Annotated in this window: 54 protein-coding genes, 3 tRNA genes and 1 pseudogene (1 of these 58 only partly in view); 25 read left to right on the top strand and 33 right to left on the bottom strand. The window is 65.2% G+C overall.

Annotated elements, in window-relative coordinates:
• Positions 1-26: 26 nt before the first annotated feature.
• Positions 27-785 carry a S9 family peptidase gene (locus tag NNX34_RS05915; protein ID WP_255765559.1) on the bottom strand — a complete coding sequence of 253 codons (759 nt, stop codon included), beginning with the start codon at positions 783-785 and terminating at the stop codon, positions 27-29.
• Positions 786-891: 106 nt separating this feature from the next.
• On the opposite strand from NNX34_RS05915, the gene NNX34_RS05910 reads away from it, so the two are divergent.
• Positions 892-2,007, top strand: a complete 1,116-nt coding sequence (locus NNX34_RS05910; RefSeq protein WP_255765558.1) for a GTP pyrophosphokinase family protein — start codon at positions 892-894, stop codon at positions 2,005-2,007.
• Between the two features lie 52 nt (positions 2,008-2,059).
• A complete protein-coding gene (locus NNX34_RS05905; RefSeq protein WP_255765557.1) occupies positions 2,060-3,118 on the top strand; it encodes a winged helix DNA-binding domain-containing protein in 1,059 nt (352 codons plus the stop codon).
• Between the two features lie 19 nt (positions 3,119-3,137).
• Here the strand turns inward: NNX34_RS05905 and NNX34_RS05900 are convergent, their stop codons facing one another.
• Positions 3,138-4,148, bottom strand: a complete 1,011-nt coding sequence (locus NNX34_RS05900; RefSeq protein WP_255765556.1) for a LacI family DNA-binding transcriptional regulator — start codon at positions 4,146-4,148, stop codon at positions 3,138-3,140.
• 186 nt (positions 4,149-4,334) lie between these two features.
• Between NNX34_RS05900 and NNX34_RS05895 the strand changes: the two genes are divergently transcribed.
• Complete coding sequence (locus NNX34_RS05895) at positions 4,335-5,333, top strand: SDR family oxidoreductase (protein WP_255765555.1); 999 nt, start codon at positions 4,335-4,337, stop codon at positions 5,331-5,333.
• A gap of 86 nt (positions 5,334-5,419) precedes the next feature.
• On the opposite strand, the gene NNX34_RS05890 is transcribed toward NNX34_RS05895, so the two are convergent.
• From NNX34_RS05890 to NNX34_RS05875, 4 genes are all read right to left on the bottom strand, one after another.
• Complete coding sequence (locus NNX34_RS05890; protein WP_255765554.1) at positions 5,420-5,863, bottom strand: GNAT family N-acetyltransferase; 444 nt, start codon at positions 5,861-5,863, stop codon at positions 5,420-5,422.
• Between the two features lie 77 nt (positions 5,864-5,940).
• Positions 5,941-6,408 (bottom strand): SRPBCC family protein, encoded by a 468-nt coding sequence (locus NNX34_RS05885; protein ID WP_255765553.1) that lies wholly within the window; start codon positions 6,406-6,408, stop codon positions 5,941-5,943.
• 98 nt (positions 6,409-6,506) lie between these two features.
• Entirely contained in the window at positions 6,507-8,987 is a 2,481-nt protein-coding gene (locus NNX34_RS05880; RefSeq protein WP_255765552.1) for a phosphoketolase, read from the bottom strand.
• Positions 8,988-9,026: 39 nt separating this feature from the next.
• Complete coding sequence (locus tag NNX34_RS05875) at positions 9,027-11,693, bottom strand: ATP-dependent DNA ligase (protein ID WP_255765551.1); 2,667 nt, start codon at positions 11,691-11,693, stop codon at positions 9,027-9,029.
• 165 nt (positions 11,694-11,858) lie between these two features.
• Here NNX34_RS05875 and NNX34_RS05870 point away from each other — a divergent pair, with 165 nt between their 5' ends.
• Together NNX34_RS05870 and NNX34_RS05865 are read left to right on the top strand one after the other, a co-directional pair.
• Entirely contained in the window at positions 11,859-13,361 is a 1,503-nt protein-coding gene (locus tag NNX34_RS05870; RefSeq protein WP_255765550.1) for an SDR family oxidoreductase, read from the top strand.
• A 146-nt stretch (positions 13,362-13,507) separates the two neighbouring features.
• The gene (locus NNX34_RS05865; protein WP_255765549.1) at positions 13,508-14,737 is read left to right on the top strand and encodes an Ig-like domain-containing protein; all 1,230 of its coding nucleotides are present in this window, start codon (positions 13,508-13,510) and stop codon (positions 14,735-14,737) included.
• Here NNX34_RS05865 and NNX34_RS05860 read toward each other — a convergent pair.
• The 4 genes from NNX34_RS05860 to soxR form a co-directional block, all read right to left on the bottom strand.
• Positions 14,734-15,399, bottom strand: coding sequence for a pentapeptide repeat-containing protein (locus NNX34_RS05860; RefSeq protein ID WP_370647228.1), 666 nt, complete (start codon positions 15,397-15,399; stop codon positions 14,734-14,736). The genes NNX34_RS05865 and NNX34_RS05860 overlap by 4 nt on opposite strands.
• Positions 15,400-15,401: 2 nt before the next feature.
• A complete protein-coding gene (locus tag NNX34_RS05855; protein ID WP_255765547.1) occupies positions 15,402-15,620 on the bottom strand; it encodes a hypothetical protein in 219 nt (72 codons plus the stop codon).
• Positions 15,621-15,685: 65 nt separating this feature from the next.
• On the bottom strand, positions 15,686-16,237 hold the full coding sequence (locus NNX34_RS05850; RefSeq protein ID WP_255765546.1) for a flavin reductase family protein: 552 nt from the start codon (positions 16,235-16,237) through the stop codon (positions 15,686-15,688).
• An 83-nt stretch (positions 16,238-16,320) separates the two neighbouring features.
• Positions 16,321-16,779, bottom strand: coding sequence for a redox-sensitive transcriptional activator SoxR (soxR, locus tag NNX34_RS05845; RefSeq protein WP_255765545.1), 459 nt, complete (start codon positions 16,777-16,779; stop codon positions 16,321-16,323).
• Positions 16,780-16,945: 166 nt separating this feature from the next.
• Here soxR and NNX34_RS05840 point away from each other — a divergent pair, with 166 nt between their 5' ends.
• The 4 genes from NNX34_RS05840 to NNX34_RS05825 all read left to right on the top strand — a co-directional run bounded on the left by NNX34_RS05840 (position 16,946) and on the right by NNX34_RS05825 (position 19,935).
• A complete protein-coding gene (locus NNX34_RS05840) occupies positions 16,946-17,596 on the top strand; it encodes a TIGR00266 family protein (protein ID WP_255765544.1) in 651 nt (216 codons plus the stop codon).
• 162 nt (positions 17,597-17,758) lie between these two features.
• Positions 17,759-18,694: a thioesterase domain-containing protein gene (locus NNX34_RS05835; RefSeq protein ID WP_255765543.1), complete on the top strand. Its 936-nt coding sequence runs from the start codon at positions 17,759-17,761 to the stop codon at positions 18,692-18,694.
• A 15-nt stretch (positions 18,695-18,709) separates the two neighbouring features.
• Positions 18,710-19,612 carry a Ku protein gene (locus NNX34_RS05830; RefSeq protein WP_255765542.1) on the top strand — a complete coding sequence of 301 codons (903 nt, stop codon included), beginning with the start codon at positions 18,710-18,712 and terminating at the stop codon, positions 19,610-19,612.
• Positions 19,613-19,617: 5 nt separating this feature from the next.
• Complete coding sequence (locus tag NNX34_RS05825; RefSeq protein WP_255765541.1) at positions 19,618-19,935, top strand: hypothetical protein; 318 nt, start codon at positions 19,618-19,620, stop codon at positions 19,933-19,935.
• Positions 19,936-19,966: 31 nt separating this feature from the next.
• Here the strand turns inward: NNX34_RS05825 and NNX34_RS05820 are convergent, their stop codons facing one another.
• Positions 19,967-20,206, bottom strand: coding sequence for a DUF2630 family protein (locus NNX34_RS05820; RefSeq protein ID WP_255765540.1), 240 nt, complete (start codon positions 20,204-20,206; stop codon positions 19,967-19,969).
• 57 nt (positions 20,207-20,263) lie between these two features.
• The gene (locus NNX34_RS05815; protein ID WP_255765539.1) at positions 20,264-20,767 is read right to left on the bottom strand and encodes a DUF4383 domain-containing protein; all 504 of its coding nucleotides are present in this window, start codon (positions 20,765-20,767) and stop codon (positions 20,264-20,266) included.
• A gap of 130 nt (positions 20,768-20,897) precedes the next feature.
• Here NNX34_RS05815 and NNX34_RS05810 point away from each other — a divergent pair, with 130 nt between their 5' ends.
• Positions 20,898-21,695, top strand: coding sequence for an SDR family oxidoreductase (locus NNX34_RS05810; RefSeq protein ID WP_255765538.1), 798 nt, complete (start codon positions 20,898-20,900; stop codon positions 21,693-21,695).
• Position 21,696: 1 nt separating this feature from the next.
• On the top strand, positions 21,697-23,181 hold the full coding sequence (locus NNX34_RS05805; RefSeq protein ID WP_255765537.1) for an FAD-dependent oxidoreductase: 1,485 nt from the start codon (positions 21,697-21,699) through the stop codon (positions 23,179-23,181).
• Positions 23,182-23,404: 223 nt separating this feature from the next.
• Here the strand turns inward: NNX34_RS05805 and NNX34_RS05800 are convergent.
• Positions 23,405-23,848: pseudogene (locus tag NNX34_RS05800) on the bottom strand (SRPBCC family protein); the annotation flags it as partial.
• Positions 23,849-24,120: 272 nt separating this feature from the next.
• Here NNX34_RS05800 and NNX34_RS05795 point away from each other — a divergent pair.
• Positions 24,121-24,618 (top strand): Dps family protein, encoded by a 498-nt coding sequence (locus NNX34_RS05795; protein ID WP_255765536.1) that lies wholly within the window; start codon positions 24,121-24,123, stop codon positions 24,616-24,618.
• Between the two features lie 97 nt (positions 24,619-24,715).
• Here the strand turns inward: NNX34_RS05795 and NNX34_RS05790 are convergent, their stop codons facing one another.
• Positions 24,716-25,420 (bottom strand): FadR/GntR family transcriptional regulator, encoded by a 705-nt coding sequence (locus tag NNX34_RS05790; RefSeq protein ID WP_255765535.1) that lies wholly within the window; start codon positions 25,418-25,420, stop codon positions 24,716-24,718.
• Positions 25,421-25,681: 261 nt separating this feature from the next.
• Between NNX34_RS05790 and NNX34_RS05785 the strand changes: the two genes are divergently transcribed.
• The 3 genes from NNX34_RS05785 to NNX34_RS05775 all read left to right on the top strand — a co-directional run bounded on the left by NNX34_RS05785 (position 25,682) and on the right by NNX34_RS05775 (position 28,868).
• Positions 25,682-26,200: a gluconokinase gene (locus NNX34_RS05785; RefSeq protein WP_255765534.1), complete on the top strand. Its 519-nt coding sequence runs from the start codon at positions 25,682-25,684 to the stop codon at positions 26,198-26,200.
• 114 nt (positions 26,201-26,314) lie between these two features.
• Entirely contained in the window at positions 26,315-27,091 is a 777-nt protein-coding gene (locus NNX34_RS05780) for a metal-dependent hydrolase (RefSeq protein WP_255765533.1), read from the top strand.
• A 46-nt stretch (positions 27,092-27,137) separates the two neighbouring features.
• Positions 27,138-28,868 (top strand): sodium:proton antiporter, encoded by a 1,731-nt coding sequence (locus NNX34_RS05775; RefSeq protein ID WP_255765532.1) that lies wholly within the window; start codon positions 27,138-27,140, stop codon positions 28,866-28,868.
• 51 nt (positions 28,869-28,919) lie between these two features.
• On the opposite strand, the gene NNX34_RS05770 is transcribed toward NNX34_RS05775, so the two are convergent.
• Both NNX34_RS05770 and NNX34_RS05765 read right to left on the bottom strand, forming a co-directional pair.
• Positions 28,920-29,297 (bottom strand): VOC family protein, encoded by a 378-nt coding sequence (locus tag NNX34_RS05770; protein WP_227920447.1) that lies wholly within the window; start codon positions 29,295-29,297, stop codon positions 28,920-28,922.
• Positions 29,298-29,366: 69 nt separating this feature from the next.
• The gene (locus NNX34_RS05765) at positions 29,367-30,122 is read right to left on the bottom strand and encodes a LysR family transcriptional regulator substrate-binding protein (RefSeq protein WP_255765531.1); all 756 of its coding nucleotides are present in this window, start codon (positions 30,120-30,122) and stop codon (positions 29,367-29,369) included.
• 80 nt (positions 30,123-30,202) lie between these two features.
• On the opposite strand from NNX34_RS05765, the gene NNX34_RS05760 reads away from it, so the two are divergent.
• On the top strand, positions 30,203-30,565 hold the full coding sequence (locus NNX34_RS05760) for a DUF5997 family protein (protein ID WP_255765744.1): 363 nt from the start codon (positions 30,203-30,205) through the stop codon (positions 30,563-30,565).
• A gap of 161 nt (positions 30,566-30,726) precedes the next feature.
• Here NNX34_RS05760 and NNX34_RS05755 read toward each other — a convergent pair.
• Positions 30,727-30,809, bottom strand: a tRNA-Leu gene (locus NNX34_RS05755).
• Positions 30,810-31,250: 441 nt separating this feature from the next.
• On the opposite strand from NNX34_RS05755, the gene NNX34_RS05750 reads away from it, so the two are divergent.
• Genes NNX34_RS05750 through pknB form a run of 7 tightly spaced genes read left to right on the top strand, consistent with a single transcriptional unit; the run spans position 31,251 to position 40,557 of the window.
• On the top strand, positions 31,251-31,982 hold the full coding sequence (locus tag NNX34_RS05750; protein WP_255765530.1) for a DUF3662 and FHA domain-containing protein: 732 nt from the start codon (positions 31,251-31,253) through the stop codon (positions 31,980-31,982).
• Positions 31,983-32,041: 59 nt separating this feature from the next.
• Positions 32,042-32,467 (top strand): FHA domain-containing protein, encoded by a 426-nt coding sequence (locus NNX34_RS05745; RefSeq protein WP_227932940.1) that lies wholly within the window; start codon positions 32,042-32,044, stop codon positions 32,465-32,467.
• Between the two features lie 44 nt (positions 32,468-32,511).
• Complete coding sequence (locus NNX34_RS05740) at positions 32,512-33,987, top strand: PP2C family serine/threonine-protein phosphatase (protein ID WP_255765529.1); 1,476 nt, start codon at positions 32,512-32,514, stop codon at positions 33,985-33,987.
• Entirely contained in the window at positions 33,987-35,405 is a 1,419-nt protein-coding gene (locus NNX34_RS05735) for an FtsW/RodA/SpoVE family cell cycle protein (protein WP_255765528.1), read from the top strand. Before NNX34_RS05740 ends, NNX34_RS05735 begins: the two co-directional genes overlap by 1 nt.
• Positions 35,402-36,841: a penicillin-binding protein 2 gene (locus NNX34_RS05730; RefSeq protein ID WP_255765527.1), complete on the top strand. Its 1,440-nt coding sequence runs from the start codon at positions 35,402-35,404 to the stop codon at positions 36,839-36,841. Before NNX34_RS05735 ends, NNX34_RS05730 begins: the two co-directional genes overlap by 4 nt.
• On the top strand, positions 36,838-38,661 hold the full coding sequence (locus NNX34_RS05725; RefSeq protein WP_255765526.1) for a protein kinase: 1,824 nt from the start codon (positions 36,838-36,840) through the stop codon (positions 38,659-38,661). The genes NNX34_RS05730 and NNX34_RS05725 overlap by 4 nt, the downstream gene beginning before the upstream one ends.
• Positions 38,662-38,667: 6 nt before the next feature.
• Positions 38,668-40,557 (top strand): Stk1 family PASTA domain-containing Ser/Thr kinase, encoded by a 1,890-nt coding sequence (gene pknB / locus NNX34_RS05720; protein WP_255765525.1) that lies wholly within the window; start codon positions 38,668-38,670, stop codon positions 40,555-40,557.
• Here the strand turns inward: pknB and NNX34_RS05715 are convergent.
• Genes NNX34_RS05715 through NNX34_RS05705 form a run of 3 tightly spaced genes read right to left on the bottom strand, consistent with a single transcriptional unit; the run spans position 40,554 to position 42,115 of the window.
• Positions 40,554-41,222, bottom strand: a complete 669-nt coding sequence (locus NNX34_RS05715; RefSeq protein ID WP_255765743.1) for an aminodeoxychorismate/anthranilate synthase component II — start codon at positions 41,220-41,222, stop codon at positions 40,554-40,556. The genes pknB and NNX34_RS05715 overlap by 4 nt on opposite strands.
• Positions 41,223-41,226: 4 nt before the next feature.
• Positions 41,227-41,397: a hypothetical protein gene (locus NNX34_RS05710; protein WP_255765524.1), complete on the bottom strand. Its 171-nt coding sequence runs from the start codon at positions 41,395-41,397 to the stop codon at positions 41,227-41,229.
• 1 nt (position 41,398) lies between these two features.
• Positions 41,399-42,115: a class E sortase gene (locus tag NNX34_RS05705; RefSeq protein WP_255765523.1), complete on the bottom strand. Its 717-nt coding sequence runs from the start codon at positions 42,113-42,115 to the stop codon at positions 41,399-41,401.
• Positions 42,116-42,401: 286 nt separating this feature from the next.
• Between NNX34_RS05705 and NNX34_RS05700 the strand changes: the two genes are divergently transcribed.
• On the top strand, positions 42,402-42,653 hold the full coding sequence (locus tag NNX34_RS05700; protein ID WP_227920413.1) for a cell division protein CrgA: 252 nt from the start codon (positions 42,402-42,404) through the stop codon (positions 42,651-42,653).
• A gap of 460 nt (positions 42,654-43,113) precedes the next feature.
• Here NNX34_RS05700 and NNX34_RS05695 read toward each other — a convergent pair whose 3' ends face one another.
• A complete protein-coding gene (locus NNX34_RS05695) occupies positions 43,114-43,824 on the bottom strand; it encodes a rhomboid family intramembrane serine protease (protein WP_370647227.1) in 711 nt (236 codons plus the stop codon).
• 214 nt (positions 43,825-44,038) lie between these two features.
• On the bottom strand, positions 44,039-44,581 hold the full coding sequence (locus NNX34_RS05690) for a peptidylprolyl isomerase (RefSeq protein ID WP_229951279.1): 543 nt from the start codon (positions 44,579-44,581) through the stop codon (positions 44,039-44,041).
• Positions 44,582-44,733: 152 nt separating this feature from the next.
• Between NNX34_RS05690 and NNX34_RS05685 the strand changes: the two genes are divergently transcribed.
• Positions 44,734-45,741: a hypothetical protein gene (locus NNX34_RS05685; protein ID WP_255765521.1), complete on the top strand. Its 1,008-nt coding sequence runs from the start codon at positions 44,734-44,736 to the stop codon at positions 45,739-45,741.
• 98 nt (positions 45,742-45,839) lie between these two features.
• Here NNX34_RS05685 and NNX34_RS05680 read toward each other — a convergent pair whose 3' ends face one another.
• The 11 genes from NNX34_RS05680 to dnaA form a co-directional block, all read right to left on the bottom strand.
• Positions 45,840-46,763, bottom strand: a complete 924-nt coding sequence (locus tag NNX34_RS05680; protein ID WP_255765520.1) for a DMT family transporter — start codon at positions 46,761-46,763, stop codon at positions 45,840-45,842.
• Positions 46,764-46,897: 134 nt separating this feature from the next.
• A tRNA-Ala gene (locus tag NNX34_RS05675) sits at positions 46,898-46,970 on the bottom strand.
• Between the two features lie 65 nt (positions 46,971-47,035).
• A complete protein-coding gene (locus NNX34_RS05670; protein ID WP_227920402.1) occupies positions 47,036-47,155 on the bottom strand; it encodes a DLW-39 family protein in 120 nt (39 codons plus the stop codon).
• Between the two features lie 45 nt (positions 47,156-47,200).
• A tRNA-Ile gene (locus tag NNX34_RS05665) sits at positions 47,201-47,274 on the bottom strand.
• A gap of 111 nt (positions 47,275-47,385) precedes the next feature.
• Positions 47,386-47,895, bottom strand: coding sequence for a DUF3566 domain-containing protein (locus NNX34_RS05660; RefSeq protein WP_229951273.1), 510 nt, complete (start codon positions 47,893-47,895; stop codon positions 47,386-47,388).
• Positions 47,892-50,546, bottom strand: coding sequence for a DNA gyrase subunit A (gyrA, locus tag NNX34_RS05655; protein ID WP_255765519.1), 2,655 nt, complete (start codon positions 50,544-50,546; stop codon positions 47,892-47,894). Before gyrA ends, NNX34_RS05660 begins: the two co-directional genes overlap by 4 nt.
• Before the next feature lie 69 nt (positions 50,547-50,615).
• Positions 50,616-52,673: a DNA topoisomerase (ATP-hydrolyzing) subunit B gene (gene gyrB, locus NNX34_RS05650; RefSeq protein ID WP_370647226.1), complete on the bottom strand. Its 2,058-nt coding sequence runs from the start codon at positions 52,671-52,673 to the stop codon at positions 50,616-50,618.
• A gap of 266 nt (positions 52,674-52,939) precedes the next feature.
• Complete coding sequence (locus tag NNX34_RS05645) at positions 52,940-53,398, bottom strand: DUF721 domain-containing protein (protein ID WP_370647236.1); 459 nt, start codon at positions 53,396-53,398, stop codon at positions 52,940-52,942.
• 64 nt (positions 53,399-53,462) lie between these two features.
• Positions 53,463-54,647, bottom strand: a complete 1,185-nt coding sequence (recF, locus tag NNX34_RS05640; RefSeq protein ID WP_255765517.1) for a DNA replication/repair protein RecF — start codon at positions 54,645-54,647, stop codon at positions 53,463-53,465.
• A gap of 182 nt (positions 54,648-54,829) precedes the next feature.
• Positions 54,830-55,954: a DNA polymerase III subunit beta gene (gene dnaN / locus NNX34_RS05635; RefSeq protein WP_227920390.1), complete on the bottom strand. Its 1,125-nt coding sequence runs from the start codon at positions 55,952-55,954 to the stop codon at positions 54,830-54,832.
• Positions 55,955-56,559: 605 nt separating this feature from the next.
• Positions 56,560-56,758: the 3' portion of a chromosomal replication initiator protein DnaA gene (dnaA, locus tag NNX34_RS05630; RefSeq protein WP_146359770.1), read on the bottom strand. 1,223 nt of this gene lie beyond the right edge of the window; 199 of the gene's 1,422 nt are visible here — the last part of the coding sequence; its start codon lies off the right edge, out of view — the gene reads right to left on this strand; it ends in the stop codon at positions 56,560-56,562.

The raw sequence follows: 56,758 nt of genomic DNA, 5'->3' as shown, positions 1-56,758 counted from the left end.
CCTAACAGAGCGGCCTTTGGGTTTCCTTAAACAACAGGTATTCCGGCGGCCTCGCGGACCGCCGTGACGACGGCGTCCCAGGCCGGCGTGCCGGGGGTGATCATCGCGAAGTGGTCACCGGGAATGAGGCGCAGCTGCGCCGCCGTGCCGCTTGCCCGGGCAGCGTCCACCCAGCTGCTGGAGGAACTGAGCGGCACGGTGCTGTCTTCCCCGCCGTGCAGCGCCCACACCGGAACCTGCAGCGGCAGCGCGCACATGGGGTCCGCCTCCCGGAAACGCCGTGGATTGGAAACAGGCGTGCAGCCAAGGAAGTTCCGCACCGCGCCGTTACTCAGGCCCAGTTCGTGGGCCTCGGCCAGGTTCAGGACTCCGGAGCAGCTGACGACGCCGGCAGGCAGGACGCGCGGATCAGTCCGCCCCGCGGCGAGCACGGCCAGGTGGCCGCCCGCGGAGTGGCCCAGGAAGACCACGCGGGACAGGTCGACGTCGTGCTCCCGTGCCGCCGGGACCAGCGCGTCGATCCCGGCGCAGATGTCCTCGAACGTTTCCAGCCAGCCGCCGCCCTTGCCGACCCGCCGGTATTCCAGGTTCCAGGCGGCAAACCCGCGGGCGGCCAGGTCCGCCGCCAGCGGCCGGCCAAGTTCCGCGTCATAGGCAGCGCGCCAGTAGCCGCCGTGGATGATGACCACCACGGCCTGCGCCGCCGCACCGCTTTCCGGAAGGCTCAGTTCGGCGTACTGGTCCGCGTCCGGACCGTAGGAGAGACGCAGTGCAGGCGCTGGCATGACGATCCTTCTGCTCGCGGGGCTTAATCTGATAGGGAGCCTATCGCCGGTGTCGGAGAAACACCGTGCCATAGGCTGGGGGCAGGCAGGGGAAAGGGAAACAGCTTTGAGCGCGTGGGACACACTGGATGAGCGGCTGCGGCCCATAGTCCAGGCCAGTACCGATGAGTACGCCCGGGTCCGGCCCGGATTGGAAGCGGTCACCGCGGAGATGGAAGCGAATCTTCGGGCTGTCTTTGCCGACAGCCCGGTAAAGCCGCTGTTCGTAGCCTCGCGCACCAAGACCGTTGAGTCCTTCCGGGACAAGGCTTCCCGGATGCTGCCCCCGGAGCACCCCGGCGAACTGCCTTCCCTGCTGTTCCCGGATCCGCTGCGCAACCTCACCGACCTCGTGGGCCTGCGCATCATCATGACGCTGCCGCACGAAGTGGATGAAGCGGCCAACCTGATCAAGCGGCAGCGGGCGGAGTTCGACTGCCGCGGCGACCGCGAGAAGGACATTGGCTCCATCGAATCCGGTACGTACGGCTACTCCAGCCGGCACCTGATCCTGCGGACCATCCAGAATGAGACGGTGCGGAAGTACCACAAGCTGCTGGAACCGGACCAGCGGCCCAACGGCAGCTACCTGTTCGAAGTGCAGATCCGTACCGTGCTGGCCCATGCCTGGTCCGAGATAGAGCACGACATCCGGTTCAAGGCCGGCGATCCGCGGGCCTGGAGCCCGTATTTCGACCGGCAGTTCACGGCAACCGCTGCCATGCTGGAGACGGTGGAAACCGCCTTCGCCGAGCTGCACGAACGCTACGAAACCGTCACCGGCTTCTGGGACGAGGAGGGCCAGGGCAGTGCGCCGCTGACTCCGAACCGGATCCGGGACATCTGGATGACCCTGCTCCCGCACGTCAACCGCAAGTCCGGTGACGACTGGGGCTGGGCCGCGGAAATGCTGGCTGCGCACGGCATGAAGACCACCATGGACCTGGCCGGACTGCTGCAGGCAGACGCCATCACCAAGGTCCGCGCGGCCCTGGACCACCGCTACTCCCCCGGACCGGACCGGCTGCTCGATGACCTGCTGCTCTGGCGTTTCGGCAAGGAACACATCGACCTCACGGCCGAACCGGAGGACGCACCGGTCAAACCCCGCCGGGAGTCCCTGGGCCGCCGTTACCGGTTGATGCAGCTTTACCGGGCGCGGGAGGCGGAACAGGGGCAGTAGCCTGCCCCCTGGAACCTTGCCCCGGCAGCGCTGCGCCACATAGCTTTGCCTCGTGGTCACTTCTCTTTCCGGGCAGGATGCACGGCGGATCCGGCGCTCCTCGCAGCTGCTGGGCGGTTCGGACCTGTCCCCGGCCGACGTCGTGCGGCGGGCCGTCGCGCTGCAGGGCCAGGACCTGCCCGCGGTGCTGCGGGCCATTGCCGTCCGCTCCCGCCCCGGAACCACTGTCCAGGACGTCCGGAACGCGTTCGACCGCGGCGAATTGGTGCGCGGCTGGCCGATGCGCGGCACCCTGTTCGCCACCACGCCGGAGCATCTGGCGACACTGCTGTCCTTCACCGCGGAACGGATCCGCAGCATGGCTGCCCGGCGCCGGGCCGAGCTGGGGCTTGAGGAGACGGTACTGGCCCGGGGCCGGGACACCCTGCGCGAAGCCCTGGACGATCGGCCGCTGCGACGCTCCGAAGCGCTGGAACTTTGGGAAGCAGCCGGGATCGACACCTCCGACGGCCGCGGCTACCACCTGCTGATGCACCTTTGCGTGGAAGGCCTGGCGCACTGGGGACGGTTTTTCGAGACCGGCACCGAGCAGCTCCTCACCCTCACGGCACCGCGCGCCGTCGACCCCGGCGCGCCGAACGACGGCGACCTGTCCGCGGTGGTCCGCGGCTTCGTGCTCGCCCGGGGTCCGGTCACGGAGAACGATGCGGCGTGGTGGACCAAGCTGCCCAAAACCATGGTGCGTAAGGCTGCAGCCGGAGTGGCGGACCTGGTCCAGGTGGAAGTGGACGGCCGGCCGGCGTGGATCATCGGTGAGCCGGAGATTCCGGAACCTTCCGGCGTGTCACTGGTGCCGGCGTTCGATGAGTGGATCCTCGGTTACGCGGACCGTTCCCTGGTTGCCAGCCCGGCGATGCTGGCGGCAATTGTCCCGGGCGGCAACGGGGTCTTCCGTCCTGCGGTGCTCGACGACGGCGTGGCGGTGGGCACTTGGCGGCTGCCCCGCATATCCCGGGCCACCCCGGAACCGGTCATCGACCTGGTGGAACGGGTCTCGGCAGCCAAGCGGCGGGCCATTGAGCAGGCGGTCGCTGACTGGCCGCACGGCTGACCTCCGAACCGCCTCAGGCTCAGGCCGACACGCGCCGCACCAGCCGCACCGGCGGCAGGTCAGCTTCCGCCGGCTGCCCGGAACCGTCTGCTCCGCTTCCCCGCAGCTCCTGTGCCGCATCCAGGGAGGCCACCGCCATCCGCGCAAACCGCTCCCCCAAGGACCGGGCATCGACCGACACGGTGGTCAACGGCGGCACTGCCAGCGACGCCAGCGGAATGTCCTCGGCGCCGATCACCGCCAAATCCTTCGGTGCGCTCAGGCCGTGCGCGGCCAGCCCGGCCAGCAGGGCGAAGGCGTGCTCGTCGTCGAACGCGCAGGCCGCGGTCACCGGCTCCGGTCCTGCCCGCCAACGGTCGACGACGCCCGCCGCCTCCCCGGCGTCCAGGGCCAGACGGGCGACGGCGGGCGGGGGAAGCCCAAGCCGGCGGCAGGCGTCCGCAATGGCCGCCAGCCGGACGTCCACCCGCCAGGCATAACCGGACTCCGGGGGCACCGCCACACCGATCCGCCTGTGTCCGGCCGCGGCCAGATGCTGCACCTGGCATGCCCCGATGCCGAGGTCCGGTCCCAGCGGGTCTTCCAGCGCCTGGTGCAGGGAGGCCACCCGGATGCCGATGGCCGCCAGGGCTGCCAGTTCCGGCTCCGGGAGCGGGGTGGTGAGGATCAGCGCTGCCGGAGCCAGCGACTGCACCAGGGACGGCGCTCCGCCCTGTGCCGGCAGCCGGTGGGCCACCAGGCGCAGCCCCTGCCGTTCCACTTCCTCGGAGGCGGCATCGATCAGGATGGCCAGGGCGCGGCCCAGCGGCTCGGGCGGCAGCAGCATCAGCACCAGGTCGCTGCGGCCGCGGCGCAGGGTGCGGGCGGCGGTCGACGGCGCGTAGCCCAGGTCCCGGGCTGCGGCCAGCACGCGTTCCCTTGTCCCGGAGGAGATGCTCTGCCCGGCACGGCCGTTGAGCACGTAACTGACGGTGGCACGGGAAACGCCGGCCGCCTGCGCAACGTCGTTGGACGTGACCCTGCGGTTCATCCCGTCCCTCTTTCGTCTCGGCTTCACCGACCCGCCGGCAACACCGCGGAAATCAGCCCCTTATCCTCCGGAGATTTCTCCGGTAGTCTGACGATACAGGCAACTTACACGTGTAACCATCGTGGCGAGCTGCCGATACCGGCGGCCGCAGATTACGGCCGCTCCTCCGATCGAAAGGACCGGTTCGTGGCCAATTCGCCCATCACCGCCCAGAACACCGTCCAGCAGTGGCTCGACCACCCCGCCGGCGGTCCCGCCATCCGCGGCATGCTCGCGCAGGCCGGAAGCGACGAGAAGACCCTCGGCCCCGCCCTGACCATGAAGCTGCAGCAGCTGGTTGACCTCAGCCAGGGCAAGTTCCCGCAGGCTGCCGTGGATGAACTCGTGAAGCAGGCCAACGGCGGCGTGATGCCCGAGATCGCCGAAACCGTCCTGCCGACCGTTGAAGGCCGATTCGAAGGCCGCACCATCATCGTCACCGGCGCCGGCTCCGGCATCGGCCGCGCCACCGCCGCCCGCATTGCCCGCGAAGGCGGCCGCGTGATTGCCGTCGACATCGCCGAGGCGAAGATCAAGGAACTCGCCGGAGAACTGGGCGAGGCCATTGTTCCGGTTGCAGGCGACCTGACCGATGCCGCCGCCATCGACCGCATCATGGCCGCTTCCGGCACCAGGATTGACGGCCTGGCCAACGTGGCCGGCATCAATGACGACTTCTCCCCGCTGCACGAGGTCTCCGATGCCATGTGGCAGAAGATCTTCGCCGTCAACGTGGAGGGCCTGATGCGCCTGACCCGCGCCGTGCTGCCGACCATGCTCGAAGCCCGCAAGGGCTCGATTGTGAACATCACCTCCGAAGCCGGCCTGCGCGGCTCCGCTTCGGGCGTGGCGTACACCGCCTCCAAGCACGCCGTCGTAGGCATCACCCGCAGCACCGCGTTTATGTATGCCCGTGAAGGCATACGCGTGAACGCCGTTGCTCCGGGCGGCGTAGCCACCGGCATTCCGATGGGCGGCAAGACCAGCGAGTACGGCGAGGCGCGCCTGTCCCCGGAACGCGTCAACATTCCGGGCCTGGCCTCGGCGGAGGACCTCGCTGCGTCCATCACGTTCCTGCTCAGCGATGACGGCGTGAACATCAACGGCGCCATCCTGCCCTCCGACGGCGGCTGGTCCGCGGTCTAACCTCCGCACGCAGTACGACGGCGGCCGGCACCTTCCCTACGGAAGGTGCCGGCCGCCGTCGTTGTTTGGCCTGTCCTTGCCGCGGGTCAGAACCGGTAAACGGCCAGTTCCTCGGCCGTCTCGAAACCGTGCCGGGCGTAGAAGTCCTTGGACTCCCCAGCCGGAGAGGTGACAATCCGTGCCGCCCCGAGACAACGCGCATAGTCGACCGCCGCGGACACCAGGGAGCTGCCCACCCCGGCGTTCCGGTGGGCGGGCAGCACATAGGCGTTGGCCAGATAAACCCAGACCGACGCCGGTTTGCCCGGCTTCGGCATCCGCTCGAAGATCGACAGGTTCAGCATGCCGATCAGGGCATCGCCGGCATCCGATGCAGCGACGAAAAAGGTACGCGGGTTGGCCGCGAGCCAGGAGCTGAACTCGTCAACAAAGCCCGCATCAGCCCGGCCGTCCCCGCCGGCCTCGGCCACCCAGGCCGCCCGGAGCCGGGCAAGTTCGAGGATGTCCAGCGGTGTGCCTTCTCGAATCATTGCGCCACCCTACAACGACGGCGGCCGGCGCCTTCCCGAAGGAAGACACCGGCCGCCGTCGTGCGTCCTGAAAAACCCTAGGCGCCGGAGACCGCTGCGGCGAGCTTGTTCAGGGATTCCTCGAGGTCGTCCTTGGACACCATCGGGAAGGAGACCTTCTTCAGGGTCTCCTTGTCCGTGACATGGGACCAGTCATAGGTCAGGGTGACCTCGGTGGAGTCGGCGCCGTCGGCCTGGAGTTCCCAGACCCACTGCCAGCCCTTGGGTTCGGTGCCGGCCGGAGCGGTCTGCCAGGCCAGCAGCTTGTTGTGGTCGTACCCGGTGACGTGGTTTTCCGTCTGGTAGTCGCCCATTTTTTCGTTGTGCATGTTCATGGTGAAGACCTGGCCGGAAGCCGTAATGCGGTCGGTCTTCTCGTCCGAAACCACCATGCCGGAGCCGTCCAGCTCGTGGTGGCGCTCGGGGTTGGACAACAGATTGAAGATGTCCGCGGCCGAGGCATCGATGACCCGGGAAACTACAACGCTCGTCTGATCAGTGGTCAATGAACTCTCCTTCGATGGATGGATCGTACTTTTCCACGGCGTGCTGCCCTTTAGGGGCGCCGCCGAAGCCTGTGCGTACCGCGCCTGGCCGGTGGTGCTCAGCCGGGCGTGTCCTGCTCTGCTTCCTGCAGGTTCCAGCCGGTGATGTACGGCGGATCCTGCCCTTCGTCGCGGGTGTACTGCCGGGCACGTGCCCGTTCGTCCTGCAAATACTGCCGGAAGGACGCCTGCGTCGATCCCAGCGACGCTACCCGGTCCAGCACGTCGATGGCCAATTGGAACCTGTCGATCTGGTTCAGCATGGCCATGTCGAACGGCGTGGTGGTGGTGCCTTCCTCCTTGTAGCCGCGCACGTGCAGGTTGTCGTGGTTGGTGCGCCGGTAGGTCAGCCGGTGGATGAGCCAGGGATAGCCGTGATAGGCGAAAATCACCGGTTTATCCTGCGTGAACAGGGTGTCGAAATCCCGGTCCGGAAGCCCGTTCGGATGTTCGCGCGGATCCTGCAGCACCATCAGGTCCACCACGTTGACTACCCGGATCCTCAGGTCCGGCAGCTGGTCCTTCAGCAGCGCCGCCGCAGCCACGGTTTCCAGCGTGGGTACGTCGCCCGCGCAGGCCATCACGACGTCGGGATCGGTCCGGGTGCCCGGGCCGGCGCCCTCGCTGCCGGCAAAGTCCCAGATCCCGACGCCGCGCTCCACATGCAGCAGCGCCTGTTCCGGATCCAGCCAGACCGGAGCCGGCTGCTTGCCGGAGACCACCACGTTGACCCGGTCCCTGCTGTCCAGGATGTTCCCGGCCACGGCCAGCAGGGTGTTGGCGTCCGGCGGCAGGTAGACCCGGATGACGTCTGCCTTCTTGTTCACCACATGGTCAATGAAGCCCGGATCCTGGTGCGAGAACCCGTTGTGGTCCTGCTGCCAGACGTGGCTGGAGAGCAGGTAGTTCAGCGAGGCGACCGGTTGGCGCCAGCTTAGCCCGCGGCTGACCTTCAGCCACTTGGCGTGCTGGTTGAACATGGAATCCACAATGTGCACGAAGGCCTCGTAGCAGTTGAACACGCCGTGCCGGCCGGTCAGCAGGTACCCCTCCAGCCACCCTTCGCACAGGTGTTCGCTGAGCACCTCGGCCACGCGTCCGCTGCGGGCCAGATGTTCGTCGAGCTCGTCAATGCGCTGCTGCCAGGCCTTGTCCGTGACGTCGTAGACGGCCTGCAGCCGGTTGGACGCGGTTTCATCCGGCCCGAAAATCCGGAAGTTGGACGGGTTCTTCCGGATCACTTCGCGCAGGTAGCCGCCCAGGTTGTACATCGGGCTTACCCGTTCGGAGCCCGGATGGTCGATCTTCACCGCATGGTCCGCAAACTCCGGCAGGTGCAGGTCCTGGAGCAGGCGCCCGCCGTTGGCGTACGGCGTCGCACTCATCCGCAGGTCCCCTTCCGGAGCCAGCGCGGCAATCCCTGCGGCAAGCCGGCCTTCGGCGTCAAACAGCTCCCCGGGCCGGTAGGACTGCAGCCATTCCTGCAGCTGGGCCAGATGCTCCGGGTTGTCGTGGATCTCGGACAGCGGCACCTGGTGGGCCCGCCAGGTGCCCTCGACCTGCAGGCCGTCGACGACGGCCGGACCGGTCCAGCCCTTGGGCGAACGGAACACGATCATCGGCCAGCGCGGAGCGTGCTGCTCCATCGCGTCGGCGCCGGGGATGTCAGGGGTCACCGCGGTCTTTTCGCCGGTGCGGTACGGCGCCTGGATCGCGGTGATTTCCGCCAGGCAGGTCTCCAGGACGGCAGCGAAGTCCTCGTGGGCCTGTCGGACGGCGGCGGGGTCCTCCACCGTCACCACGTAGGGGCGGTACCCATAGCCTTCAAGCAGTTTCAGCAGCTGTTCCTCGGGCATCCGGGACAGGATGGTGGGGTTGGCGATCTTGTAGCCGTTCAGGTGCAGGATGGGCAGCACCGCTCCGTCCACCGCCGGGTCGAGGAAGCTGTTGGAATGCCAGCTGGCGGCCAGCGGACCGGTTTCGGCCTCGCCGTCGCCGATCACCGTGGCGGCCACCAGGTCCGGGTTGTCGAACACCGCCCCGTAGGCATGGGCCAGGGAATAGCCCAGTTCACCGCCCTCGTGGATGGACCCGGGAGTCTCCGGCGCCGCATGGCTGGGGATTCCACCGGGGTAGGAGAACTGCCGGAACAGGGTGCGCAGCCCTTCCTCGTCCCGGCCCACATGGCTGTAGATCTCCGAGTAGGTGCCCTCCAGCCAGGCATTCGCAACATTGGCAGGGCCGCCGTGCCCGGGCCCGGTAATGAACAGGACGTTGCGTTTCTGCTCGCGGATCAGCCGGTTCAGGTGGGCATAGATGAAGTTCAGTCCGGGTGTGGTCCCCCAGTGCCCCAGCAGCCGCGCCTTGACGTCCGATGTTTCCAGCGGTCGGCGCAGCAGCGGGTTGTCGCGCAGGTAGATCTGGCCGGCAGAGAGATAGTTCGCGGCCCGCCACCACGCGTCCACACCGTCCAGGGCGCTGTCGGGATGCGGTTCGGTGCCGGGAATGCGGGCCGTGGAGGCAGCATTGGTCTCGGTCATCTTGGGGGTCCTTTCCGGTCAGGTATCGGCGTGGTGCGCCTAAAGGGTCTCCACCACGACGTCGGACGGTTTCTTATCCGGGCGCAGGCCGCGCCAGACGGGATGGCGCAGTTTTCCGGTGCCGGTGCGTTCGGAGAAGGTCACTTCGCCCACCAGCGCCGGCCGCACCCACTGCGCGTCGGAGGCATCCGCAGAAGGCACATCGTCCAGCGGCGCCGTTTTCCGGGACATTTTCTTCAGGCGCGGACCGATGGTCGCGAGGTCCTTCTCGCTCAGGCCGGACCCCACCCGTCCGATGTATTTCAGGTCCACCCCGTCCGGAACGGCAACCAGGAGGGAACCGACCTTGTTCTGCCGGTTTCCCTGCCCCGGCCGCCAGCCCACCACCACTACCTCCTGGGTCAGCTGGTTCTTCAGCTTCACCCAGTTCTTGGACCGACGGCCGGGGGAATAGGTGCTGCTGCGGCGTTTGGCCATCACGCCTTCCAGCCCCAGTTCCTTGCTGGCCGCCACCGCCTCGTCCATGGACATGTCCAGTGCGGGCGGAACCTGGAGGTGCCCGTCGGGGACGGGCTCCACGGCCTGCTCAAGGATTTCCCGGCGCTGTTCGTAGCTGAGGTCCGCCAGCGAGTTCCCGTCCAGCCAGAGCAGGTCAAAGACCATCAGGTGCACCGGCGTCCGTGCGGCGGCCGCGGCGATTTCCCGCGGCTTGGTCAGGTGCATGCGCGGCTGCAGCAGGCCGAAGTCCGGCCGGCCGGCCTTGTTCAGCGCGACGATTTCGGCGTCCAGTACGGCCCGCTCCCCGTTGAGGTGCGCACTGAGGTCCTGCAGTTCCGGATAAGCGGCGGTCATGTCATTGCCGTTGCGGGAGATCAGCCGGGTGCCTGCCGGCGTCACGGTGACGACGGCGCGCACGCCGTCCCATTTCATCTCGAAGGCCCACTCGTCGTCGTCGTTGATCTCCGCCCGGCTGCCGAGCGTTGCCAGCATCGGCTCGACGGCGGGCACCGAGGCGTCTTCCGCGTCGCGGTCCGCCTTCCCAACGTCGACGGACGAGGTTTTTGCCGGGGCGGCGGCCGTGGCCGGCCGTGTCCGGGCGGCAGCGGCCACGGACTCCGCGGGCGATTCCGGGGCGTCCGCGGGAGCGGCGGCGGACCCGGCCGGCGGAGCTTCCGGCTGTCCCTTTTCGCCCGGAGCTTCCGGCTGTCCCTTTTCGCCCGGCTTCGGCTGGTTCTTCATCAGGTGGATCAGCCAGTTGTTGTTGGCCTTGTCACCGCCCGAGCCGGTGTGGATCAGTGCGTAGCGCCGGTCGGCTGCCCCTTCCCGAGCCAGGCCGCCGTCGGGCTGTCCGTGCAGCACGGCGATGACTTCCTTGCCGTCCCGCCATTTTTCGCGTTCATATGTGCCGTGATCCCAGATGGTGACGTCCCCGCCGCCATATTCCCCTTTGGGAATATGTCCCTCGAATCTGCCGTATTCCAGCGGATGATCCTCCGTCTGTACGGCCAGGTTGTTCTTTCCGGTCGTGGACGGCGGTCCCTTCGGCAGTGCCCAGGACACCAGCACGCCGTCGTGCTCGAGGCGGAAGTCCCAGTGCAGCCGGCGGGCGTGGTGCTCCTGGATGACGAAGCTGTTGCCCTCCGAGGGAGTGGACGCTTCCTCCGGGACGGGTTCCGGCGTCTTCGCGGCGTCCCGCATGCTCCGGTACTTGGTCAGCCGGTCCGCGCCGCCGCCCGCGGACCGGACCCCATCCGATGCCCCGCCGGAGTCCTCCGTGGCCTGCTCCAGCGACTCCTCCTCGAAGGCACCGCTCTCCATTCCAGCCAGGGGATCGGATCCGCGGTGGACGCGGTCCATCACCTGCAGATAATCCAGCTGGGCCAGGTCCGGATCCTCGAGTTCTTTCCAGGTCCGCGGGGCGGCCACCGTGGGAGTGAACCGTCCGCGCAGCGAGTAGGGGCAGATCGTGGTCTTGTTGCCGTTGTTCTGGCTCCAGTCCACCAACACCTTGCCCACGCGCCGTGTCTTTTTCATGTCGCTGACCACCAGGTCCGGATGGTCAGCCTCCAGGGCGCGTGCCAGCTCGTGGGCCACCGCATTGATGTCGTCGGAACTCTGGCTGCCGTCCAGCGCCGCGTAGAGGTGGATGCCCTTGGAGCCGCTGGTCACGGGCCGGGCATCCAGGCCCATGTCCGAGAGGATGGCCCGGGCCAGGCGTGCCACTTCGGCGCATTCGGCCAGCCCCGCCCCTTCTCCGGGGTCCAGGTCCAGCACCATCCGGTCCGCATTGCCGATCTTGCCGCGCGGCCCGAACTGCCACTGGGGCACATGGATTTCGAGGGCAGCGGACTGGGCCAGCCAGGTCAGCGTGGCCAGGTCATTCACCAGCGGGTAGGTATTGGTGGAGGTTTTGTGCTCGATCGAGAACCGCTTCACCCATGAAGGAGCGGAGTCCTCGATGTTCTTCTGGAAGAACACCTGGCCGGGGTGCTCGGGCGTCCCCACACCGTGCACCCAGCGCTTGCGGGTGGCCGCGCGGTTGCGCGAGTGCGGCAGCATGTACTCGGCCACGGCAGCGTAGTAGGCAATCACATCCGCCTTGGTGGTCTCCGTTTCCGGGTAAAGCACCTTGTCCAAGTTGGTCAGGCGGAGCCGGTGCCCCTCCACACTGACGGTCTCCTGGTTTTTCCCTCCGCCTGTCGCCATGCCCCCTAGTCTTACCGGGATACCGGGCAAATACCAGTATTTCATCAGGGGGCTTATCAATCCCGAGGTATCCGCCGCAGCGAACCGGAAGAGTCTTCGGAGGGTTTCGCCCAGAGCGTCCGGCCGCCCTGACCATCGGCGGCGGCGCGTGTGTATGTTGGGAAAATGACAGAAAGCCAGCACATCCTGGTCACGGGGGCCACCGGCTACATCGGCGGACGGCTTGTCCCGCTGCTGCTTGAAGACGGCCACCGGGTGCGGGTCCTGGCACGCTCCCCCGAAAAGCTCTCCGATGTGCCCTGGGCGTCCGAGGTCGAAATTGTCCAGGGTGACCTATCGGACCGGGAATCCGCCGCGGTGGCCTTCGCCGGCATCGACACCCTGTACTTCCTCGTGCACTCGATGGCGTCCGGGAAGGGTTTTGGCAGCCAGGAGTCGGAGATTGCCCATTTGGTGGCCGACGCCGCCGCGGAGGCCGGCGTGCAGCGGATCGTGTATCTCGGCGGGCTTCACCCGGAGGAAGGCGAGTTGTCGCCGCACATGAAATCCAGGACCGAGGTGGGCCGGATCCTGCTCGAAGGCGAGGTGCCCGCCATTGTGTACCAGGCCGGCGTCGTCATCGGTTCCGGATCCGCCTCCTTCGAGATGATCCGGCACCTGACGGAAACCCTGCCCGTGATGCCGGCGCCGAGCTGGGTACGGCGAAGCATCGAACCAATTGCGGTGCGGGACGTCCTGCACTACCTGGTGCGGGCCGTAGACATCCCCGCCGGCATGAACCGCACGTTCGACATCGGATCACGGGAGGTCCTGACCTACGCGGAAATCATGAACGGATATGCGGAGGAAGCCGGATTGCCCCGGCGCCGCATCTACGCCCTGCCGCTGCCGGCGCCGCGGCTGGCCGGACACTGGGTGTCCCTGGTGACCCCGATCCCGCGTTCAATGGCGCTGCCGCTGGTGGAATCCCTGCAGCACGACGCCGTCGCCAAGGAACACGACATTGACCAATACCTGCCGCAGCCCGACGGCGGGCTCACGGACTACCACGACGCCGTGAAGCGGGCGCTGGGCAAGGAGAAACGCGGCGAGGTGGAAACCACCTGGGCCAACGCCTCGGCGTCGTCGGATCTGGCCTCCGATCCCCTGCCCAGCGACCCGGACTGGGCTGGCCAGACGGTGTACGTGGACTCGCGGCAGCGCCGCGCGGCCGTGGACCCGGCCGCGGTCTGGCAGGTCATCGAGGGAGTGGGCGGCCGGAACGGCTGGTATTCGCTTCCCATGGCCTGGGCCATCCGCGGGGTCCTCGACAAAACCGTCGGCGGGGCGGGCCTCACCCGCGGCCGGCGGAACCCCACCACACTGTTTACCGGCGACGTGGTGGACTGGTGGCGGGTGGAACTGCTGGAACGCGGCACCCTGCTGCGGCTGCGTGCGGAGATGCGGGTGCCCGGCAAGGCCTGGCTGGAGATGCGTGTGGACCCGGACGGCGAGGGCGGCAGCCTGTACCGGCAGCGGGCCATCTATTTCCCGAAGGGACTGGGCGGCAAGCTCTACTGGTGGCTCATTGCCCCTTTCCACGGCCTGATCTTTCCCTCCATGGCGAAGAACATCACGCGGCAGGCAGCGCGGCTGACAACACCGGCCGCACCCGGAACAGCCGTTTAGGCGGCAATTGGGTAACAGCGTTCGGGAAATCCAAAGAAGCTAATATCATCGGTAGGACAATACGCGCCGGTCGAGCCGGCCCAGCTGCAACTATGCCGGTTCCGTCGTCGTGACGGCTCCCGGCTTGTACTTGAGGGGACTTGGCTGTGCAGGACAAGAAAAGCCGTAAATGGCCAATAGCCGCGGCGGTTGCCGCGGTGCTCGTCATCGGCGGAAGTCTCGGCGCAGCCTTCGCCACCGGCCGGCTGGGCCCTTCGGAAACCGGCTCGTCCCCCTCAGCAGGCGCCTCCGCATCGGCGTCGCCCTCCGTGCAGGCCGCCCCGGTATCCATCACCACCACGCCGGCTGACGGCGCCGTAGGCGTCAACCCCGCCGAGGTGCCCTCCGTCACCGCCACCAATGCAGTGATCAACAAGGTCATCCTGAAGCCCGAAGCGGGCGGTGAGCCCGTGCCCGGCGTGATGTCCGGCGACGGTGCCGTCTGGACCGCTAATGCACCCCTGGCTTTCAACACCAGGTACGGCATGGAAGTGGTGCTCACGGATTCGGCCGGCAAGGAGACCACGCGCAAGCAGGGCTTCGAAACCGTGCTTCCGGCGAATGAAGCCAATGCATTCATGTATCCGCAGAACGCCGCCAGCGTGGGCGTGGGCCAGCCCATCGATATCACCTTCAGTGAACCGGTCACCAACAAAGACGCGGTGGAACAGGCCATCAAGGTCACCAGCACCTCGGGCCAGACCGGCGCCTTTTACTGGATCACGGACAACCGGGTCCGCTACCGGCCGGAAGCCTTCTGGGCCCCCAACAGCGCCATCACCGTGGACATGCAGTTGTTCGGCGTCGACTTCGGCAACGGAATGATCGGCAACTTCAACGAAACCCGGACTTTCAACACGCACAACACCCGCTTGGCCGTGGTGGACAACAACACCAAGACCATGCAGGTGTTCCTGGACGGGCAGCTGGTCCGGACCTTCCCCGTCACCCTCGGCGAACCCACCTGGCCTTCGCCCAGCGGCTACCAGGTTGTCGTCAGCCAGCACGAGAAACTGCCCTTCCGCGCAGAGAGCATCGGTCTCTCGCCCGGAGACCCGGACTACTACGAGCCGTTCGACGCCTCCTGGGCCAGCCGCCTGACCAACAGCGGTGTCTTTGTCCACCAGGCCCTCGACGGCGCCGTGGGTGCCCTGGGCCGCATCAATGTTTCGCACGGCTGCGTTGGGATGTCCGCCGAGGGCGCCAAGTACTTCTATGACACCTTCGACGCCGGGGACGTGGTGCAGGTGCTGAACACCGAAGCCGGGCCGGTTTCCATCGACGACGGCTACGGCGACTGGAACATCCCCTGGGACCAGTACGCCGGGCAGCCCTAGGCTTCCACGCGCAGGCCCAACTGGGCCGCGAGCAGCGGAGCCAGCAGCAGGAGCTGTTCTTCGTCCACGGTGAACCCCTTCAGCCCGGCTAATCCGGTGATGCTCCGGAACGCGGATCCGCGCAGGTCTGCATCCACGGCCGTACCGCCGCTTCCCAGCAGCAGGGAGTCGATCCGGCAGTCGTGGAACGCCACCCGGTTCAGCCGCGCGCCGTCCAGGTCCAGTTCCCCGATGATGCAGTTGGAGAACAGCACGTTGGTCAGCGTGCAGCCGCGCAGGTTGAGGAAATCGATCTTGCCGCCCTCCACCCGGACGGAATTCCAGCTTCCGCCGTAAAGCTCAGCGGAACCCAGGCGCGGGTTGGAGATCTCCACGTCCCGGAAGGTGGTCCTGGCCGCCCGGAACACCGGGGCATACAGGTTTTCCAGGGTGGATTCCAGAAACCGTGCAGCGGTGAGGTCGGCGTTGTCCAGGGACACTCCGGTGAGGCTGCATTCGGAGAACACTGCCCCGCGCAGTTCCAAACCGGCGAAGGATTCTCCGGCATAAGCCACCGCTTCCTGGGTGCTGCCTACCGGAACATCGGCACCGTCACTCAGGTCCTGCAGGCGAACCGGCTCGAGGACCGGCGGCTTGGTTCCGGTGCTGCGGGAACGCACCATGCCTAGGCGGAGCGCCGGCCGAAGAGGAAGTAGGCGATGGGGCCGGCGAAGTTGATGCCGCACGCGGCCATCCACCATCCGCGGCTGCCGCGGATCTGCTCCTTCGGGCGCTTCTTCAAATCCCGAAGCGCAGCTCCGGCGAGCAGGAACTGGAGTCCGGTCAGGGCTCCGAGGCCCTTTTTCTGTCCGCTGCTCAGGTCCTTGAGTTTTTTCTTTGCCATCGCCGTGCCTTCCGGTGGGTCGTTCCCGACGACGGTCGCCGTACGGGTCTGAACCCGATTATCCGCTATTGGCCGCTTCCGGGAGCAACCGAGCCGGCCTGGCCAAGCACGGAGTGCCCGCCCAGGCGGTGATAGGTCCGGTTGTGGTAGACCAGCGGTTCCTGCTCCGTGCTGCCGGGGAGGATTTCCAGGACGGTGGCCGCAATCAGGATGGAGCTGCCCACCGGGATCCTGCCGTCGATCCGGCAGCGAAGTGCCACGGGGGCTTCTTCCAGGAGGGGTTCGCCGCCGGGCAGCGTGCGGGTGCGCGTCGAGCCGAACCGGTCCGCGCCCTGCCGGGCGAAAAGTGCGGCGAGTCCGGCATTTTCGGAGCCAAGCAGGTGGACGATGACGGTCTCCGACGCGGCTATTACACCGGCTGTCCCGTGGGTTGAGGCCAGGGAGAAGGACAGGATCGGCGGCTCCGCCGAAACCGAGGAAACCGAGGAGGCGGTCAGGCCCACGGGCCCGCTGCCGCCGTCGGCCGTAATGATCGCCACGCCCGCCGGATGAGCCCGAAAGGCGTCCTTGAATGCATCCGTTACATTCCGCTCGCACAGAGCCGTATTCCGCGTCATCTCAAGTCCTTCCGCAGACCAACCCATCGAGGGCATCCCTCAACGCTAAAACCTCAACCATAGTTGAGGTCAAATCGGAGGACTCAGGCGTCGAATGCCCGGGCGCCGGTGCCGGTGCCCGAATCGTCGGGATTCACGAACCGGCACTGGGCCAGGGAGAGGCAGCCGCAGCCGATGCAGCCGCCGAGCCGGTCACGAAGTGCCTGGAGGTGGCGGATGCGGGTATTGAGTTCCTGCTGCCAGGCGGCAGAAAGCCGCTGCCAGTCGGCCTGGTCCGGGACCCCGTCCGGAGGCAGTTCGGCGAAAGCCCGGTTGATCACGGCCAACGGAATGCCTGCCTGCTGCGCCGCGCGGATCACGGCCACCCGCCGCAGCACCGACCGGTCATAGCGCCGCTGGTTACCCTGTGTCCGCCGGCTGGAGAGCAGGCCCTGGCGCTCGTAAAAGTGCAGCGCCGATACGCTGACGCCGCTGCGCTCGGCCACCTGCCCCACGGACAGTTCCACCCGCGCGGGCCCGGATCCGGATGTATTCGCTTCCACGGCCTCGCCTTCCCTCACAGCACCCATTATCCGCCCGCTGCCGCCGCCGACTTGCCGGAGGCAAATGTGCGGGCGCGCCGGTCCATGGAACCCCGCACTTAGGATCAAGGCAGTTATATTCGCAGCGCAGGCCACTGAATCCCATATTTTTTATAAAGAGGTAATTGTGAAAGTAGAAATCCGCCACAGCCCGGCATACGCAGTAGCCCGCTGCTTCCTTGAACCCCACGAGGCAATAAAAGTGCAGCCGGGAGCAATGATGGCGCATTCCTTCGGCGTAACGCTCGTGGCAAAGGCTGACGGCGGCTTTATGAAAGGCCTGGGGAAAATGATCGGCGGGGAAAGCTTCCACACCACCGTTTTCACCGCCCCCGCCGAGGGCGGCTGGGTCGATGTCATTTCCGAGTCCGTCGGAGACGTGGTTTCCGTCGGGGTGGATAATGCAACGGGCTTCCGCTTGACGAAGGGAGCGTGGCTGGCGAACGACGGGAACCTCGACGTCGGCCCGGACGCCTCCCTGAACGGCATGTTTGCCGGTTCGGGCCTGGTGGTGCTGAAGGTCAGCGGCCAGGGCAACCTCCTGGTTTCCTCCTACGGCGCATTGGACGTTGTATCCCTGAAAGCAGGGGAAGGCTTCACCCTGGACACGGGGCACCTCGTGGGCTGGGAGTCGAGTATCCAGATGAGGACGCGCAAGGCGGCCGGCATCTTCAACTCGCTGAAGAGCGGCGAAGGCCTGGTGGTTGATCTGCAGGGGCCCGGCGACGTGATTATGCAGACCCGCGTTTTCAGTCCCGTGGCTGCCGTTCCCCGCTGACGCTCCTGCACAGCCTCCCGGGCCGTGCCAAGCCACCCGGATTCCGTCCTTCCCTCCCCTTCGCTGGCGGCCGGGACTGCGGCATGTGAAAGTGTCCCTATCGGGCCGAAACCGCTGCCTTGCGCGGTCGGTGAAGGTGCCGCCGCAACGAAGGAGGCAGCCATGGATCCCGCACCCCTCGGACCACCGGAGAAACCCGGAACGCTGGTTTTCCTGCCGGGCACCGGCCAGCCCAATCCGCAGCTCGCGGACCGGATCCGGGAGCAGATGGCAGCGGTGCCGGGATTGTCCGATTACCGGGTGCTGGCGGTCGACTGGGCCGCCGCCGCACCCGACAATGTCAGCTTTGTCCCGGCATTGCCCCCGCGGTATGTCGCCGACGATCCGCCCGGAGTGACCGATACGTCCTTGGCCCTGGCCCTTTTCGGCATGGACCTGGGAGCGGCTGATCCGCTGAAACAGGCCTCCAGCACCGGTGCCCCGCCGGCGCGCCCTGACGCGGCATTCCTGGGCGAGACGCTGCAGGATCTGGTCCTGGGTGTGCTCACGGAGGCGGGGATCCGGCACCGGATCCGCCTCACCGACGCCGCGGGCAGCTTCTTCGGCAAGGTTGCCTTCTATCTGCGCCACGGTCCGGCTGCCTGTGCCCGCATTGCGGACACCCTGCGCAGCACGGACCAGGACGCACCTGTCGTATTGTTCGGCCACAGCCTCGGCTCCGTGGCAGCTGTCGACCTGCTCAGTTCCCCCGAAGCGGACGGCTTCCGCGTGGATTTGCTGGTGACCGTGGGCTCGCAGGCGCCGTGGTTCTACCTCCTCGATGCCCTCGCCTATCTCGGTCCAGTCCGCGGCGGTTCAGGGCCCGCAGTCCCCTGGTTGAATTTCTGGGACGAGCGCGACCTGATCTCCTTCTGCGCCGAACGCGTGTTTGCCGGCCGGGAGGTGAACGTGACCGACAGCGAAGTGGACTCCGGCAAACCCTTTCCCGAATCCCATACCGCCTATTTTTCCGATCCGCGTGTGTACCGGCAGCTGTGGGAGCATCTGCGGGAGGCACGCGCAGACAAACCCGGCTCTGGCAACGGAACCGGAATCTAGTGTTCACTGGACTACATGAGAGCGATCTGGAAAGGCGCCATTGCGTTTGGGCTGGTCAACGTGCCGGTCAAGGTTTATGCCGCCACCGAGGACCACGACGTCAGCCTTCACCAGGTGCATGGCAAAGACGGCGGGCGCATCCGCTACCAGCGCCGCTGCGAGATCTGCGGCGAGGTGGTGGAATACAAGGACATCGCAAAGGCGTACGACGACGGCGAGCAGACGGTGGTCCTTACCGACGAGGATCTGGCCTCCCTTCCCGTGGAGAAAAGCCGGGAAATCGACGTCGTGGAATTCGTGCCCAGCGAGCAGGTGGATCCCATCCTGTTTGACCGGACGTACTATCTGGAGCCGGACTCCAAATCGACGAAGTCCTACGTGCTGCTGCGCCGCACCCTTGAGGACACCGACCGCACGGCTATCGTCCAGTTCTCGCTCCGGCAGAAGAGCCGGCTGGGTGCCCTGCGCGTACGCGGTGACGTGCTGACCCTCCAGACCCTGCTGTGGGAGGACGAGGTCCGGGAGGCCACCTTCCCCTCCCTCGACGAAAAGGTGCGGATTTCCGCCAAGGAGCTGGAGATGTCCTCGGCCCTCGTGGATTCCTTCAGCGGGGACTTCGATCCTTCCGAATTCACCGACGATTACCAAGAGCAGCTCAAAACCCTGATCGATGCCAAGCTCGAACAGGGAGAATCGCTCGACACGGAGGAGACCTTCGGCGGAGAATCCGAGGAGGACGAGGGCGGCAAGGTCCTGGACCTCATGGAGGCGCTGCGGCGGAGCGTAGAGAAGAACCGCGATAAAAAGAGCGGCACCGACAGTAAAAGCACCAAAGAGGACGGCACCAAGAAGGCTCCCGCCAAAACCGCGAACTCCAAAGGCACCAAAAGCACAGCCAAAACCCGGAAAGGCGCCTGACCGCTATGGCATCTCGCAATTTCTTCACGGACCGGTTCGGCCGGCAGACTGTTTTCAAGGTGCCCAACGGGCCGCTCATCGGCTGGGGCCTGTTTGGCGTGGCGTCCATGATGGCACTGACGCCCAGGAACGCCGGGCTGCTTAAGACCCTCAGCAAAGGCTGCCTGATGGTCTGGGCCCTTGGGGAGACCTTCCGAGGTGACAGCGGCTTCCGGCGCAGCATCGGTGCCGCCACCCTGCTGCACCAGGTCGCCGGCCCGGCAGACCGGGAAGCTGAAGCCGGCACGCCGAAAATGTCCGTCAGCAGCCGGCAGCAGCACTAGTCCGCTCGGGGCCGGCCGTACGGGATGGTCCCTACTGGCGGTATCCCTCGACTTCACCCACGGGCCGTTCCTGCGCCTCATCCGGGTTCTGCCCGGCGTCGGCCTTGGCCCGCCGCTGGCGGAGAAGGTCCCAGTACTGGTCCAGCTGTTCCTCCACCCGCCTGAGTTCCGCGGCGTGCTTCTCGGGTTCCGCACCCGGATCCGTCTCCCGCAGGGACTGCTCCTGCGCTACGAGTTCCTGGATCCGGTGCTGGATTTCCTGTTCGTCCATGGCTCCAACGCTAACCGGGGCGGGCGGCGGATTCCAGCATCGGACGCGGCAGCCCGGCTAGTTGGGAACTGATCCTTCACCGGGGTTCGGGTTGCTGCGGTACGAGCTCGGTTCGCTCTCACGTCCCAGGAAGATACCCAGCAGGATCATCACCACTGCCAGCACTGCGTGCAGCCAATTGTCCGCCGTGTTGAAGGGAACGAAGTTGGCGTCCGACTCCAGCGGGATGAGCAGCCCGTAAATGAAGAGCAGGGCGTAGAGGATGCCTCCTCCCAGCAAATAGAGCTTGGCCGAGGAGTGCTTTCGCGCCAGGGCCAGCCCGGCGAAGCCCAGCAGCATGTGGACCACGTTGTGGAGCACCGAGACCTGGAATATGCCCAGAAGTGCGGCTTCGGATGCGTAACCCGAGAAGTAAAGCTGGCTGTAATTGATGGTGGCCCCGGGAATGAACCCCAGGACTCCGATAAGCAGGAAAACAATCCCGAATGCAATTGCGGCTTTCTGCGCATTGGTCCTGCGCGCCGAGAGACCGCCGCTGGAACTGTAGCTGGGGTATGCCATGATGACTCCTCTGCTCCGCAGCACCGGAGAACCGGACCGGGAGGATTCGGTGATCAGGGCTTTAAACTGTTGCACAATTGGGGCAAGGTGGGAAGCATGCTGACTTTCCAGGACCATGAGGGGGTACCAGATGGGGTTTGCGCCTAAAACGGCAATAGTCACGGGGTCTGATTCCGGCATAGGACGCGCCGCCGCCGTAGCACTGGCCAAGGCGGGAATGGATGTGGGCATCACCTGGCATTCGGATGAACAGGGTGCCATGGACACTGCTGAGGAGGTCCGTTCGCACGGCCGCACCGCCGTCGTCGCCCATCTGGACACCACCGATCTCCCAGGGTGCGCGGACGTTGTGGATTCCCTGGCGGAGAAACTGGGCGGCCTGGACGTGTTCGTCAACAACTCGGGGACCGGGGACGGGCAGAAGTTCCTGGAGCTGGGCTATGACGCCTGGCGCACCACCCTGGACACCAACCTCAGCGGGGCCTTTGTCTGCCTGCAGCGGGCAGCTCAGCGCATGGTCGCGGCCGGCAACGGCGGCCGGCTGATCGCCGTCACCAGCGTCCACGAACTCCAGCCACGAGTGGGCGCCGCGGCGTATACCGCGTCCAAGCACGGCCTCGGCGGGCTGATCAAGACCATCGCCCTGGAGCTGGGCAGCTACGGGATCACGGCCAATTCGGTGGCGCCCGGGGAAATCGCCACACCCATGACGGGGCAGACGGACTCCGACCCGCAGGCCGAGGACCGCCCCGGCATTCCGCTGGGCCGGCCCGGCTATGCCACCGAGATTGCCGACGTCGTGGCCTTCCTGGCTTCACCGGCGTCGTCCTACGTCACGGGGGCCTCCTGGGCCGTCGACGGCGGCATGCTCCAGATGGGACCGCAGGGCGGCTCCCACATCACTTCGTCAGCTTGGCGGGAAGGATAACTTGAAATCTCTATGGCTCGATACCGCGCCCGTTATACCCTCTGATCCCTTCGACCCCGGGGCGTCCTACGACACCGTGGTGGTCGGCGCCGGACTCACCGGCCTCACCACGGCAGCCCTGCTGGCACGCAGCGGACAGCGCGTGGCCATCCTGGAAGCACGCACGGTAGGTGCGGTCGCTACCGGCAACACCACGGCCAAGGTTTCCCTCCTGCAGGGAACACAGCTGTCCAGCATCACGTCGCATCATAACGCGGAGACTGCCCGCCAGTATGTGGAAGCCAACCGGCAGGGACAAAGCTGGCTGCTGCGATTCTGCGACGAAAACGGGATTGGCTACGAGGTCCGGGACGCGTACACCTACGCCACCACCGAGCAGGGACTCAAGAGCCTGCGGAAGGAACACGAGGCAGCCAAGGAGGCAGGGCTCGACGTCGAGTTCACCACGGAGACCGAGCTTCCCTTTGAAACCACGGGCGCCCTGCGGCTTCGCGACCAGGCGCAGATCCAGCCGATGACTGTGCTTGCCGGCCTGGCCAAGGATTACCGCGCCCACGGCGGCACCCTGATCGAGGGCGTCCGGGTGACCGGCGCGCGCCACGAGGAGGGTGCCGGAATCAAGGTCGGAACCAGCCAGGGCGAGGTCACGGCGCGGCACCTGGTGCTGGCCACCGGCATCCCGATCCTTGACCGCGGCGGCTACTTTGCCGTCCTGAAACCCGAGCGTTCCTACGCAGTGGCCCTGCCGGTGACGGGAACGGTTCCGCAGGGCATGTACCTCTCCGTCGATTCGCCCACCCGCTCCCTGCGGACCGCGGAGGCAGACGGTATTTCCTACCTGCTCGCCGGGGGCAACGGGCACACGGTCGGGCGGAAAAAGCACACCCAGGAACTGGTGGACGATCTGGTGGACTGGACCGAGGAGAACTTCGCGGTGGGAAGCGCGGCCAGCTATGCCTGGTCGGCGCAGGATTACTCGCCGGCACGCAGCCTGCCCTACGTCGGGCAGTTGCCGCTGATGGGATCCAACATCTATGTAGCCACCGGTTACAACAAGTGGGGCATGACCAATGCCGTCGCGGCGTCTCTGGCCCTGAGCGCGGAGATTCTCGGCGGAGAGAACCCGTGGGCGCGCGAGCTGTACAAGCCCCGGGTGGCCCCGCTGGATGCCGCGTCCACCCTGCGTGACAACGCCGAGGTGGGGCTCTCCATGCTCACCGGCTGGGCCGCCGGACTGGTCAACAGCACCGACACGGCCCCGCCGGAGGGGCAGGGTGTGGTGTCCCGGGAGAACGGCAAGCCGGTGGGTACCTGCACCGTCGCCGGCGAGACCAGCCGGGTGTCGGCCGTGTGCCCGCACCTCAAGGGGGTCTTGAACTGGAACGACGCCGAACAGTCCTGGGATTGTCCGCTGCACGGCTCCCGGTTCACGGCCAAGGGAACGCTGCTGGAAGGTCCCGCGGTTAAGAACCTCGATCCCGCCTGATCTCCGGACCCGGTTTTAACCAAAGACTGCGGATGCCTTGCAGGCATCCGCAGTCTTTGCTTAACCAGCCGGGCGGCTAGAGGCCGGCCCGGGGTCCGCCGGATTCCGGGTCATCCATCGCCGGATCCGCGTCCGGGGCTGCCGCCAGCCGCGATGTGTCGGTGGAGGTAGGTCCTACGGGAGCCGTGCCGGCCGCGCCGGTGGCGGCATTACCGGGAGCGTCAACATTTCCCCGCCACGAACCCGTTTCCGATCCGCGGCTTTCAATGAATTCCTTGAAACGAGCGAGGTCGGCCTTGACCTGCCGGTCATCGGCGCCGACCACGGACCCCAGCTTCTCAACGATGTTTTCGGGATCCCAGTCCAGTTGGACGGTCACCCGGGTCTCGGCGTCGCCCAGGCGGTGGAACGTTACGACGCCGGCATGGGACTTTCCGTCCGTACTCTTCCAGGCGACCCGCTCATCCGGGTGCTGCTCGGTGATTTCCGTGTCGAATTCCCGCTCGACGCCGGCCACCTTGGTCACCCAGTGTGTGGTGGTGTCCGAAAGCTGGGTAATGGAGAGAACGCCGCCCATGAAGTGGGGGAAGGACTCGAACTGGGTCCACTGGTTGTAAGCGGTGGTAACCGGTACTGATACGTCGATTGACTCTTCTACGGTGGTCATGCTGTCCCTCCGGTAGTACGAATCCTGCCTTGGCCGGGCCGTTTCTCACAGGCCCCGTTTTCCTCACCGTACACAGGACGACAAGTCACTTCAACTGGAAGTAAGGTTGCTTATATTAGCTGTCCCGGGAACCGGTCCATTCTGTTCCGAGCTGCGTCCCGGGGTTAGGCTGGGGAACAATCCACCTGCCGGCGGCGCTGTGCACTGCAGTGTCCGGACTTTTTCCGGCAGGTGAGTCCAGTACTCATTTTTCGTCAATATCTGGAGGAAACATGAAGGCATCTGAAGAGCTGACCACCAACCTGCAGGCCGTCCTGGTGGACATGATCGAACTGCACCTGCAGGGCAAGCAGGCCCACTGGAACGTAGTAGGTAAGAACTTCCGGGACCTGCACCTGCAGCTTGACGAGATCATTGACGACGCGCGCATCTTCGCGGATGAACTGGCCGAGCGCATGCGTGCCCTCCGCGCCGTTCCGGACGGCCGAAGCGTGGCAGTGGCCAACGGCACCAGCCTGCCGCCGTTCCCCGCCGGACTGGTTGACACCAGCGATACCGTGACGCACGTGGTCGCCATGCTCGAGGCCGTCGTCAAGACCATGCGCGACGTGCACGACCAGGTGGACGAAGAGGATCCGACCACTGCGGACATCCTGCACGGCTTTATTGCCAAGCTGGAGCAGTACGCCTGGATGGTGGATGCCGAGAACATTTCCGCCACGGCAGAGGTAGTCACACCCGAAGACAGCAACCTGAAACCGACCCGCTAGGACTCCGGCTTCCGGGCCGGCGTATCCCTTTTCCAGGGGTGCGCCGGCCTTTGCCGTCCCCCGCACTGCCGGCATTCAGCTGCGCCCAGTGGCTCGGCTAACCCGCGATCGCCTGCCGTACTTCTTCCAGTAGATCCATCATGTGCGCCAGCGCGGCAGCGCCGTCGCCGGCGGCGACGGCGTCCGCCACCAGCACATGCCCCCGGAGGGCAGCCTCGCTCGGGTTCGCCGGCATCATGCCCTGCCGGGTGCGGCCGGTAAGCACTTCGGCAACCACGTCCTGAAGCGAGGCGAACATGTCGTTGCCGCTGGAACGCAGCAGCAACGTATGGAATTCAATATCGGCCTGCAGGAACTCATCCAGCTCCCCCGCTTCGCCGAGCCTTCGAAGCTCCGCGGCCAGCTCCACCATCCGGTCCCGCTCAGCTGGTGCCGCGTGACTGGCTGCGGCCGCCGCGGCTACCGGCTCCACCCCCACCCGCAGTTCGGTCAGGGTGCGGAACTGCTCCGCCCGGCCCGGCCCGGCCAGGCGCCACTTGATGATCCGCGGATCGAACACATTCCACAGCTGGGGTTCCTGCACCACAATGCCGACCCGGCGCTTGGAATACACCAGGTTCATGGACTCGAGGATCCGCATGCAGTCGCGGACCACGGTTCGAGAAACTCCGAACTCCTGCTGCAGCCCGTCAAGCGTGAGCCGGTCCCCCGGGGCAAGCACACCGGAGGTTATGTCCTGGCCCAGGACCTCGATGATCCGGGCGTTCAGGACCGCGGCCGGCGGGCCGGCATGTTCGTTCATATCCGCATCTTTCCAGCTACGTTCCTTTGTATATTCCCTAGAATGCATATGAGTGGGGGCGCCTAATCGGCGGGGATACCGCTGAGACCGGCCACCCGCCCCCTGCTTCAGCCTAGCCTCCGAGGCCCGCCTTTGATCAGCCGCCAACGGTGCCCCGATTCATCCGGTCCCGCTCCATCAGTTGGTGATACCTTTGTGCTCAGAAGTTCGGGTCAGCAAACCGGTCCGAACCCGCGACAACGGCGTCCCAAGGAGATTTCAATGTCCCAAACTGCACAGCACCTCGTCATCATGGGTGTTGCCGGATCGGGCAAAACCACCATCGCCAACCTGCTTTCCAAACGGCTCGGATGGATCGCCGCAGAGGCTGATGAGTTCCATCCGGCCGTTAATATTGCCAAGATGTCCGCCGGCGTCCCCCTGGACGACGACGACCGTTGGCCGTGGCTCTACGCCATCCGCGACTGGATGGGTGTCCAGGCGGAAAACGGCCGGTGCACCATCGTCACTTGTTCCGCGTTGAAACGCACGTACCGGAACGTCCTTGCGCAGGCAACCGGGGACGTTACGTTCGTCCACCTGGACGGGAGCAGCGAGGTGCTTGCCGAACGCATGAAAACCCGAAGCGGACATTTCATGCCGCCGTCCCTGCTTCCCTCGCAGTTGAGCACGTTGGAGCCGCTTTCACTGGACGAGGCCGGTATCCGGATTGAAATAACGGATTCTCCTGCGGAAATCGTGGAGGCCATTCTTAGGCACCTGGGATTCACAGTTGCCTAAGCACCTGCGCCCTCGGCCCAAGGTGAACGAAGGCCCGAAGAAACCGTGGAAAAATAGGTAGCTTCAATAAACTCTTTTGGCGCCTGCACCGCCCTCTGGAAGGACTTTTCAACCATGATGGGTGGCCACCATGCCGCTAGCGGCGCTGCGGCCTGGGTTGCCGTCGCCTCCACCGCTCCCCACGCCTTCGGCTGGTATCCGGTGACGCCGCTCGGCGTCGTCACCGGTGCCCTGTTGACCGCCGGCGCTGCCCTGCTGCCCGATCTCGACCATCACAGCGGGACCATTGCCCATTCCCTTCCCCCGCTCACCAAAATCCTTGCCCGCTTTACGGAGGCCGTCAGCGGCGGCCACCGGCGCGGCACGCATTCCCTGCTCGGGCTGGCGGTCTTCGTGGCGCTGGCGACAGCACTGGGCAAAGTGACCACCGAGGTGCCGGTCTTCGGATCAGTGGCGGTGGGCGCGGGGATCCTGTCCGTCCTGCTGATGGGATTTGCCTTCAAGGCGCTGAAAATCGCCGGCGGACCGGTTCGCAGCTGGTTCCTCGCCCTGGTTTTCTCGGGGTTCATTGCCGTCTATGCCCCGGAAAACAATGACTGGCTGCCGGTGGCGGTGGGCCTGGGCGTGGCAGTGCATATTGTCGGCGACCTCCTCACCCACCAGGGCGTAATGATCCTGTGGCCGCTGCGGATCAAACGCCCGCGGTCCCTGGTCCGATTCCCTGTTGTCAGTAAGCTCTGGCGGAGCAGCGGCTGCTTCTCGCTGCCCCTGATCGGCGCGGCCGGCTCATGGCGGGAATGGGCCCTGATGGTGCCCGTGACCATTTACGCGATTTACGGCGTCACCGTGGACGGCATGACGGCGCTGACCGGCTGGTCCCCCTATACCTAGCCCTTCCGGGGACGGGAGCACACCCGGGCGGGACTAAAGTTGAAGTGTGGAACTGGCTCTTTTTGCTGTAGTGGGTGTTGCCGTCATTGTGACGGTTGCTGCCTTTTCCAAACGCCTCGGGATAGCTGCACCGCTGATCCTGGTGGTGGTGGGGCTGGCGCTTTCCTACACGCCGGGCGTGCCGGAGTTCTCCGTTCCGCACGAATGGATCCTGATGGGGGTGCTGCCCCCATTGCTCTATGCCGCCGCGGTGAACGTCCCCGTGGTGGACTTCCGGCGCAACATCGGTGCCATTTCCTCGTTGTCCGTCTTCCTCGTCCTGTTTTCGGCTTTTGCCACGGGGCTCCTCCTTTACCTGCTGCTGCCGGACCTGAACTTCGCCGCCGCGGTGGCACTGGGCGCCGTCGTCAGTCCGCCCGACGCCGTCGCTGCCACTTCGATCGGAAAGAAGCTGGGTCTGCCGCCGCGCCTGGTCACGGTGCTCGAAGGCGAGGGGCTGGTCAATGATGCCACCGCCCTGGTGCTGCTGCGCTCCGCCGTCGCCGCCTCCGCCGGGGGCCTGTCGAGCATCTGGGCCGGCATCGGTGACTTCGGTTTCGCGGTCGTCGTTGCCGTTCTTGTCGGCCTGCTGGTAGGCGCGGCCACGGTCTATGTCCGATCGAAACTCTCCGATCCGGTCCTGGATACGGCAATCTCCTTTGTGGTTCCCTTTATTGCCTTCATTCCGGCGGAGGAAGCCGGGGCCTCGGGGGTCCTCGCCGTGGTCGTGGCCGGGCTGTACACCGGGCACCGCAGTGCCTCAGCGCTGACGGCGCAGGCCCGGATCAATGACAGCATCAACTGGCGGACCATCCAGTTCCTATTGGAAAACGGCGTTTTCCTCCTAATGGGACTCGAACTGCGGCATCTGGTGGAGAACATCGACGCCAGCCTCCTTCCGGTCCTCGATGCCGTACTGATCGGCCTGGCAACCACCGTGCTGCTGATCCTGCTGCGCTTCGCCTGGGTTACTCCGCTGATCTACCTGCTGCGGCTGAAGGTCCGTCACCAGGAACGGCGGACCAAGCGGTTCCGGCTGGGCCTGGACCGGATCAAGGCTGGCGGGCTGAACGACGATCGGCAGCGCAGGCGGCATCGGCGGGCCGAGCTGCTCTACCTCCGCCGCCGGGCCGACGTCGAGCAACTCGGCCGCGAGGGTTTGGGCTGGCGCGGCGGCATGGTGATCTCCTGGTCCGGTATGCGGGGCGTGGTGACCCTGGCCGCGGCCCAGTCCCTGCCGGAGCAGACCCCGTACCACGAGCAGCTGGTGCTGATCGCTTTCACGGTGGCCGTGGCAACCCTGCTGCTGCAGGGCGTCACCCTGCCGTGGCTGATCCGCCTCCTGGGGGTTCAGGGCCGGGATGTGGCATCGGACCAGAGGGAGCTGGCCAAGCTGCTGGACGAGCTCAGCGGTGCCGGGCTCAGCGTTCTGGAGCAGCCTGCGCAATGCCCGGGCGTACGCCGGGAGGTGGACCCGGATGTCGTCGAAAGGGTCCGCCAGAGCACCTTCCTCCGCAGCGAACTGGCCTGGGAACGGGTACGTGCACTCGGGGAAAATGAGGATCCGACGCCGCAGCTCCAATACCGCGTACTGCGCCGCGCCGTCGTCGAGGCCGAACGGGACCAGTTGCTGCTGGCCCGCCGTGAGGGACGCTATGCGTCCCGAACCCTTTCGGAGGCGCAGCGGCTGCTGGACCTGGAGGAATCCCGCCTCCGCCCGCGGCTGGGGGAACGCTAGCGGCGGTGTTCCCAGGCGCTGGACGGCGGTCTGGGCACCGCCGCCTCCGCGTTAGTCCTGGTGAAGCTGGAGGTAGTTGCCGCAGCCGTCGTCGAAAACCGCCTGGGCGCCCGTCGAATCAAGGGTGGGTTCACCGAGGAACTGGACGCCGAGCCCCGATAACCGCTCATACTCCGCCTGCACATCCGGTACGCCAAGCACCAGCACGGGCAGCTGCTCCCGGTACAGCCCCGTCCGGTACGCTTCGGCAACCGGGTTGTCGCTGGGTTCGAGCAGCAGCCCCGGACCACCCGGATCTTCAGGCGAACAGACAATGAACAGGTTGTACTCCGGCATGGCCATCAAGGGTTCCAGGCCAAGGGTACCCGTGTAGAACTCGTAGGCACGTTCCGGGTCGACCACATGGATGCCGCTCATTTTGATCCGCATCTGCGAAAGGGTACCTCCGGCCCCGGCCGGTGTCAGCAGTGCCGGATCAGCTGTGGAATCAACGGTGCTTCAACGGCTGCGGCGCGGTTTGCCGTTCTTGCCTGCGCCTTTTCCCTTGCCTGCGGGACGCCCGCCGGATTTTGCCGCGGACTTTGCCGCGGGCTTGGCCGCGCTCCGGGCCTGGCGCTCCTTGGTCCGCTTCTTGGCCGAGGACTTCTGTTCAGCCTGGATGGAGGGCTGGCGGGAGCTGTTCGCGGTCCGTCCCCGCACCACCCCGATGAACTCTTCGATGTCCGGCTCGTCCCGGTCCTGCAACCAGGCAATTCCGATCCGTGTTGCCGGAACACCGTTCACGGGCCGCGCTGCAACGTCCTTCCGGGAGTGCAGGCGGGCTACGGACATGGGGAGGATCACAACACCGCTGCCGGCGGCAGCCACCTCGAGGGCGACGGCGGCCCCGCCCATCTCGTCAATGTCCAGGATCGTCTCGCCGTCGAGATCGGCGAGGTCGACGGCGTCGAAGGCCGCCAGCGGGTGCTCCTTTGAGGCAGCGGCCACCGGCTGCTCTTCATACAGCGGAATCACGTTCACGCCGTCCGGGCGCGCGAAACCTTCGGCAGGAATACGGATAAACGCCAGGTCCGCCCGGTTGGAGGCAAGTTCCTCCAGCGCTGCGGGCTCCTCACACTGGAACGTCCTCAGTTCCTGGTCCTGCCGTTCACGCCAGCGGGTGATCCATTTGCCCGGCGTCACGCCCGGTACATAGGCCACGGTCAGCGGCCGCGACGTCGCCCCCTGCAGGGATGCTGATGTGTCTGTGGGCATCAAAACACCTTAGCCCACCGGGAGGTGGCGCGGCGGGCGGATACCCTTGGAATATGACCACCGAGAAATCTCCCCAATCCATGAAGCCTGCCACGGCAGCCAAGAAGCTGGGCATCTATCTGCCCGCAGCGCCGCAGGATTTCCAGGACGGTCCTATTTCGCGGGCCCAATTCGACGAACTGCAGTCCAATCCGCCTGAGTGGCTCACCGAGCTGCGCCGCACCGGCCCGCATCCGCGCCCCGTCGTGGCGCAGAAGCTCAACGTCTCGATCGGCGGTTTGACCCGCGCCGGTGTGACCGAGGCCCTGACCACCGAGGAAATCAAGGCACTGCTTGCCGAGCCTCCGGCCTGGCTGGTTGAGGAACGTGCGAGCTTTGCTGCCGTCCGTGCGGAAGCCCAGCGGGTAAAGGAAGCCGAAGCCAAGAAGGCGGAACGCGCCTAGGAGCTTCGGCTCTCCGGATTCGCAATACGCACATAAGGGAGGGGCTGCGCAGCTGCTGCGCGGCCCCTCCCTTTGTCCGTCTCCCCTGCTCCGGGGGATGACCACCCGGGACGCAAAAAAGAATGACCCCGGCCGTTTGGCCGGGGTCATTCTTTTCTATGTGCGCGAGGGGGGATTTGAACCCCCACGCCCTTTCGGACACTGGCACCTGAAGCCAGCGCGTCTGCCGTTCCGCCACTCGCGCATAAATGGTTTCCCGCGGCAACGCTGTGCGGACAATCTCACACGATCCAAGCGGATCCTGTCTCTGATCATTCGTTGCGTTTCCTCGGGAACAGCAGAATCAAGCATACCGGCATTTTGGCCAAACACCTAAACGGCCGCCGAGGCAACCTGAAAACCGCGCTGTTGCAAGGAATCGACGGCTGTTTCCCCGGCCGCTCAGGGGACCGGTGTGAAGCGGCAACCGGCTTGGCACATCGGCCGCGCCGGAACGCGGGGCGCCGGGACGGCGGTAAGACAATTATCTGCCGTCACCAGTACTATCGAAGTGGACGTATGTACCTGTGCCCTGCCGGAACCGGTCCCGAACCAGTCCCGGCGGACGATTCCGCCCGCACCCCGGTGACCGGGCAGGTACTGCAGACGAGGCAATTCACTGGACAGGACACGGAAGGAGACGAACTTGGGCATACTCGACAATGTCGAACGCGGCATCGAAAAGATTGTTCGTGGTGCTTTCGCGTCCGGTTCGTCCGGCCGTGTTGAACCGCTGGAGCTTGCCATCGCACTCCGCAAGGAACTGGATCAGCATTCCATGGTCCTGGGCCAGGGCCGGACGCTGGCACCGAATGTCTTTACTGTGCGGCTATCCACCTCGGACTTCACCCAGGCACAGAAGTGGGGCGCACCCCTGGCTGAAGAGCTCTGCGACGTGGTTATTAAGCACGCACGCAGCCAGTCCTACACACTTCAGGGCCCGGTACGGGTTTCGTTTACCCGCGATTCCTCCCTTAAGGCAGGGGTACTTGAAGTGGATTCATCCACTGAAAAGTCCCCCTCGGCCCAAGCCCGGATGCCCTCTCCTCCTGCACCCCGGCAGGGACCATCGGCTCGTATGCAGCCCGTCCTGGACGTTGACGGCCAGCGCTACACCCTCAACGCCCCCTCAGTGGTCCTGGGACGCTCCTCCGAAGCCGACATCCTCGTGGACGACACCGGTGTTTCACGCCGCCATCTGGAGATCCGTACCGAGAACGGTGCCAGCCGTGCCATCGATCTGGGGTCCACCAACGGCAGCTTCGTCAACGGCCAGAAAGTTCAAGGTGAAGCAGTGCTTACCGACGGATCCACAATCACCATGGGACGCACCCGAATCGTCTTTCGGCTGCTGCCTGTCCGGACCGGGGGACGTTAGTGCTCAGCGAATTAACTGAAACACTCCTGCGCTACGGCTTCCTGATCCTGCTGTGGATCATGGTGGTCAGCGTAGTCGGCGCCATCCGGCGCGACCTCGCCGTGGGCAGCCGCAACCGGACCGGGACCCCGACGGCCCGCCAGATCCGTAAAGACCCGAACCTTGAACAGCGTGCGCCGGCCCCCGGCAAGGTCACGCCGAGGGAACTCGTAGTGACGGAAGGCCCGCTGCGCGGCACCACACTCGACCTTGCCGCCAGCCCCATCCTGCTTGGAAGGGCACAGGAAGCAACCCTCGTCCTGGAGGACGACTACGCCTCCGGCCGCCATGCCCGCCTCTTCCCCCAGGGCAGCCGCTGGTTCGTTGAGGACCTTGGTTCAACCAACGGAACCTATCTCGGCGGAAGCCAACTTACCCGGGCGTTGCCCGTCGAACCCGGTGTGCCGATTCGCATCGGTAAGACGGTCATCGAATTGAGGCCCTGACAGTGGCCCTGGTCCTCAGATATGCAGCACGGTCCGACGTTGGAATGGTTCGTTTCAAGAATGACGATTCCGCCTACGTCGGCCGCTACCTCGCCGTCGTCGCCGACGGCATGGGCGGCCATGCAGGCGGCAACGTCGCCTCGGCCTCCACCGTGCTCGATCTGGTCCACTTGGACAGCAGCGTCCACGAGGATGAACCCCTGACCGTCCTTGCCGATGAAATCCAAGCGGCGAATTCGCTTCTGTCCGAGTTGGTGACCACCAGCCCCCAGCTCTCCGGCATGGGAACCACCGTCACTGCGCTGCTGCTGCATGAGCAGCGCCTGGCACTTGCGCATATCGGCGACTCCCGCGCCTACCGGCTCAAAGACGGCCGGTTCGAACAGATCAGCATCGACCACACCTTCGTGCAGCGGCTTATCGATGAAGGGCGCCTGCAACCCGAAGAAGCCGAAGTACATCCGCATAAGAACGTCCTCATGCGCGTGCTCGGTGACGTTGATGCCAGCCCCGAACTGGACCTGGCCACTTTCGACGTCGAGCCCGGCGAACGCTGGCTGCTGTGTTCGGACGGCCTTACTGCCGTCCTGCGCGACTCCGATATCGAGGGCGTTCTCCGCAGCACCTCAGACCTGCAGGAGTGCGTGGACACCCTGGTTGAACTCACCCTGGCCGGCGGATCTCCGGACAACGTGACAGTGGCAGTCATCGAAATAGCCGAGGACCCCGACGCCGCCTCCGCACCGGCAACCGCTCCTCTCTCCGAATTGACCTCCCGGGACAATGCGTACCGCCCGACGGCTGCGGTAGCCGCGGCGCCGCCCGTGACCGAGGACGAGTCTGGACCCCGCACGGAGAATACCGCTGCCCGCGACGACGCCGACGACGCCGAAAGTGAACGCGAACGCGCCCAGCTGATCCGCCAGGATCTGGCCTCCCGGCCGCACGTATTGGTCGGCGCGGCTTCCCTTGCCACCGAGACCGGTGAAATTCCGATCGTCACGAAGCGGTCCGCCGAGCGGCGCGCTGCCCGCATGCTGACCCACAAGGCGGAATCCGAGCAGCAGGGAGAGCAGGAGACCGGGGATTCGCCCCGTACCGGTTGGAAGCGCTGGCTGCTGCCGGCATTCCTGACCGTGGTTGCGCTGCTGCTCGCCGTCGTCGTGTGGCTCGGCTACACGTGGACGCAGACCCGCTACTACGTGGGCTCCTATGAAAACCGGGTCGCCATCTACAACGGTGTCTCCCAGACCATCGGACCTATCCAGCTCTCGCATGTCACCGACGTCTCCGACATTCCGGTGGACAGCCTCTCCGAATATCACCGGAACCGGGTGGAGGACACCCTTCCTGCCCGGGATCTTGAGCATGCCGGCGAGATAGTCAGCGAGTTGCGGGACACCGCCAAGGCGGTCCTGTGTCCGCCGGTAAACACCGATTCCCCGACTGCTGCGCCTTCACCGGGTGCAACTGCTGCGCCCGAAACCGACCAGAACAGTGCCTGCGGAGGTGAGCAGTAATGTCGGATGTCCTCACCGTGCCTAAACCGCGCCGGAACATCGAAGCCCTCCTCCTCCTCGTTGCGCTCCTGGTCGGAGTGGGAGCCAACATGATTGTCGGCCTCGACGAAGACCGTGCCTTCGACTCCGATTTCTGGGTCCAGGGCGGGACGCTCATGGCCCTGGTAATCATCTTCCACCTCGTGCTGCGCTTCCGTGCCAAATATGCCGATCCGGTAATACTTCCCATTGTGACTGCCCTTAACGGCATCGGGCTGGCCATGATCCACCGCCTGGATATCACCAACGGCGATGATGCAGCTGACCGGCAGCTGTTGTGGAGCACAGTGGCCGTGGCGGCCGGAATCGCCGTGCTGTTCATCATCAAGGACCACCGGATCCTGCGCCGCTACACCTATATCTCGTTGATCGTCAGCGCGATTCTGTTGCTCCTTCCGCTGATGCCGGCACCCGTGGGCCGCGAGATCAACGGGGCCCGGATCTGGATCAACGTTGGCATCGGAACCTTCCAGCCCGGCGAGATCGCCAAGATCACCCTGGCCATATTCTTCGCCGGGTATCTATCCACCAACCGTGACCTCATCCTGCTCGCCGGACGGAAGGTCGGGCCGCTGCAATTCCCGCGCATGCGGGACCTGGGCCCCATGCTCGTGGCCTGGCTCGTCAGCATCGGCGTGCTGGTCTTCCAGCGGGACCTTGGCTCGTCCATCCTCTTCTTCGGCCTGTTCATGGCCATGATCTACGTCGCCACCAGCCGCGTGAGCTGGGTACTGATCGGCGTGGGCCTGCTCGCGGCGGGCGGATTCGTCGCCCTCCAATTGTTCAGCCACCTGCAGGCGCGCATCCACGGCTGGCTCAACGCCTTTGATCCCGAGGTCTACAACGGGGCCGGCGGCAGCTACCAGGTAGTGCAAGGGCTCTTCGGCCTGGCCAGCGGTGGGCTTGTCGGTACCGGTTTGGGACAGGGCCGCCCGGATCTGGTGACCTTTGCGAACAGCGATATGATTATTGCCGCCCTCGGCGAGGAACTGGGCCTGATCGGCATCTTCGCGATCGTGCTGATGTTTGTGCTGCTGGTATCCCGCGGATTCCGTGCCGCCCTGGGTACCAAGGACGGTTTCGGGAAGCTCCTGGCATGCGGGTTGTCCTTCATCATTGCCTTGCAGTGCTTCGTGGTGATCGGAGGCGTTACGCGCCTGATCCCGTTGACCGGATTGACCACCCCGTTCATGTCGGCAGGCGGATCATCGTTGCTGGCCAACTGGATCATCGTGGCGCTCCTGCTCATGATTTCCGACGCTGCCCGCCGGCCCACGCCTACCGGCCCGCTGGCCACCGATATGGTCCCCGCCATGTCCGATTCCCGGTCCGGCGCTCCTGCCCGTACCCGGCGTTCCCCTAAGGGAGGAGACGAATGAACCAGGCTATCCGTAACAGCTGGGTAGTGGCCCTGGCAATGTTCGTGCTCATTCTCGGTTCGCTGACCTACGTGCAGTTCTTCGCCGCTGAGAAGCTCAACACCAACCCGAATAACAACCGGGCCCTTTACCGTGATTTCGGCGAACCCCGCGGCTCCATCCTTGTGGACGGCAAGGCGATTGCCGAGTCCGTTCCCTCGGACGACCAATTCAATTACCAGCGGGTCTACAACAGCCCGGAGCTGTATTCGCATCTGACCGGGTATTTCAACCTGAACAACACCACGCAGCTGGAAATGACCATGAACGACGAGTTGTCCGGCAACAGCTCCCAACAGTTCAACGACAAGCTGGTCCAGCTCTTCTCCGGTGCCCAGAGCCAGGGTGCTTCGGTGGAACTGACCATCGATCCGGAACTCCAGCAGCTGGCCTACGACCTTATTCCCGACGGCCAGAAGGGATCCATCGTCATGATGGACCCGAAGACGGGCGATATCCTCGCCATGGTCTCCAAGCCCACATATGACACCAATCTCCTGGCCGGCCATGACACTGCGGTGCTGGGTGCCAACATGGAGGCCCTGACCTCCCAGCCGGGACTGTCGCCCTATACAAATCCGGCCACGCAGTCCCTGCTGGCCCCCGGGTCCGTCTTCAAACTCGTGGACACGGCAGCGGCCTTGGAGTCTGGAAAATACGACGCCGAATCCGTGATCCCGAATCCGCCGGAACTCCCGCTGCCCGGAACCAACATCTCCCTTCCGAACTTCACCACGGGCGCCTGCTCGGCCCGGTCCGAGGCAGACTTCGCCTTTGCCCTCGCCTGGTCCTGCAATACCGTCTTCGCCCAGGTGGCACTGGATCTGGGGCAGGACAACATCGCAGCGCAGGCCAAGAAGTTCGGTTTCGATACCTCCCTCCAGATCCCCAACGAGGTTGTGGCCAGTCATTTCCCCGAGAACGAGGACGAGGCGCAACTGGCCCTCGCCTCGATCGGACAGGGAAGCGTGACCGCCACCCCGCTGGAGGTCGCCATGATTTCCGCAGCCATCGCCAACGACGGTGTGCAGATGACCCCCAACCTGATCCGCAGCGTCCGCGCTCCCGATTTGTCCGTGATCGATGAACCGAAGCCCACTGAATTGAATACTTCCGTCAGCCCCGACACAGCCCGCCAGCTCACCGAGTGGATGGTCGGCGTCGTAGACAACGGCTCGGCCAAATCTGCCCAGGTCCCCGGATTCAAGGTGGCCGGCAAGACCGGCACGGCCCAGGTGGACGGCCGGGGAGACAATGCCTGGTTCACCGGCTTCGCGCCGGCCGACGATCCGCAGGTGGCCATTTCCGTTGTTATGGAAGACGTGGACCTGGCCACCGGTGCCCAATTGACCACTCCAAGCGCGCAGAAACTCCTAGAGGCGGTGTTGAATAAGTGAGGCCTACATCGGGTATCACCTTAGGCGGCAGGTTCCAGCTGACCGACCGTATTGCCATTGGCGGTATGGGCGAGGTCTGGAAGGCACGGGACCTTGTCCTGGGCCGCATTGTTGCCATCAAAATCCTCAAGGAGGAGTACACCGGGGATCCGGGCTTCCTTAACCGTTTCCGGGCGGAGGCCCGGCACACCGCACTGCTCAACCATCCCGGCATTGCCAATGTCTTCGACTACGGCGAAGAGGACGGTTCGGCGTACCTGGTCATGGAACTTGTTCCGGGCCAGCCGCTGTCCAGCATCATCGAGCGCGACAAGGTGCTCTCGCCCGACCGGACGCTGTCCATCATCGGCCAGGTCGCCACTGCGCTTGCCGTAGCCCACAACCAGGGTCTGGTGCACCGCGACGTGAAGCCGGGCAACCTGCTCATCATGCCCGACGGCAAGGTCAAGATCACCGACTTCGGGATCGCCCGCCTGGCCGACCAGGTGCCGTTGACCGCCACCGGTCAGGTCATGGGCACTGCCCAGTATCTGGCTCCGGAGCAGGCCACCGGACAGCAGGCGACGGGTTCCAGCGACATCTACGCGCTTGGTGTCATTGGCTACGAACTCCTTGCCGGCCGCCGTCCCTTCTCCGGTGAATCCCAAATCGCGATTGCCCTGGCACAGGTCAACGACACGCCTCCGCCGCTGCCGGAAACCATTCCGGAACCGGTGCGTGCCCTGATTATGTCCATGCTGGCGAAGGACCCGGCGGACCGTCCGGCCGACGCCGAGTCGCTGGCCCTTGCTGTCGCCGCCATCCGCCGCGGAGACATCCATGCAGCGCAGGAAGCCGTCCCCGGCATGCTGCTCTTCGGATCCTCCACCGGCGCGGTTACGGCCCCGGTGCCCACCACCGGTACGTCAGCCACCCGCGTGGTGGACACCGCACCTTCGACGTCGGCACTGCCCACGGTCGCCGGCGCGTCCGTGGCCGATGCCCGCACGGGTGAGCTTGCCGCGTCCCGTGAATGGACCGACGAAGACGATGTCGATTACGACGACGGCGCCCCGGGGGACGTCGAAGAGGAAAAGCGCCGCAGCCCCTGGACGATCCCGCTGATCGCCTTGCTCGTGCTCATTCTGGCCGGCGTCGTGGCGTTTTTCGTGCTCACCGGCTCCGAGGGAGACGAGGACCCGGCCCCCGCCGCGAGTTCGTCAGCCACCAGCTCGCGCAGCCCCTCGCCTTCCAAGACCACAGCGAGTGCAACCCCGTCCGAAACACCCGACGAAATCCGCATCGATTCGGCCACCTACGAGGGCCGGCCCGTAAACGATGTCTACTCCGAGCTGATTGCCCTGGGCCTTCAGGTGGAACGCCTGCCGGTCTCGGACGCGACCATCCCGGAAGGTTCCGTCATTGAGGTCAATCCCTCCGGAACGTTGAGCCGCGGGGATGCCGTGACCATTATCTACTCCTCGGGCCCGGAACTTGTTTCCGTCCCTGCCCTGACAGGACAGCCTGAGGCGGCGGCACGCCAGCGCATCGTCGATGCCGGCCTGATGCCGGTCAACGGCGGCACCCAGCAGTCCGATGCCACCCCGGGCACCGTCGTGGGGGTCAATCCCACCGAAGGCGCTACCGTGGCGCGTGGCTCTTCCGTCACCTACTACATCGCAGAAGCCGCCCCTTCAGCTCCGGCACCGGCTCCGCCCACCTCGACTCCTTCCGCCCCGGCGGCTGGGAACGGCGCCGGGACTGGATCCAATCCGGATACCGGTACCAGCCTGAATCAACCCGGCGGCGCCAGCATGACCGGCCCTACAGGCAGCAGCTAAGAGACCATGAGCGCAGAATTCCTTCGAGGGCAGCCCACCCTCAACACTGATAACGTCCTGAACGGGCGGTACGAGGTGGGTGAACTGATCGGACGCGGCGGAATGGCCGACGTCTACCTTGGGCGGGATATACGCCTGGGCCGGACCGTGGCTATCAAGGTGCTGCGGCCGGACCTGGCCCGTGATCCGCTGTTCCAGTCACGATTCCGGCGCGAAGCACGAGCCGTGGCGGGGCTGAACCACCCCTCCGTTGTGTCCGTATATGACACCGGCGACCAGGAGTCCGCCTCGCCGCGGGACGACGTGCGGCTGCCCTACATCGTGATGGAATACGTTCCGGGCCGGACCCTGCGCGACCTGCTCAAGGCAGACGAGCTCACCATCGAGAAGTCCATTGACTATTCCCTCGGAGTCCTCGCCGCCCTGGATTACAGCCACCGCTCCGGGATCGTCCACCGCGACATCAAGCCGGCCAACGTTATGGTGACCGCCGACGGCGGGGTAAAGGTCATGGACTTCGGCATCGCACGTGCCATGGCGGATTCAGCCGCAACCATGACGCAGACCCAGGCCGTAGTCGGTACCGCACAGTATCTCTCTCCCGAGCAGGCCCGCGGCGAAACCGTGGATGCCCGCAGCGACCTCTACTCCACGGCATGCCTGCTGTTCGAGCTGCTTACCGGCCGGCCTCCGTTCATCGGTGAAAGCCCCGTCTCCGTGGCCTACCAGCACGTCCGCGAACAGCCCGTCACGGCCAGCAGCCTGAACCCCGAAGTTCCAGCCGCCCTCGATGACGTCTTGAAGCGCGGGCTGGCCAAGGACCGCGACCACCGTTATCAGACCGCCCGGGATTTCCGGGAAGCTCTGCTTTCGGCGCGCGACGGCGGACCCGTCACCGCTGCAACGCAGGCAATCTCCGTGGCACGGCCGGCGGACCCCGCCACGGTTGCCATGACCCCTGCTCCCGAGGAGGAACCCCGGACACGGGCCATGGCCAAAGTGCTCGCCGGCGGATCGCTCCTTTCGGACGATGACCATCCCCGGACGGAAGACCACCCGGTCCTTCCCATCGGATCCACCGGCGACCGCGACCCCCAGCAAAAGGCCCGCCGGCGGGCCTGGATCACCGTCTTCAGCATTCTTGTGGTCCTGGTCCTCGCCGTCGGCGGATTTGTCGGATGGAACATGATCAATGCCAAACCCGCCGCACCCGTAACGGCAGCCGTACCCCAGGTCGAGGGCAAATCCCAGACCGATGCCATGAACGCCATTATCAGCGCGGGCTTCCAACCACCCCGGATCAGCGAGGAATACAGCGACAGCGTGGCCGAGGACCTGGCCATCCGCACCACTCCGGCGGGTGGCGCTGAGGTCGTCAAGGATGAGAGCATCACGCTCTACATCTCCAAGGGGCCTTCCAGCATGGTCATCCCGCAGGACCTGGTGGGAATGACGGAATCGGGCGCCCGCGACGAGCTTCGCGGGCTCGGCCTCAAGGGCGGGGCCACGATCGGGGGCAACAGCTCCACCATGGAGTCGGGACGAGTCCTCGGCACCGACCCTGCTATCGGCGAGACCGTCCCGGCAGACAGCGAAGTCGACATCGTGGTGTCCACCGGACGGGTAACCGTTCCGAATCTCGAGGGGATGCCTTGGGAGCAGGCCCAGGAGAAACTACTCGATCCGGCGCTCCTCCTGACTCCCAAACGAACGGAAGTCGAATCCGCCGATGCGGCACCCGGCACGGTCATCGCGCAGAGTGTTCCCGGCGGCACGGACGTGGCCCCCGGAACTTCCGTGGTCCTGTCGGTTGCCAAGGCGCCGGCTCCGGAACCGACGCCTGCTCCGACAGCCTCGCCGTCCAGCACGCCCGCCACCCCGCCGGGACGGCGCTAGGCGCGGGCGGGAGTCCCGGCCTGCGCTGAGCTCGAAATGAGCGGGCTCAGCGTGGCCGCGTGGGCCGCCGCTCCTGTCAGTCCGGCTGACTCCAGCCAGTTGCCCAGCATCCGGTAGCCGCCCTCGGTGAGGACGGACTCGGGGTGGAACTGGACGCCGGACAGCGGTGCTGCCGCATGCTGCAGACCCATGATGATTCCGCTGGCCGTTCGCGCCGTCACCCGCAGCTCGGCGGGAATGCTGTCGTTGACAGCCGCCAGCGAGTGGTATCGAGTGGCGGTCAGCGGACTGGGCAGTCCCGCAAAAACATCCTCGCCGCCGTGTTCCACGAGCGAGGTCTTCCCGTGCATCAATTCAGGCGCGTGCGTTACCGTGCCGCCGTATGCCTCCGCCAGCGCCTGGTGGCCCAGGCAGATGCCGAGCATCGGCGTTGCAGTCGCTCCACACCAGCGGATCAGGTCTACCGACACACCCGCCTCGCCCGGAGTGCCCGGGCCCGGGGAAACCAGCACTCCGTTGTGGCGGGCAGCCAGCTCAATCGCTGACTCCACACTCAGGTCATCATTGCGGATCACCGTGGTCTCCGCCCCGAGTTCCTGCAGATAGCCCACCAGGGTATAGACAAAGCTGTCATAGTTGTCGACCACCAGGATCCGGGTGCTCATGGTGCTAGGAACCGCCAATCGTTGAATCCGTCAGTGAGGGAAGAAGGCTGGTCTCGGCAAGCCAGGGGAAGACATACTCCATCAGGGCCAGCACGGCCGCGGCAATCAGCACCGCGGAGAGCAGAATCCGGAACCACAACGGTCCGGGAAGGTGCCGAAACAACCATCCATACATTTTAGCGACCTCCGGAGGCATTGGCGGCAACGACGTCTGCGATAGCCGGCGGGGGACCGGCGGACAGAGGCTGCCAGGAGTCCAGCCGGGCGTAGGCGATGATGCGCTCCTGGGAGCCGAAACGCGGGTTGCAGCTGGTCAGGGTAAGGAACCGTTCGCTGGGGATCGCTGCGGGCTCTGTCGGGACGGCTGCGATCACATCGACCCGGTCGGGCAGCACTATCTGGGTATTGCGGTAGACGTAGTCGTAGTAACCGTCCGCCGTCTGAACGTAGATGTGGTCTCCGGGTACGAGGGTGTGGATGGGATCCAGGGCCTTGCCGTGGGTCTGCCGATGGCCTGCAACGGCGAAGTTCCCAACCGCCCCGGGCATCGCGGTATCCGGATAGTGGCCCAGCCCCAGGCGGTCCAGCACGGCCGTCCCGACACCGCTGGTCACCGGAGCGGCATAATCCGCCCCGAAGCGGGGAACATAGACGACGGCGAATGTCTCGCCTTCCTCGGTTGGCGGGTCCAGGACCACCGGATCTCCGTAATCCTGGGGCGAGGAAGCCGGCGGCGGAACTGCGGGGAGGTCGAAGTCCTCGAACAACCCGTCGATGGCCTCCTGCTGGGCCCGGTTTGAGTCAATGTTGGTCCACCAGAGCTGCCAGGCGACAAACAGCGCCAGGACGATTCCCAGCGTGATCAGGAGCTCTCCGGCTACCTGGACCACCATCCGGCCCTTTCCTCCCGTACGGCGCGGGGAAACACTACGCCGACGTCGGTGCTGCGTGGTGGTAACGGATGGCTCGGCCAACGCTCTCCTTTTGGCTGGTACCGGTATTTCACGGCCTCAGGGAACCCGGGACAGCTTGGCCGCGGAATTCGCTAGGATAATCAGAATAGGGATGACCCTAACAGGTCCGCGCATTGAAGGAGACTTCTCCTGCTCGGGATCTGGTCGTCCCGGCCCATGACTACAACCACCGGCGTCTGCAGAGCCGGTTCCGCTAGGAGGATCCGTGCCTGAGTCCAAATCCCGCAAGAAGCCTTCCCGCCCCGCAACCCCCGCACAGACTGCGTCAGTGCCCAAGGAAAACCCTGTTTGGTACAAGCCGGTCATGTTCGGCCTGATGATCCTCGGCCTGCTGTGGATCATCACGTACTACATCACCCAGGGCGAGTACCCGGTACCGGCTTTCGGTGCCAGCAACATCCTGGTGGGCTTTGGCATCGCGATTGTGGGCTTCCTGATGACGACGCGCTGGCGCTGACGTTCCGGCGTTCGTACCTCGGGCTTCCCGGTGCCGTTTTGGCGCCGGGAAGCCTTTTTCTTTGCCCTGACGACCGCTATCCCCGGTTTTCCACGTTGTTCACAGGTTGTGCACGGAGTTATCCACAGGTGTGGGAAACTCTGTGGGTTACTTCGACAACTTCCTTGCAAATAAAGGGAAGGAGGTTATCCACACCTGTGGAATTACATGTGTGTAACTCCGTTCAGCCTATGGATAACCCTGTGGATCAGCGGCCGGGCACGAAAATTACAACGATGTAGGTTATTAACACTGTGGGTATCCCTGTGGATAACTTTCGGGTGCCCGGAGCTCCCCGGGGGCTTCGTCCCGGCACCCCGGGCTAAACGGGTAGACACGCCGCAGAGATCGGCGGGCGTTAAACATCTGTGCCCGCCGTCAGTGACGGCGGGCACGCAAGTCGATGTCTTATCCCGTGGGACTACCCGGGGATAATCTGCGCCGGAGGTTGCCAAAGCACACCCGCGACCACGAGTACCAGCACCACTCCCGCAAGCCCGGCAAACTGAATGGCTGTGCGGTGCTTTCCCCTGGGTGTATAGGCCAGGATGGCCGCGCAGGCTGCACCCGTGATCAGACCGCCCACATGGGCCTGCCAGGCGATCCCCGGGACCACGAATCCAAGGACCAGGTTCACCGCCAGCAGGATCAGCAGCGAACGCAGCTCGCCCTGCCGCTGCCGGATCACCACGAACAGGGCGCCGAAGAGGCCGAACACGGCACCGGAGGCGCCCACCACGGCCACACCGGGATCCGCCAGGTACATCACGCCCACAGAGCCGCCCAAGGCGGAGATCAGGTACAGCAGGGCAAACCTGACGCGGCCGAACAAGGGCTCCAGGCTGCGGCCCAGGAACCAGAGGGCGTAGAGATTGAAGGCAATGTGGATGGGGCTGCCCTGGGAATGCAGGAACGCTGACGTCAGCAGGCGCCACGGCTGATAATCGGTCAGCACGGGTGCGTAGAAGAAAGTGCGCGTAAATTCCGGCAGCAGCAGCTGCAGCACGTAGGCCACGGCACACACCGCCATGATGGTGATGGTCACTACCGGTTTTCCGCCCGGGGCGACGCGCCCGCCGAAGGGAGTCCGGTAGGCAGGCTGGGTCTTGCGCTGCTGGTTGAAGCAGTCCACGCACTGGACGCCTACTGCAGCGTTCTGCTGGCACTCGGGGCAGGCAGGGCGCCCGCAGCGCTGGCAGCGGATGTAGCTGACCCGGTCCGGATGGCGGGGACACACGGGCACCTGAGAAGCCGGCACCTCGGCCGGCACACCATATGACATTGCTGGGACTCCCGGATTGACGAAAAGCCCCGGCCGAGAATTCGGCCGGGGCACTTCGAACAGGCTAGAGCTGTTCGACGGTAATGCTGTTGATAACCACGTCTTCGGCCGGCTTGTCGCGTCCGTCGGTGGAAACCGCGTTGAGCTGGTCAACGAGTGCACGTGACTCGTCGTCGGCAACCTCACCGAAGATGGTGTGCTTGCCCTGCAGCCAGGTGGTGGGCACAGAGGTGATGAAGAACTGCGAGCCGTTGGTGCCCCGGCCCATCTGGACACCTGCGTTGGCCATCGCCAGCTTGTACGGCGCGGAGAAGTCGAGATCGGGGTTGATCTCGTCGTCGAACTGGTAGCCCGGTCCGCCGGTGCCGCGGCCCAGGGGGTCCCCGCCCTGGATCATGAAGTCCTTGATGATGCGGTGGAAGATGGTTCCGTCGTAGAGCGGACGGGTGGTCTTCTCACCGGTCGCCGGATCGGTCCACTCGATTTCGCCGGTGGCCAGGCCAACGAAGTTCTTGACCGTCTTGGGGGCGTGGTTTCCGAACAGGTTGACACGGATGTCGCCCATGGAAGTGTGGATGGTTGCTTTTGCTGTAGGAATAGCAGTCATAAGGACATTGTTCCACGGCACTTCCGTGTGTGGGCGGAAACGCCCTGGTTCAGCGCACAGTGAAAACCGCGCCCTGTCAGGGCCCTTGATAGCAGAGACCCGCAGGAACACGTAGGCTAAGGCTGAAACGACAACTATCCCGGGAGGTAGTTTTGAAGAAGGACCGCATCACCCATGATCTCGAAGCCAATGTTGCAGCAGGCATCGTGACTGCCCGCGACTGGGCAACACCCAAGGTCGACGCAGCCAAGGGCTGGGCCGTTCCGCGGATTGAAAAGGGGATCGAGACCGCATCCCCGAAGATCCAGGACGGCATCAAGCGCGCTGCTGATGAAATCGCCCAGGGCGTAGCCACCGTCACGCCCCGCATCCAGGGCGGGCTCGAGAAGGTTGGGCCGCGCATCAGCCACGCCGTGGATGAAGCCGCTCCGCGGATCCAGAACACCCTGGACCGTGCCACCCCGGCACTGAACACGGCCAAGGACCGGGTTGTGGATGATTACATTCCCGCCCTGTCCACGCGCATCGGGGTTGCCGCAGACAGCGTTTCGCGCAGCCTGACGGCCGCCAACGTACCCGTGCAGACGGCCGTTGCGAAGGTCACGGGCAACAAGAAGGCACTGAAGCGGGCACAGAAGGCGGCCGCGCAGGCTGCCAAGGAAGCCCGCAAGAGCCAGAAGGGCGGCGGCAAGGGCTGGCTGGTCTTCGGCATCATTGCAGCGGCAGTAACGGCCGGCGTGGCCGCCTGGCGCGCTTCCCGCCCGGTCGAGGATCCGTGGAAGACACCGGCCCCCAAGCCTGCCGCCGGTACCGGCGCAGCGCCCAAGCCGGCTACTACCACCCCGGCAACGGCTCCTGCCAGCACCGGTGCTTCGTCCACCGCTGCGGCTAAGCCGGCCGAGGCCGCCACGCCCGTCGTTGAGGTGCCCAAGCCGACGCCGGCAGCCAAGCCCGCCGCGAAGACCACGGACGCTGCTGCGCCCGCCCCGTCCGAAACCGCGGAGACTGTAGCCAGCATCAAGGAAGCAGCCGAGCGCGCTGCGGCCCGTTCCGGCGAGAAGGCCTCCGATGCCGGCAAGCACAGCAAGGAAACCGCAGGAGACGCCAAGGGAGCTGCAAAGCCCTCCGGCGCCCATTCGGAGAACAACACCGGCAAGTAGCAGAACCGGCTCGGGCATCGGCTAGGACCGGTCCCGGGACGAGTACAGAGAAGGAGGGCTCCGCCATAGGCGGAGCCCTCCTTCTTTGCTTTCCCCGCCTAGAGCTGGTCCCCGCCCAGGGCCGGCGGGGCGGGAGGTGCCGGACGGGCATTTGCCCCGGTTCGTCGGCGGAGCCTGCCCTGGCCGGCCACAACCACCGTCAGTCCGACCAAAATCAGTGCCAGCCCCGCGTAAGTACCGGCGGGAAGCTGTTCGTGGAGGAAGACGGCCGCCAGGATGGCCGCTCCCGGGATCTCCAGCAGGATGATCATTGACACGACCAACGGACTGATCACGGCCAGCAGGTGATTAAACACGGTATGGCCCAGGATCTGAGCCACCACGGTTACTCCGAGGATCCCTATCCAGGCCGCCGGCGGGAAGCCGACGATAGGCTGCCGGAAGGCTGCGCACAGGGCCAGCAGGAGCACCGCGCAGGCGCCGTAGCAGAGGGTTGTATAGGTGCCCGTAGACATGGATTCCCGGGCCTTCCCGCCGGCAATCGTGTACACGCCCGCCAGGGCGCCTCCGGCCACGGCGAGTACGTCGCCGATGAGGGCCTCCCGGGACAAACCCAGATCGAACCCGGAAATCACCAGCACGCCTGCAAATGCGGCTGCGAGTCCCGCGAGGACCACGGGCGGAACCCGGATGCCCCTCAGCACATTGAACAACGCGATCCAGCCTGCCTGCAGGCATACCAGCGCCGTGGCAGCCGCAACAGACGTCAATTGCAGCGACGTGATGAAGCAGGCGAAGTGCAGCGCCAGCGCCACAGCGGCAATAGCGGTCCACTTGTAGTCCCGGGCAGTGAGCTGTCCGAATTCCCGACGCCGGCCCAACACCGCCGGTGTACCCATCAGCACCGCGCCGATGGCATTGCGCCAGAAAGCGATGGCCAGGGCTGGAGCCGCGGTAGCGGCCATAATGGGCCCGGAGGCGGAGACGCCCAGCACTCCTACCACCGCGAGGAAAATATTCACAGGCCAACACTAGTGCAGGAACCGCGCTGCCCCGGCGCCGCGGCGGGGAAGGATCCCGGCGCTGAGGCGGGCATTCCTGACGGGTTAAACGCAGAAGGTCCCCGCTCCTAAAAGCGGGGACCTTCTGTATTCGGTGGAGGCACGGGGACTCGAACCCCGAACCCCCTGCTTGCAAAGCAGGTGCGCTACCAATTGCGCCATGCCCCCGAAATGAGAACTTATCCAGTATAACCTACTGTTGCCTCAGGTTATGACCAGAAAGCTATTTGGTTTTAGTCGACCTTATCGGTCGATTCCTTCCAAACGGCTTTCTCAGCGGCAGTTTCCTGCCACTTCTTGAAAGCAAAGACTCCCGCAGCCGCAGCTGCCGTTACTGCCAGCAACTTCTTCACGGAATCCTCCTTGCCGTTGTGGTCCACCTTTTGCAAGGTGTTCCGTGGGCGTACCAGGACTTGAACCTGGGACCTCTTCGTTATCAGCGAAGCGCTCTAACCGCCTGAGCTATACGCCCCGAACCTCTTCGGGCCGAGATATGACTTTACCGTACCTTCGGCCCGGCGCCAAATCGAGTGGTTTTCCGGTTCCGGAGGCGCTGTTTGAGCTCCTCCGGAACCGGAAAACGCTAGTCGTCCGTCAGTGTCACGCCAATGCCGCCCACCAGGGTGGAGGCGATGTTGTACAACACGGCCGCGAGCATCGACAGTGCCGTCAGCAACAGGACGTTCACCACTGCGATGATGGTCGCAAAGGAAACCACCTGTCCCAGCGAGGCAAAGTCACGGAGGTCGAAACCGCCGGACTCGCTGCCGGCAATCTCGCCCAGCAGGGTGTTGACGCGGTCAAAGATCCCGGTCAGGTCCAGTACGGTCCACAGCACGATGGCAGCCACCACGGTGACGACGCCGAGTGCCACCGAAAGCAGGAATGCCATCTTCAGGACGGACCAGGGGTCAATCTTGCTGACCAGCAGCCGGGCCTTGCGGGCCTTGGCCTTGGGCGCCGGCTTCACCAGCGGCTGGCGGTTACCCGAGGTGCTCTGACCCCCTCCAGGACGCTGGGCGGGGCGGGCGGGGGTTTTCACCCGCGGCCCGCCGCCCGAGGACGACCTGGGGCTTGGGTTGGTCGAGCTCACTCGCTACCTCCATCTTGTGCTGACTGTGCATCGGGCGCAGCCGTTTCGTCTGTAGACAACGGTACTTCATCGCCTGCGGGCTCCACAGGTTCCGAACCGGCCGCTGCCGGAGCCGCCGCAGTTCCGTCCGCCGCTTCGGCGTCCTCTTCGATGGCGAGGTCGCGCTCGGAGTTCCGGGCAACAGCGATGATCCGGTCATTTTTGTCCGGCTTGGCGAAGATAACGCCCATCGTGTCTCGTCCCTTGGACGGCACGCCGGTGACAGAGGAACGGACTACCTTGCCGCCCTGCATGACCACCAGTACTTCGTCCTCTTCCTGGACCACCATGGCGCCGACCAGGTGGCCGCGTTCCTCAGCGAGCTTGCCGACCTTGATGCCGAGGCCGCCGCGGCCCTGGACACGGTATTCGTCCGAGCTCGTGCGCTTGGCGTAGCCGCCTTCGGTCACTGTGAAGACAAAGGAATCCTCGGTGACGACGTCGGCCGCCAGGAGTTCGTCGTCTTCCCGGAACTTCATGCCCGTAACGCCGGACGTGGCCCGTCCCATCGGGCGCAGGGCGTCGTCGGTGGCGGTGAAGCGCAGCGACTGGCCCATGCGGGAGACGAGCATCAGGTCATCCGTTTCGGAAACCAGCTGGGCCGAGACCAGCTCGTCGCCGTCGCGCAGGTTGATGGCGATGACGCCGGCGGACCGGTTGGTGTCGTAATCCGCCAGCCGGGTCTTCTTGACCAGTCCGCGCTTGGTGGCAAGCACCAGGTACGGAGCGGCGTCGTAGTCCGGCAGCGCCAGGACCTGGGCGATGTGCTCTTCGGGCTGGAAGGCCAGGAGGTTGGCCACGTGCTGGCCCTTGGCATCCCGGCCTGCTTCGGTCAGTTCATAGGCCTTGGCCCGGTAGACCCGGCCCAGGTTGGTGAAGAACAGCAGCCAGTGGTGCGTGGTGGTGACGAAGAAGTGCTCGACGACGTCGTCCCCGCGCAGCTGGGCGCCCTTGATGCCCTTGCCGCCGCGGGCCTGCTGACGGTAGTTGTCGCTGCGGGTGCGCTTGACGTAGCCGCCGCGGGTGATGGTGACCACCATTTCCTCTTCGGGAATGAGGTCTTCCATGCTCATGTCGCCGTCATAGCCCATGAGGATGTGCGTGCGCCGGTCATCGCCGTACTTGTCGGCGATTTCCTGCAGTTCCTCGCTGACAATCTGCCGCTGGCGCTCGTCGGAGGCCAGGATGACGTTGTACTCGGCGATTTCCGCTTCGAGCTTGGCATGCTGGTCCTGGATCTTCTGGCGTTCCAGGGCAGCGAGGCGGCGCAGCTGCATGTCCAGGATGGCCTGGGACTGGATCTCGTCGATTTCCAGCAGGCCCATCAGGCCGTTCCGGGCGTCCTCAACGGTGGAGGAGCGGCGGATCAGCGCAATGACCTCGTCCAGGGCGTCCAGGGCCTTGAGCAGGCCGCGCAGGATGTGTGCGGCTTCCTCGGCCTTGCGCAGCCGGTACCGGGTGCGGCGGACAATGACTTCGAGCTGGTGGGTGACCCAGTGCCGGATGAACGCGTCCAGGCTCAGGGTGCGGGGTACGCCGTCCACGATGGCCAGCATGTTGGCACCGAAGTTGTCCTGCAGCTGGGTGTGCTTGTACAGGTTGTTCAGGACCACCTTGGCAACGGCGTCGCGCTTGAGCACAATCACCAGGCGCTGGCCGGTGCGGCCGGAGGTTTCGTCGCGCATGTCGGCGATGCCGGTGATCTTGCCGTCCTTGACCAGTTCGGCGATCTTGACTGCCAGGTTGTCCGGGTTGGCCTGGTAAGGCAGCTCGGTGACCACCAGGCAGGTGCGGCCCTGGAGTTCCTCGACATTGACCACGGCACGCATGGTGATGGAGCCGCGGCCGGTGCGGTAGGCATCCTCGATGCCCTTGTGTCCAAGAATCTGGGCGCCGGTCGGGAAGTCGGGGCCCTTGACCCGGCGGATCAGCTCTTCGAGCAGCTCATCATTCGGGGCATCGGGGTTCTGCAGGTACCACTGGACGCCGTCGACAACTTCCCGCAGGTTGTGCGGCGGGATATTGGTGGCCATGCCCACGGCAATGCCGGAGGAACCGTTGACCAGCAGGTTCGGGAACCGGGAGGGCAGGATGGTCGGTTCCTGGTTGCGGCCGTCATAGTTGTCCTGGAAATCGACGGTTTCCTCGTCGATGTCGCGGACCATCTCCATGGCCAGCGGAGCCATCTTGGTTTCCGTGTAACGGGGGGCTGCGGCGCCGTCGTTACCCGGGGAACCGAAGTTGCCCTGGCCCAGGGCCAGCGGGTAGCGCATGGTCCAGTCCTGGATCAGGCGGACCAGGGCGTCGTAGATCGCCGAGTCGCCGTGCGGGTGGTACTGGCCCATGACCTCGCCGACCACGCGGGCGCACTTGTTGAAGGAGCGGTCCGGGCGGTAGCCGCCGTCGAACATTGCGTACAGCACGCGGCGGTGCACGGGCTTCAAGCCGTCCCGCACATCGGGAAGGGCGCGTCCCACAATGACCGCCATGGCGTAGTCAAGGTAGGAGCGCTGCATCTCGGTCTGCAGGTCGATCTGCTCAACCCGGTCTGTCAGTGCGGTCCCGGCGAGGGGAGTCTCTTCCCCGGTTACCTCGGGAGTCTCATCACTCATAGTTCTGCTTCCGTTTCTAAGTCGCTAAAGTCCATGCTCTCCGGCAGCCAGTCGCCGGCACTGAATCCGCTAGATGTCCAGGAAGCGCACGTCCTTGGCGTTCTGCTGGATGAAGCTGCGGCGGGACTCGACGTCTTCGCCCATCAGCACGGAGAAGACCTGGTCCACGGCCGCCGCGTCATCCATGGTGACCTGCAGCAGCGTGCGGTGGTCGGGGTCCATGGTGGTGTCCCAGAGTTCGGTGTAGTCCATCTCGCCCAGGCCCTTGTAGCGCTGGATGCCGTTGTCCTTCGGCAGGCGCTGGTTGTTGGCCAGGCCGCGGGCGATGACTTCGTCCCGCTCCCGGTCGCTGTAGACATAGTCGTGGGCGTGGTTGGACCATTTGATCCGGTACAGCGGCGGCTGGGCCAGGTACACGTAGCCGTTTTCAATCAACGGACGCATGTAGCGGAAGAGCAGCGTCAGCAGCAGGGTGGTGATGTGCTGGCCGTCGACGTCGGCATCGGCCATCAGCACGATCTTGTGGTACCGGGCCTTCTCGACGTCGAAGTCCTCGCCGATGCCCGCACCGAATGCGGTGATCATGGCCTGGACTTCGGCGTTGCTGAGGGCGCGGTCCAATCGGGCACGTTCCACGTTCAGGATCTTGCCGCGCAGCGGCAGGATGGCCTGTGTTTCGGGGTTGCGGCCGCGGACTGCCGAACCGCCTGCGGAGTCGCCCTCCACAATGTAGATTTCCGACTTCGACGGATCCTTGGAGGAGCAGTCCTTCAGCTTGCCGGGCATGCCGCCGGATTCCAGCAGGCCCTTGCGGCGCGTGGATTCACGGGCCTTGCGGGCCGCGAGGCGGGCCTGGGAGGCCTGGATGGACTTGCGGATGACGTCGCGGGCCGGGCCCGGGTTGCGCTCGAGCCAGTCACCGAGCTGGTCGGTGACCACCCGCTGGACAAAGCCCTTGACCTCGGAGTTGCCCAGCTTGGTCTTCGTCTGGCCTTCGAACTGCGGTTCGGCGAGCTTAACCGAGATAACGGCGGTCAGCCCTTCGCGGATGTCATCGCCGGTGAGGTTGTCATCCTTTTCCTTGATGATGTTCTTCTCGCGGGCGTACCGGTTGATCAGGGACGTCATGGCGGCACGGAAGCCTTCTTCGTGCGTTCCGCCCTCATGCGTGTTGATCGTGTTGGCGTAGGTGTGGACGCTCTCGGAGTAGGCGGTGGTCCACTGCATGGCCATTTCCACGGCCATCTTCTTGTCCGAGTCCTCGGTTTCGAAGGCGATCACATCATCGTGGACAACTTCGACCTTCTTCGCGGAGTTCAGGTACTTGACGTAGTCCAGCAGCCCGTCAGCGTAGAGGTAGTCCACCGTGCGGTGCTTCGGAGCCGCATCCTTGTCAGTGGCCTCGGCGATTTCCTCGGTTTCCTCTTCCAGCGTCCGCTCATCCGTGAGCCGGATGCGCAGGCCCTTGTTCAGGAAGGCCATCTGCTGGAAGCGGGCACGCAGGGTTTCAAAGTCGAACTCGGTGGTCTCGAAGATGTCCGGATCCGGGTAGAACGTCTGGGTAGTGCCGGTTTCGCTGGTTTCTTCGCCCTGGCGCAGTTCGCCGACGGGGTGGCCGCCGTTCGCGAAGCTCTGCTTCCAGACAAACCCCTGCCGGCGTACTTCAGTTTCCACCCGTTCGGAGAGCGCATTGACCACGGAGATACCAACGCCGTGAAGGCCGCCGGACACTGCGTAACCGCCGCCGCCGAACTTGCCGCCGGCGTGCAGGATGGTCATAACAACCTGGACGGTGGGGATGCCTTCGGTGGGGTGCATGTCCACGGGAATGCCGCGGCCGTTGTCCGTGACGCGCACGCCGCCGTCGGCCTGCAGGACCACCTCGATGTGGTCGCAGTAGCCGGCCAGAGCCTCATCGACGGAGTTATCGACCACTTCGTACACCAGGTGGTGCAGGCCGCGGGGGCCCGTGGAACCGATGTACATGCCCGGGCGCTTTCGGACTGCCTCAAGGCCTTCCAGAACCGTGATTTCATTCGCGCCGTATTCCACGGGGGTGGCCTTTTCCGGCACTGCGTGGTCCTCTGGTGTTACCTCTGAGTTGTCCATCTCATTGTCGTTAGCCACAGGTGCTGTCGACTCCTCTTGTGTTCGTCAGAATTGAAGCCTCCCCAGCGGACAGGCATCTCCACTCTCAATTCTACCGCGCCGCAAGGGACAAACCTGTCCAAAACACCCTCTGGCAGGCCACTAATGATGCTTTGAAGCGAATTGGAGCCGCCCGGATAGGGGCGGATACCAGCAAGGGGGTTCTCCGGCCCCTAACCGGCTCCTGTACGGGCGGGATTTTCGGTCCCTGCCGCACCGAGGCTCCGGATGCCAGGCCGTCCGGCTTACCCGTAGGTATCCCGGGGGCCCCGCCCCTTGACGCTGCGCAGACCCTTGCGCCAGTTGGGCGCCGCCGGACCGATGACCTCGATCTTGGTGACGACGCCGGAACCGAGTTCAGCGTCGAACCGGGCAATCAGGGTGTCCCTGAGGAGCCGGAGCTGGGTGGCCCAGGCCGTCGAGTCACACCGAACCTGCACCGTGGTGTCCTGGAACGACTCCGGCTTGCAGTGGGCGCTGACCTCGCTTCCCACCAGCTCCTCCCAGCGGGAAATCACCGATCCGACGGCGACGGGAGAGTTCCAGCCGCGTTCATTCACGAACCGGGTGAAGACATTGCCCAGGCCCTGCGGGTCCCGCCCGACATACTCTCCGGGAACAAAGGGCGCCTGCTTGCCTCTGCCGGTCTTGCGACGGGTGGCCGGGGTGCGTTGGTTCCCGCGGGCAAGGGCTGCCTGGCGCATGCGGTTCAATTGCTCCCGCGCCGCATCGGGCCGTTCCCCGGGATCCTCGCCGGGGGGAACGGGATCAGGAGACGGGCACACTGACGCCTCCCGGGATCACGTTGATGACCCGTCCTGCCAGTGATTCCGGAATGTCGTCGCCAACAGCCGCAGTCACCAGCACCTGCTCGGCTCCAGCGACAATTCCGGCGAGCCGCTGCCGGCGCTGCACATCCAGCTCCGCAAACACGTCGTCCAGGATCAGGATCGGCCCGGCACCGGGGGTGGGATCGTCGCTGGTCAGCAGGTAGTACGACCCCAGGCGAAGGGACAGTGCGAAGGACCAGGTTTCCCCGTGGGAGGCGTACCCCTTGGCGGGCGCCTTTCCGAGGACCAGCTCCAGTTCGTCCCGGTGCGGACCCACCAGGGAAATCCCGCGGTCCAGCTCGCGCCGGCGGTTGGCGGCGAATGCCTGCAGGAACCGCTCGGTGAGTTCCGGGACCGTCAAGGAATACAACTCGTCCGGATCCTGGGAACCCTCCACGGCGCCGTCGTCGTTGACGGTTCCCTGCAGTGTGGACCGATAGACCGCCCGGGCAGCCTTTGAACCGTCGGTGAGGTCTCGATATGCCGCCTGCAGGTGCGGCTGCAGGCGTTGGAGCGCCTCGAGCCGAGCGGCCACAAGCTCGGCGCCGGCTACAGCCATGTGCTGGTCCCAGACGTCCAGTGTTGCCTCGTGGGCAGAGGTGAAGCGGCCCGCGGCCCGTGCTGATTTCAGCAGGGCGTTCCGCTGCTTCAGCACGCGGTCGTAGTCCGAGCGGGTTGCCGCATGGCGCGGTACCAGGGCAACAATCAACTCATCCAGGAATCGCCGGCGGCTGCCGGGATCACCCTTGACCAGCGCCAGGTCTTCAGGTGCGAAGAGCACCGTCCGGCACAAGCCCAGGATGTCCCGGGCCCGGACCGGGTTGGCCCGGTTGATGCGGGCCCGGTTGCCGCGGCCGGGGTTCAGTTCCAGCTCCACGCCCGTGGCCTGGGAACCGCGCACCAAACGGGCCCTGATCAGCGCCTGGTCGGCGTCGAAATTCACCAAGGGGGCATCAGTGCTTACCCGGTGTGAAGACAGTGTGGCCAGATAGCCGATTGCCTCGACAATATTGGTTTTACCCGTGCCGTTGGGGCCGACAAACACCGTGACGCCCGGCTCGAGCCGGATGTCCAGCTGCGGATAGCTGCGGTAACCGGTAAGGGACAGGTGGTCAACGTACATGGGTTCCTGGTCCTTTCCTGTCCGTCGAGCCTGCCGCCGACCGTTCCGGCAGCGGATCCGCCGCCGCTCGACATGCCTTTGTCAAATTGTGTTACATCGGCATTGTTACGACGAATTTTTGCGCCGTCCTCCGCCGCTGCCGGATCGCAATGCAGCTGGTCCGGCGGCCAAGCGGCGGCGTCCTACTGGTTCGGCAGGCGAACCGGCATCAGCAGGTAACGGTAATCTGCCTGGTCGTCCCCGTTGAGTTCTTCCTGGGCTGAAATCACGGCCGGTTTGGGCGGCGTCGTGAAGGAGAAGCGGACGTACTTGCTCGGGAACGCGCCGAGGCCTTCGCTTAGGTAATGCGGGTTGAAGGCAACCGTGATGTCGTCGCCTACGAGTGCCGCTTCCAGTGCTTCCGATGCCTGGGCGTCTTCGCCGGTGCCGGCATCCAGGGAGAGCTGACCGTCCGTGAAGGCAAGGCGGACAGGGGTGTTGCGTTCGGCAACCAGGGACACGCGGCGTACGGCTTCGACCAGTGCGGAGGTCTCTACAGTGGCGTGAATCGGCGTGTTTTCGGGGAACAGGGAACGGATTTTGGGGTAATCGCCGTCAACCAGAAGCGACGTGGTGCGCCGTCCGCCGCTTTCAAAACCAATGAGTTCGCTGTCATCCGACAGGGCGATGTTGAGGTCGCCTGCCCCGCCAAGGGTCTTGGCCACCTCGTTGAGCGTCTTGGCTTTCACCAGTGCACTGGTGGAAATCCCCGGAGTTGCGGGCTTCCAGGACAATTCGCGCAGGGCCAGGCGGTACCGGTCGGTTGCCAGGAAGGTGATGAGGTCATCTTCGATTTCCATGCGTACACCGGTGAGGATGGGCAGGGTGTCATCGCGGCTGGCGGCAATGATGACCTGGGAGACGGCTTGGGCGAAGGCATCGCCGTCGACGACGCCGCTCACCTCGGGCAGCGCCGGCAGTTCCGGGTATTCGGCTTCAGGCATGGTTGCCAGGTTGAACCGGCTGTTGCGGCAGGTCAGCGTGACCTTGGCCCCGTCAGTCTCCACTTCCACCGGAGCAGACGGAAGGCTGCGGCAGATCTCGGCCAACAGGCGGCCGGAGACCAGAATGGTTCCTTCTTCGCTCACATCGGCGGGAATCTGGAGCCGCGCGGAAATCTCGTAATCGAAGCTGGCAAGACTCAGCGAACCGTTTTCAGCCTTGATAAGCAGCCCCGAAAGGACCGGAACGGGCGGGCGCGGGGACAGGGAACGTGCTGTCCACGTGACGGCCTCGGCCAGGACATCCCGCTCAACTCGAAACTTCACTGAAGGGTGCCGCCTTTCGCAACGTACTTCTCAGTACAACTGATCTTGTCTTGAACTCGTCTTGAGCTGTGTGTAAATCGCGGAAGCATCCGTGGACCGGTCCAGTCCGTGCAGATCCCAAGGATGTAGCCATGGACGGACCGTACTCGTTTACATGCGAATGACAACCATACTCTGTGACAGCTTAGCCCCGTCCGCCGGTGTGCTGCACCGGGTTCTGTCCGGCCAGGGGAACGGATGGGGACCGTTCGAGGTGGCGGCCCCTCTCGTCAGAGAGGTTTTTTGGTAGTCATCTCGGAGGGTTTGGAGTGTGCCGGAAGCATAGTTGTTATTTGGTGGAACCGAATTTCTTAAGATCCGTAGTGTTAATAACTCCTGTGGATACTGTGGATAACCCCCCGCACCGGGGCATCCCGGCTGTTTAAGCCTGTTGATAACCTGTGGACTCGCTGCAGCGTCCGAGTCCGGGCCTGTTGGAAACTTTTTTAGGATTCCGCGTATCCACAGGGAAGTGTGCGTAACTACGGGTTGTCCACCGGGTTATCCACACCCTTGTCCACAAATGTTAATTTTGGGCCCCTGCGGGGCCCTGCCGTCCTACTGGCTCAGGCCTCGCGCTGCTGCTGTTTGATCCTGTTGGTCAGTTCGGTGACCTGGTTGTAGATGGCCCGGCGTTCGGCCATCAGCTCGCGGATTTTCCGGTCCGCGTGGATCACAGTGGTGTGGTCGCGGCCGCCAAGTTCCTGGCCGATCTTCGGCAGGGACATGTCGGTCAGCTCGCGGCACAGGTACATGGCGATCTGC

Source organism: Arthrobacter sp. zg-Y1116, assembly GCF_024385485.1.
Classification (GTDB): Bacteria; Actinomycetota; Actinomycetes; order Actinomycetales; family Micrococcaceae; genus Arthrobacter_B.
The sequence above is the reverse complement of the archived record's forward strand: the minus strand, read 5'-3'. Positions and strand labels throughout refer to the sequence as shown.

Excerpts from the sequence above, each read along its gene's own strand:
- NNX34_RS05915 (WP_255765559.1), bottom strand. The coding sequence starts at position 785 with ATGCCAGCGCCTGCACTGCGTCTCTCCTACGGTCCGGACGCGGACCAG.
- NNX34_RS05900 (WP_255765556.1), bottom strand. The coding sequence starts at position 4,148 with ATGAACCGCAGGGTCACGTCCAACGACGTTGCGCAGGCGGCCGGCGTT.
- NNX34_RS05890 (WP_255765554.1), bottom strand. The coding sequence starts at position 5,863 with ATGATTCGAGAAGGCACACCGCTGGACATCCTCGAACTTGCCCGGCTC.
- NNX34_RS05880 (WP_255765552.1), bottom strand. The coding sequence starts at position 8,987 with ATGACCGAGACCAATGCTGCCTCCACGGCCCGCATTCCCGGCACCGAA.
- NNX34_RS05875 (WP_255765551.1), bottom strand. The coding sequence starts at position 11,693 with ATGGCGACAGGCGGAGGGAAAAACCAGGAGACCGTCAGTGTGGAGGGG.
- NNX34_RS05870 (WP_255765550.1), top strand. The coding sequence starts at position 11,859 with ATGACAGAAAGCCAGCACATCCTGGTCACGGGGGCCACCGGCTACATC.
- NNX34_RS05860 (WP_370647228.1), bottom strand. The coding sequence starts at position 15,399 with ATGGTGCGTTCCCGCAGCACCGGAACCAAGCCGCCGGTCCTCGAGCCG.
- NNX34_RS05855 (WP_255765547.1), bottom strand. The coding sequence starts at position 15,620 with ATGGCAAAGAAAAAACTCAAGGACCTGAGCAGCGGACAGAAAAAGGGC.
- NNX34_RS05850 (WP_255765546.1), bottom strand. The coding sequence starts at position 16,237 with ATGACGCGGAATACGGCTCTGTGCGAGCGGAATGTAACGGATGCATTC.
- NNX34_RS05835 (WP_255765543.1), top strand. The coding sequence starts at position 17,759 with ATGGATCCCGCACCCCTCGGACCACCGGAGAAACCCGGAACGCTGGTT.
- NNX34_RS05830 (WP_255765542.1), top strand. The coding sequence starts at position 18,710 with ATGAGAGCGATCTGGAAAGGCGCCATTGCGTTTGGGCTGGTCAACGTG.
- NNX34_RS05825 (WP_255765541.1), top strand. The coding sequence starts at position 19,618 with ATGGCATCTCGCAATTTCTTCACGGACCGGTTCGGCCGGCAGACTGTT.
- NNX34_RS05820 (WP_255765540.1), bottom strand. The coding sequence starts at position 20,206 with ATGGACGAACAGGAAATCCAGCACCGGATCCAGGAACTCGTAGCGCAG.
- NNX34_RS05815 (WP_255765539.1), bottom strand. The coding sequence starts at position 20,767 with ATGGCATACCCCAGCTACAGTTCCAGCGGCGGTCTCTCGGCGCGCAGG.
- NNX34_RS05810 (WP_255765538.1), top strand. The coding sequence starts at position 20,898 with ATGGGGTTTGCGCCTAAAACGGCAATAGTCACGGGGTCTGATTCCGGC.
- NNX34_RS05795 (WP_255765536.1), top strand. The coding sequence starts at position 24,121 with ATGAAGGCATCTGAAGAGCTGACCACCAACCTGCAGGCCGTCCTGGTG.
- NNX34_RS05790 (WP_255765535.1), bottom strand. The coding sequence starts at position 25,420 with ATGAACGAACATGCCGGCCCGCCGGCCGCGGTCCTGAACGCCCGGATC.
- NNX34_RS05785 (WP_255765534.1), top strand. The coding sequence starts at position 25,682 with ATGTCCCAAACTGCACAGCACCTCGTCATCATGGGTGTTGCCGGATCG.
- NNX34_RS05780 (WP_255765533.1), top strand. The coding sequence starts at position 26,315 with ATGATGGGTGGCCACCATGCCGCTAGCGGCGCTGCGGCCTGGGTTGCC.
- NNX34_RS05770 (WP_227920447.1), bottom strand. The coding sequence starts at position 29,297 with ATGCGGATCAAAATGAGCGGCATCCATGTGGTCGACCCGGAACGTGCC.
- NNX34_RS05765 (WP_255765531.1), bottom strand. The coding sequence starts at position 30,122 with ATGCCCACAGACACATCAGCATCCCTGCAGGGGGCGACGTCGCGGCCG.
- NNX34_RS05760 (WP_255765744.1), top strand. The coding sequence starts at position 30,203 with ATGAAGCCTGCCACGGCAGCCAAGAAGCTGGGCATCTATCTGCCCGCA.
- NNX34_RS05745 (WP_227932940.1), top strand. The coding sequence starts at position 32,042 with ATGGTGGTCAGCGTAGTCGGCGCCATCCGGCGCGACCTCGCCGTGGGC.
- NNX34_RS05740 (WP_255765529.1), top strand. The coding sequence starts at position 32,512 with ATGGTTCGTTTCAAGAATGACGATTCCGCCTACGTCGGCCGCTACCTC.
- NNX34_RS05735 (WP_255765528.1), top strand. The coding sequence starts at position 33,987 with ATGTCGGATGTCCTCACCGTGCCTAAACCGCGCCGGAACATCGAAGCC.
- NNX34_RS05730 (WP_255765527.1), top strand. The coding sequence starts at position 35,402 with ATGAACCAGGCTATCCGTAACAGCTGGGTAGTGGCCCTGGCAATGTTC.
- pknB (WP_255765525.1), top strand. The coding sequence starts at position 38,668 with ATGAGCGCAGAATTCCTTCGAGGGCAGCCCACCCTCAACACTGATAAC.
- NNX34_RS05715 (WP_255765743.1), bottom strand. The coding sequence starts at position 41,222 with ATGAGCACCCGGATCCTGGTGGTCGACAACTATGACAGCTTTGTCTAT.
- NNX34_RS05710 (WP_255765524.1), bottom strand. The coding sequence starts at position 41,397 with ATGTATGGATGGTTGTTTCGGCACCTTCCCGGACCGTTGTGGTTCCGG.
- NNX34_RS05705 (WP_255765523.1), bottom strand. The coding sequence starts at position 42,115 with ATGGTGGTCCAGGTAGCCGGAGAGCTCCTGATCACGCTGGGAATCGTC.
- NNX34_RS05690 (WP_229951279.1), bottom strand. The coding sequence starts at position 44,581 with ATGACTGCTATTCCTACAGCAAAAGCAACCATCCACACTTCCATGGGC.
- gyrA (WP_255765519.1), bottom strand. The coding sequence starts at position 50,546 with ATGAGTGATGAGACTCCCGAGGTAACCGGGGAAGAGACTCCCCTCGCC.
- NNX34_RS05645 (WP_370647236.1), bottom strand. The coding sequence starts at position 53,398 with ATGCGCCAGGCAGCCCTTGCCCGCGGGAACCAACGCACCCCGGCCACC.
- recF (WP_255765517.1), bottom strand. The coding sequence starts at position 54,647 with ATGTACGTTGACCACCTGTCCCTTACCGGTTACCGCAGCTATCCGCAG.